Here is a 57671-nt window from a genome sequence, read left to right as displayed (position 1 = left end):
CATCAGAGTTGTCGTCTGCCAAATATTCCAATATCTTCCTGCCGATAGGGGTTTCATTCATTTTTACTTTGGCATTGCTGATGGTATGCGGCAAAGTATCACTCAATACAGCTACCTGGTTAGATATTTTAGATCCCATAAACCAAAACAAAACCCCAAGCAACACAAACGTACCGCCAATAGAAATAATCATGCAAACGCGGCGTCGCCATTGAGTTTTGCGTTGTATCATATCGCCCAGGCCATGGAAGTATACCGATATCAATACACCGGCCAGCACCATTAATAGTACGTTAAAGGCAACGCGGGCAATCAATATGGTTACTACCAATAAAGCTACGATGGCCACAGTATGCCATACTTTTTGAATATAGGTGAGTTCCTTCTGGATTAATTTATTGGTGTATTTATCATCGATAGGGGGCATACGGTACTTATTGAATAGGGTTCAGATAATGGGACAATAAATACACTCAAAAGTTTTAACAATTTGATAATACTGTATTAATTTGAGTAGGGTAATGGATTATGTAAGCGCAGGATCCCCGGAAGCGGCGCCACTTTTATGTAGAATTGCCGGGTTAAGAGACTGAAAGAAATAGCGACATAGATGGTTGCAAAAGAATACGCTAATTTATTACCAAAGTAGAAATTGAACGGGCCGGAAGCACCACATGCGATTTATAGCCTCCCCTGGAAAATTGCATATTTTTATCCTTGTCGCCCGTAGTTAAATAAGTATCCAGTGTTTTGTATGCCTTTTTATTATTAGCTAAGCCGAGTTTTACAGATGTATCTGTTGCGCCGCGGTTAATGGCTACTATTACCAGTTTATTGTTTTTATCTTTCCAGGCCGATATCAGTATCTTATTGTCCGCCGAATGTTCAACGCCGGTAAGTACGCGTATCATTCCGGGGCGTATAAATAAGCTATAGTGCCCCAAAGCCCAAAGGTTTTTGGTCACCGTAAATTCGCCGTCTTTATAATCGGGTTGGGGTTTTAGGGCAATTAGATAGTAGCGGGTATTAAATTCGGCGCTGCCAGGCTCGTAGGAGTTCCAGAATTGCCATGCAGTGGCGTTGCCGGCAGTAAGGTCGGCATGAATTACCTTTGCCAGGAATAGTGCGCAATCTATCGCGCTTCTATCACCTTTTGCACCTTCTTTAAAACCATCTGCCAGCATGCTATACTCCGATTCCCAGTAGCTTACGTTGTACTTTTTGGCAGTATCGGCCAGCCGGGTACGGGTTGTAATCAGCGTGCTGTCGTTACTTTCGGTAAAGTAACTGTGGCCGGCAATTACCGGCGGTACGTGGTTCAACGCTTTTACAGATAATGAACTGCCGGGGCCGAAGAAATGCTGAATCTGGCTTGATGAATTCCCTTTGCCCGAATACAGGTAATTGAGCATACCAGCTTCACTTATCAAAATTTTTGTATCCAGCTTTTCCTTGTTCAGCGCGCTGTTGAGGTCTTTAACTACATGATAAATTTCGTCGTTTTTCCATGCCGAGCCTTCCTGGTCGGCTTGCTTGTAAGGGTGCGACCAATCCCACTGCGGTTCATTAACCGGGCTAATGTAGCTGAAATGAAGGCCCTGCTGGTCAAAATGACGAATAACTTTAGCTAAGAAATCGGCATAGGAGTTGTACGCATCAGCTTTTAAATTACTGGTATAATCTTTTTCTGTTTTATAACCCAGCCCGTTGCGGGTAAATTGTACCGGCGGGCTGTTTGAAAAAGCTATCAACGTTTCTACGCCATAATCACGGGCTTTCTTTAAAAAGAATTGATAACCTGCCTGCTTGTTCCAGTCATAACTGCCATTGGGGCTTAAAAAACATTCCGTCCTTTTTCTGAAATCCTTAATGCCGCTGCTGTCACCCTGTTCTGTTGTACCGGCGCCAATATTAAAGCGCCACGCTGATAGGCCTATTCCCATGGGATTGCCTTGCTTATCTTTTTGCTTACTGAATAATAAACGCGCGATAGCTTCTCTTTTTTCGGCAGGCCAGTATTTGCCAATCCCTTCAGAAAACCAACAGCCCGATGCACCTATGTTTTCAATTACCTGCGCGGTATTGTTCAAATTTACATTTAAGGTTATTACAGTATCCGTTTTTTGAGCAATGGCAGCGAATTGCGAAATAGTTACCAGCAGCAGAGGGAGGCATAGCTGTTTAAAATGGCATTTGGATAATTTCATCTTGGTCAAATATAAGGTGTCATTTTTATATTGAGTGCCGGCCGCAAACATCATTTGGGGTATTTTGGTAAAAAAAATATTACTAAACCTTTTGCATCGGGGCTGTTAGGGTTTTATTATTACTTTTAACAGCACTCATACATCAATCCTGTGTAGATATCCACCATGAAAAAAATAGCTTTAGCATTCGCGGGTATTTTGTTTGCGTTATCATTTGTGTTTTTTAAACAACCTGCAAAGCAACCGGTTAAAGATGCCCGGCCCAATATTGTGGTAATACTTGCCGATGATCTTGGCTTTTCTGATATAGGCTGTTACGGGTCCGAAATTCATACGCCTAATATTGATTATCTGGCCGCACACGGCATAAGGTATACCCGCTTTTACAATACATCCCGTTGCTGCCCCACAAGAGCATCGTTATTAACGGGCTTGTACAACCAGCGAGCGGGCATTGGCAACATGACAGATGCTGAAGATGAGCCCGGCTACCTTGGGCACCTTGCCGAAAATTCGGTTACCCTTGCCGAGGTGTTAAAAGGTGCGGGATACCATACCGCTATGTCGGGTAAATGGCATGTGAGCAATACGATAGGGCAAAAAAGTACTGAAGAGCAACAGAGGTGGCTTAATCACCAGGTTTATTATCCAACTTTTTCGCCACTGGCTCAATACCCAACCAGCCGCGGGTTCGAAAAATTTTTCGGCACCATTTGGGGAGTGGTTGATTATTACGACCCTTTTAGTTTGGTAAGCGGCACAACGCCCATTAAAACGATACCTAAAAACTATTACCATACAGATGCTATTAACGACACTACCGTTAGTTATATTAAGGAATTTAGCAAGGATAATAAGCCTTTCTTTTTGTACGTTGCCGAAAACGCGCCGCACTGGCCGCTGATGGCGCCGCCTGAAGATATTGCCAAATATAAAGATACCTATAAGGTTGGCTGGGATACCATCCGCGCGCGCAGGTACAATAAGCTGATAAAAGCCGGCATTATTGATCCGGTAAAGGCGCCGTTATCGCTTAGGGATAAGTCGGGTTTGAAGTGGGACGATAATCCCGACAAGGCCTGGGACGCCGCCGCCATGGCCGTGCATGCCGCTATGATTGACAGGATGGACCAGGGGATAGGACGTATTATTAAAGCATTAAAAGAGAGTGGTAAGCTGGATAATACACTTATTGTATTTTTAAGTGATAATGGTGCCAGCAGCGAAAACTGCACCGCTTACGGCCCTGGATTTGACAGGCCCAACCAAACTCGCGCAGGCGAAAAGATTGCTTACGATATGAAAAAAACAATCCTCCCGGGCTTCGAAACATCTTATGCATCCATTGGCGAACGCTGGGCAAATGTGGCCAACACACCGTACCGGTATTGGAAAGCCGAATCATATGAAGGCGGCGTTCATACCCCGATGATAGCTTTTTGGCCAAAGGGGGTAACTGTGGCAAATGGCAGCTTATCAAACCAGTTGGGCCATGTAAAAGATTTTATGGCCACGTTTGTGGAACTGGCAAAAACAACATACCCGCTTATTTATAAAGGTCACCCGGTAATACCCACACAGGGAAAAAGCCTTGCAGCCTCATTTAAGGGGATAACAAAGCCCGATGAAGCTTTGTTTAACGAGCACTACGGCGCGCGTTATGTTAGGTACAACGGCTGGAAATTGGTTTCGTTACCAAACGATACTACCTGGAACCTGTACCACATAAAGGATGATGAAACAGAGATCAATAACCAGGCGGGCAAATACCCCGAAAAGGTGACCCAGTTGAGTGCCATGTGGCACCAATGGGCCGTGACCAATAATGTGTATCCCAAACCTCGCCATAAATAAAATATAGTCGGTATAACCATGACATATATAAAAAATTACCTTTTCTTTTTTGTTGCCTTGCTTTACGTGGCGAGTTCATCTGCCCAGCAGCGGCCCAATGTTATTTTTGTTTTGGCCGATGACATGGGCTATTCAGACCTGGGCTGTTACGGCAATCCCGTAATTAAAACGCCTTTTTTAGATAAAATGGCTCAAAAAGGAGTAAGGGAAACCAATTATGTTGTATCAAGCCCTTCGTGCACCCCATCGCGGGCATCGCTGTTAACAGGGCGTTATGCATCAAGAATGAACCTGCCTTACCCTATCCCGCCAGGATCAACCCTGGGCCTGCCCGACCAGGAAGTTACCATTGCCGAAATGCTTAAAAATGTGGGTTATAAAACAGCTATGATAGGCAAATGGCACCTTGGCGATTATAAAGCCTACAATCACCCCATGGCGCAGGGGTTTGATTCTTATTATGGATTGCTGTATAGCCACGATTACCGGTCGCCTTATGTGAAAAGCGACACCACATTGAAGATTTTCAGGAACCACCGGCCGGAGGTTATCAGGCCTGCCGATTCATCGATAGTTGATTTGTACACCAACGAAGCCATTAAATACATTAAAGCGCAAAAAAAGAGACAGCCATTTTTCCTGTACCTGGCGCATAATATGCCTCATTTGCCGGTAGCCTTTGCATCATCAAAAAAGAATAAAGGTCGTTCGGACGGAGGCCATCTTGGCGATGTGGTTGAGCAGCTTGACGAAAGCCTGGGCCAGATATGGAAGGTTCTTGAAAAACAGGGGCTTGCGGATAATACGATCTTTATGCTTTCGAGCGACAATGGTCCGTGGATTGAATTTCCTGATCGCATGCAGGGTGATGGCGCAACCAAACACTGGGATGCCGGTACAGCAGGTGTGTTTCGCGGTAGTAAGGGCCAAAGCTATGAAGGCGGCGTGCGTGAACCATTTATTGTATACTGGAAAAATCATACCCCGGTAAACGCCACCGTCACCAGTATGGTAAGCAACCTGGATGTGTTGCCTACGCTGGCCAGGTGGACCAACGCGCCCTTACCAAAAGGCCGCACACTGGATGGACAATCCATAGCCGACGTGTTACTGGGCAAAGCGCCCAGGCACCCTAAACACCGTGAAATTTATTACGTAAACAACGGCGTTTGCGAAGCAGTAAGACAAGGCGACTGGAAATACCGCGAAGTTAAAGCCGAAAACAGCAGCAAAGGTATTTTGAAAGATGCCCAGCAAACGCAAACAGAGCTATTCAATATTTCATATGACCCCAGCGAGCGTACCAATGTAATAGCCGAATACCCGGAAATTGCCAGGGAGATGAAGGCTTTATTTGATAAATTTCCCGGTAAAACCGAAAATTGATGTAAAGCTTGTGAGGTTTAAACCCGGCAGGTTAATTATGCTATAATATTGCTTTAATTTGCAGCTACCAAATTTGGGGTGTATTATGAACCGTATTTGCCTTGTTGAAGATGAAGAAAAAGTAGCAGCCTTTATTTCAAAAGGATTGCAGGAACACGATTATGATGTAACACATGCCCTCGATGGCTTTGCTGCGATTGACCTGTTATCAGGGCATGCATTTGACCTTATAATCCTCGATCTGATGCTGCCTGATATTAACGGCATCGACCTTTGCCGCCGCATCCGCAGGGATAACAAACAACTGCCCATATTGATGCTTACCGCGCTGGATAGGGTAGATGACAAGGTAAACGGCCTGCAGGCGGGCGCGGATGATTACCTGGTAAAACCTTTTCATTTTAACGAACTTTTGGCGCGGATAAGCGCCCTGCTCAGGCGTTCGCGGCAGGAAACGCCCCAGGAAGAAGGTTTATTAACCTTTAGCGACCTGAAGCTAAACACCTTTACTAAAACTGCCGAGCGCGCAGGTACCGAAATTACGCTGACCACAAAGGAATATCATTTACTGGAATTGTTTTTACGCAACCCCAATAAAACATTATCAAGGGATTATATTGCCGAAAAAGTTTGGGACATCCAGTTTGATACAGGCACCAATTTTATTGATGTTTATGTAAACTACCTGCGTAAAAAAATAGAAAAAGGTGCACAGTCAAAACTCATTCATACAGTAATAGGCATGGGGTATATTTTAAAGGAAAAATAAGGCGGTATGAAAATAAAAAACAGGCTTGCCTTAAATTTTACACTCCTCAGCTCGGCCATGCTGCTGGTTATTATGGGGAGCATGTACCTGGCTTTTGCCGATTTTTTCAGGACAGATTTTTACGGACATTTAAAAGACAGGGCCAAGGTAGCCGCGCAACTATACCTCGAAGCCGACGAAATATCGTCCGATTCCTTAAACCACGTGCGCGAACGGATGTTGGAACAGCTGCCCAACGAGGTTATAAGGGTTTACAATGCCAACAACATAGCCTCTTTTATAAAGGATAAGGAGCAATACTGGAGCTTTAATACTATTGAAGAAGTCCGTGCAAAAAAGTACATCAGCTTTAGGGAGGGCGAGCGGCAAACAATTGGTATTTATTACCATGACAACCAGGGTAATTTTGTGATCCTTGCCTCCGCATATGATCAGCAGGCCAAACTCCGTTTATCGGGTATTATCCGCATCATGATCATCATTTTGATAGTGGTAAACAGCGTTTTGTTTTTTATAGGCAGATGGTTTGCAAAGCGGTCGTTGATGCCTATTGATGGTCTTATTAAACAAATGAAGCAAATTAATGCCAGCAGTTTACATGTAAGGGTCGACGAAGGAAAAGGTAAGGATGAAATAAGTGCCCTGGCCCTTAATTTTAACCGTCTGCTTGGTCACCTGCAAAATTCATTTGAGTTGCAGCAAACCTTTGTAGCCAATGCATCGCATGAGTTGCGCACGCCGGTTACAAGTATCATTGGCGAAGTTGAGGTTGCCCTGAACAAACAAAGAAGCATTGTAGATTACGAGCAGTTGCTGAAATCGGTTTTAAATGATGCCGGACGGCTTAGTGATACTATCAGCAGCCTGATGGAGCTGGCGCAAACGGATATGGAATATACCCGCGCAAAGCTGGAACCTATACAGATTGATGAACAAATATGGGAGTTGCAGCATCATTGGGCTATGTCGGCCGGGCACCCGCAACTGCAGGTGCAAATTGACCATTTGCCCGATGATCAGCAGGCACTGTTTATTAATGCCAACCCTACATTACTCAAAATAGCCTTTAATAATATCATTGGGAATGCGTTCAAATTCTCGCGCAATCAACCCGTTACCTGCCGTTTAAATGCCAATGAACAATCCATGGTAATTACAATTATTGATAAGGGCGTTGGCATCCCTGCTGACGACCAGGAAAAAATATTTACGCCGTTTTACCGCAGTGCAAACGGGCGTATTTTTGATGGCAATGGGGTGGGGCTGTACGTAGCTTTTAAAATTATCCAGCTATTTAATGGCGCCATCAATATACAATCGGTAGTTGGGCAAGGCACAACTTTTACCATTAGTTTCGTGCCGTTTTTCTAATCTCTTTCTAATCCCGCTTTAATGTCGGTCTAATTTGGGTGGTATAGTTTTGCGCCAAACAAATAAACTATGCACCGAAAATTTGTTATCGTTCTTTTTTCAATTCAACTATTACTATGGTGTATAGCTGTCGGGGGCCCGGTTTACGGGCAACCCTCCGGCAGCGATACCCTGAAAGTTACTTTGAAAGAGACAGAAGCCCAATTTTTAAAAAACAATCTCGACCTCATTATTCAGCACTATAGTGTTGACCAGGCGCAGGCACAAATTATTACTGCCCGCTTATTCAATAATCCTGATTTTAGTTTTGCCAACGTTTTATACAACCCTAAAACCAAACGTTTTTTTGATACCAGCCATGATGGCGGCGAATATTCGGCGCAGCTATCGCAGCTTATTCAAACCGCGGGCAAGCGTAATAAAAATATCCAGCTGGCGCAAATAAGTGCGCAGCAGGCCCAGTACCAGCTTTTTGACCTGTTACGCACGCTTAGATATACCCTAAGGAATGATTTTTATAAGATCTATTTCCAGGAGCAATCGGCACGGGTTTACCAGGAAGAGATTAATTCCCTGGCGAAAACGCTTAAGGCTTTCCAGGAGCAGTATGCCAAAGGTAATATCGCCCAAAAAGAAGTGCTGCGCATCCAGTCGCAATTATACTCGCTGCAATCGGAACTAAACGACCTGATGGATGGTATTGACGATACCCAAAGCGAGCTGAAACTGATGATTCGCGCCAAACCATCAAGTTTCGTGTTGCCACAGGTTGATATTAACCTGGAAGGAAAAAATATGGTGTCAGATGTGCCTTATCAGCGTCTTATTGATTCGGCCAATGCTAACCGGTACGATCTTAAAGTTGCGCGCTCGGTTGTTGATTATAACAATATTAACCTGAAGCTGCAAAAGGCAACAGCTATCCCCGACGTAACCCTTTCATTGGCTTATGACAAACAGGGTAGTTATATCCGCGATTATTCAAGCGCGGGAATTGCGTTTTCGCTACCATTTTTTAACCGCAACCAGGGCGGTATAAAACAGGCCCGTATAGCGGTTGATGCCAGTAAGGTGCAATTGCAAAGCCAGCAGGACCAGCTGGAAAGCGAACTGGCCAATGATTACAAGGGCGCGTTACGCCTCGAAAACCTGTACAACAGCTTCGACCCAAAGTTTAAGCAGGATTTTAACCACCTGATACAGGAAGTATTTAAAAACTACCAGAAACACAACATCGGCCTGTTGGAGTTTCTTGATTTTTACGATTCATATAAAACCAATACGCTGCAGTTAAATAACCTGCAGCTCAACCGCATCAGCTCGTTAGAGCAATTGAATTTTGCAACCGGCACACCATTCTTTAATCAATAATAACACACAGATCATGTATCGCCCATATAAAGTAGTTGTTTTTAGTATTCTTCCGGCATTGATTTTGTCTATCTCGGCCTGTTCGCATCACCCGGACGAAGCCGCAAAAGATGCCCGTTTTGAGGTAACTGATACCTTGTTGCGCAGCCTGGTTATTGACACCGTGAAGGCCGAAAACGCAGTGTCGGAAATTACCCTTACCGGCAGCATAGCGCCGGATGAAAGCAAAATGGTAAAAATTTTCCCGATGGTAAGCGGCATAGCGCAGTCGGTACATGTGCAGTTGGGCGATGTGGTTAAAAAAGGCCAGGTGCTTACCACCTTGAGGAGCGCCGAGATTGCCGGTTTCAGCCGCGATTTGATTTCGGCACAGGCCGACCTTCGAAACGCCAAACGCCAGCTGGAAACCACGCAGGACCTTTATAAAAGCGGCCTGTCGTCAGAGAAAGACCTGGAGCAGGCAAAATCAGACTATCAAAAGGCTACTGCCGAAAACAATAGGGCCGGGTCTATCATGTCTATCAATAAAAGCAACGGCAAAGGCTACGAGATCCAATCGCCTTTAACCGGCTACGTTATTGAAAAAAACGTAACCGAAGATATGCAGGTGCGGGCAGATAATAACCAGAACCTTTTTACCATAGCCGATCTGTCGTCGGTATTTGTGCTCATTAATATGTATGAGTCAGATATCGCCAGTGTAAAACTTGGCGATGCCGTACAAATAACCACGCTGGCTTATCCTGATAAAGTATTTACCGGCAAAATTGATAAGCTTTTTGACGTGCTCGACCCGGACAATAAAGTGATGCGTGCCAGGGTGATGATTAGCAATCCCGATAATATGCTTAAACCAGGCATGTTTACCAATGTAAAAATACAAGCCAAATCGGGGATGAATCTGCCGGCTATTAAAACCGATGCCATTGTGTTTGATAATAATAAAAACTATGTGGTTGTGGTAGATGGGCCAGCTAAAGTGCATATCCAACTGGTTGAAATAGCCAAACGGGTAGAAGATGTTGCCTACATCAGCAAAGGGTTAAAGCCAGGGCAGCGGGTGGTTGCTTCAAGGCAAGTTTACCTATACGAATCATTAAAGGAGTAATGAGCCTTAGGCCTCACCCTGCCCTCTCCAAAGGAGAGGGTTATGAATAGTATGGGGTGGGCTTAGTCGACATTCTAATAATAGAATCGGGAAAATAAAAAAACGCGCAAATCAAAAGCCCTCTCCTTTGGAGAGGATTTAGGTGAGGCTTCATAAAACGAACAGATGAACAAGTTCATAAAAGGAGTGCTGTCTTTTGCACTTAAAAATAAGATTTTTATATTTTTTGTTACCCTGCTTATGGCAGTGGCCGGCTATATCAGCTTTAAAACCATTGCTATAGATGCCTTCCCGGATGTAACCAATACATCGGTAACTATTATAACCCAATGGCCCGGCCGCAGCGCCGAAGAGGTTGAAAAATTTGTAACCCGCCCCATAGAACTGGCTATGAACCCCGCCGAGAAAAAGACCAGTGTGCGCTCATCGTCGTTGTTTGGCCTGTCTGTAGTGAAAATTACATTTGATGACGATGTTGATTATGCGTTTGCCCGTCTACAGATCAACAACCACCTTGATGAGGCCAATTTGCCGGATGGAATTACGCCTGAAATTGAGCCCCCTTACGGGCCGACAGGCGAAATTTACCGTTACACTTTAACCAGTAATAAACGGTCGGTGCGCGAATTGAAAACCATACAGGACTGGGTGGTAAGCCGCGAGATAAGGGCTGTACCCGGTGTAGCCGATGTAAACAGCTTTGGCGGCGAGGTGAAAACTTACCAGATCACCATAAACCCCGAAAAGGCGGTTCAGTATGATATTACCCCCTTGCAACTGTTCGATGCGGTATCTAAAAGCAACGTAAACGTTGGCGGCGATGTGATACAGCAAAGCGGGCAGGCTTACGTGGTGCGCGGCATAGGGTTGCTCAACAACATCAGCGAGATAAAGAACATTGTTGTTAATAACGTAAAAGGCACGCCTATATACGTAAAGACAATTGCCGAAGTAACCGAATCATCATTGCCAAGACTGGGCCAGGTGGGCCGCGATGTTGACCCAGATGTGGTAGAAGGTATAGTGGTAATGCGCAAAGGCGAGAACCCCAGTGTAGTTATTGCCGGCCTTAAAGATAAGATCAAAGAACTGAACGGTACTATACTGCCTGAGGATGTTAAGATCAATACTTTTTACGACCGCGAAAACCTGGTTGATTTTGCCACGCATACCGTGCTGCACAACATGGCCGAGGGGATCATATTTGTAACGGTGATTGTATTACTGTTTATGGCCGACTGGCGCACTACGGTAATTGTAGCCATCATCATCCCGCTGGCACTGTTGTTTGCATTTATGTGCCTGAAGTTAAAAGGTATGTCGGCCAATTTACTCTCTATGGGCGCTATCGATTTTGGGATTATCATAGATGGGGCGGTGGTGATGGTGGAAGGAATATTTGTCTTGCTTGACCATAAGGCCAAAGAAATGGGGATGGAAAATTTTAACAAGCTGAGCAAGCTTGGGCTAATCCGCCAGGCCAGTTTGGTAAACGGTAAGGGCATCTTTTTTGCCAAGGCTATTATCATTACCGGTTTGCTGCCCATCTTCAGCTTTCAAAAGGTTGAGGGGAAAATGTTTTCGCCCCTGGCCTGGACATTGAGCTTCGCGCTTTTGGGAGCCTTGTTGTTAACTTTTACGCTTGTGCCTGCGCTGTGCAGCATCCTGTTACGCAAAAATGTTAAGGAACGCCATAATGTATTTGTAGAGTTTATTACCAAAAATGCTCTTCGCTTTTATAACCTGTGTTTTAAACGCCGCAAAATTGTGTTCCCGATAGCAGTTACTGCTTTGGTTATCAGTTTAGGTTGTTTTACGTTGTTAGGTACTGAGTTTTTACCGGAATTAAACGAAGGATCGATATATGTGCGGGCAACCGGCCCGTTAAGTACCTCGCTGGAAGAGTCGGTTAAGCTATCCAACGAGATGAGGCGGATCTTCCTGAGTTTTGACGAGGTTAAGCAGGTGATATCGCAAACCGGCAGGCCAAATGATGGCACCGATGCTACGGGCTTTTACAACATCGAATTCCATGTTGATATTTATCCGCAGGACGAATGGAAACGTAAAGAAACCAAAGAAGAACTCATTGCCCGGATGCAGGATAAACTGAAATTTTATCCTGGTGTCGACCTCAACTTCTCGCAGCCTATATCAGATAACGTTGAAGAAGCGGTATCGGGGGTGAAGGGTTCTATCGTGGTAAAAATGTTTGGCGATAACTATCCTTATATCGAAAGCAGGGAAGAGCAGATTTACAAGATCCTGAAAGGCGTACGCGGTATCGAGGATTTGGGCATTTTACGCAACATGGGCCAGCCCGAATTGCAGATAAACCTTAACCAGGATAAAATGGCCCAATACGGTGTTACGGCTGCTGATGCTAACGCGGTAATAGAGACAGCTATTGGCGGCCGCGCTGCTACACAGATTTATGAAGGTGAAAAGAAGTTTGACCTCAGGATCCGTTATCCGGAAGATTTCAGGAACAATGCAACCGCAATAGGCGATTTGCGTGTGCCGACTTTAAATGGCGGTAAAGTTCCTTTAAGGGAGATAGCTGATATCGGTAAAATAACGGGCATCAGTATGATATACCGCGATAAAAACAGTCGGTACGGTGCTATCAAGTTCTCTATCCGTGGCAGGGATATGGGCAGCACCATTGCCGAAGCACAGGCTAAGGTAAACGAACAAATTAAGCTGCCTAAAGATTACCGTTTAGAATGGGCCGGCGATTTTGAAAACCAGCAACGTGCCACGCAAAGGCTGTCGCAGGCGGTGCCGGTGAGCTTGCTTATCATTTTCTTTATCCTGTTTATCCTGTTCGGCAACTTCAGGGATTCGCTGCTGGTATTAAACAACGTGCCTTTTGCCATCATGGGTGGCATCCTGGCTTTGTTGATTACCGGGGTTAACTTTAATATATCGGCAGGGATAGGGTTTATAGCATTGTTTGGTATCTGCGTGCAAAATGGCGTTATCCTGATCTCGAAATTTAAATCGAACATTAAGGAGCTGCGCCACCAACAATTTACTGATTTTACCGAGGCTTTGAAAAACGGCGTTGCCGATAGGATGCGCCCGGTGATCATGACGGCTATGATGGCTGCCATTGGTTTGCTGCCGGCTGCATTGTCCGCAGGCATCGGTTCCGAGGCTTCAAAACCATTGGCTATAGTGGTAATTGGCGGCTTAATTACCAATACCATTTTTAACCTTTTTGTATTCCCCATCGTGTTTTACTGGACTTACCGTAAACGCGTAGAAAGTGGAGATACCGGCAGGTTATAAAATAACGAACTTTCCCTAATTTCTATATATAACCGAGCCCCCTGTTGTAATGACGGGGGCTTTTTTTAACAGGGTAAGCACACATCTAAAGTGGGTTAACATAACTTAACACATTTCAGATATATTTTTTATAAATATTTGACAATCAATTCATTGTATTTAAACATGGTTAACACTAAATTGATTGCGTAATGTTGTCTTATCCAATATTTGTGCCTGTTGTTGGCCAATGCAGGTACCGAAAGGGACATAGTTCTTTTAATTAGTTTACCCTACTTTTTAACCACGAGCTTCCCGTTGCATCACCCAATAAGTGGCATTGGTAACAGGTTCTAAAAAGGATGCGCTTTCTTCATATCCCAGCCTGTTATAAAACGAGATGTTTCTGGGCGTAAAAGTTTCCAGGTATGTGGAGAGGCCCAGTTTATCGGTTTTTTCCAGTATCTCGTTTATCAAACCGACACCTAAACCTTTACCCTGAAACTCCGGTTTGATGCCGACTATTGACAGGTACCAGGCGTCTGCCGGAATTAAGCCATCAACCTTAGTCGACATGAAATCTACCATTTGTACATAGGCATCAAGCACGCCATCACCCAAATTGGCTTTCAAAAACATCTTCTTTTCCTGCCCTTTTTCTGATTCAAGCGCAGTACTTAAGGGCTTACTCCATACAGACGCGCCATACCTGTGTTGGCCGGGAATAAACAGTAGTCCATATTTTTCGGCCTCGTACATCGAATAATCAAGGTAGCTTATTAAAGCCTCCTGTTTCTCCTTATCGCCGGGGATTGATTGTAATAACCTGATATAAAACGGATCGGGCTGCAATGCCTGGTATAAGGCCTCAGAAAATTCCTGGTATTTAAGCGTGTACATGGCTGGTAAATATCGGAAATTATACTGCGTACTGACAGATAAAAATTGAAGTTGTAATCGGACAGGTCCCGCTGGTCACAAACCAAAACGGCCCGGAGATAAAATCTCCGGGCCGTTCTTTTATAGCTTTCAGCCTTCTGCTTTTAGCTTTCGGCTTATTTCTTCATTACCTTATTTACAATATCGTTTCCAAAAACAAATACCATCAGGGTAACCAGTATTACAAAGCCCACAATTTGCGCGCGCTCCAGGAACTTATCGCTCAGTGGTTTACCTTTTATCATCTCCACTATCAGGAATACAGCATGGCCACCGTCAAGTGCCGGGATAGGCAACAGGTTCATCAGCGCCAATACCATTGATAAAAAGCCTACCAGGCTCCAAAAGTGTACCCAATCAATAGTGCCGCCAAACAGGTTAGCTATGGCAACCGGGCCGCTTACAGCCTTGTTAAACTTAACATCGCCTTTAAATATTTTGCCCAGGCCTTTGGCGTTATCGGTAAAGGTACTTATAGCCCTTGCTGCACCGATGGGGAAAGATTGAAAGAAACCGTATTTTATGGTCTTAACTTCGGGGAAATCGCTTTTTGGCCTTGCAAAACCAATAGTACCATCGGCGGTTACCTGGGCTTTTAATGGCAAAATGGCGTTGTTGCGTTTTACGCTCAGGTCAACCACCTTACCTTTGTTTGCCGCAAGCTGGCTTTGCATCTCGTCAAAAAATACTACTGGTTGGCCGTTTACTGCCACCACGCTATCGCCTTTTTGCAGGCCTGCTTTTTTAGCATTACCATAAACAGAATCGACAGAAAATTTGGTACGTGGTACGCGGCTGATAAATTCTTCGATACCATGATCGGCCAAATCATTTAATATGGTATGCGGTACCGTAATGCTTAATGTTTGGGCTCCGCGCACTACGGTGAATACGGTGTTTTCGAGCAATACTTTTGGGCTGGTTAAATCGTCAAAACGTACAATTTCTTTACCATTAACAGCGGTAATTTTATCGCCCGGCAATAAGCCTATTTTTTTACCTACCACGCCGGGTACTATCCCAAATTTGGCGCTGGCGTTAGGGATATAGCTTTCGCCGAAGCGGATAGTCAGGATCCAAAATATAACGATACCTAAAATAATGTTAACTGTAACGCCGCCAAGCATTACAATTAAACGCTGCCATGCTGGTTTTGAACGGAACTCCCAGGGCTGCGGCGGACCGGCCATCTGGTCGGTATCCATCGATTCATCTATCATACCGGCAATTTTAACATAGCCACCTAAAGGCAGCCAGCCAATGCCATATTCAACACCTTTATATGTAAACTTAAACAGGCTGATATTCCATGCGTCAAAAAACAAATAAAATTTATCTACTTTAATCCCGAAAGCCCGGGCCGTTAAAAAGTGCCCCAGTTCGTGCAGGATGATTAAAATTGAAAGGCCCAGTACAAGCTGGCCTACCATGATCACTATACTCATTCGTTATATTTATCTATTAATAGTTTATTGCCTTTAACGGCAGTTTTTGTATAAAATTTTGCGCAAAGATGCGTGTTTCTTTGTCGGTATTCAAATAATCGGTTATGGTTGGCTGCGATACAAAGGCGATTTGCTGCATACACTCTTCAATTAAATCGCTCATGGCCAGGAAACCGATGCTGTTATTTAAAAAACCTGCAACGGCAATCTCGTTGGCCGCATTAATAATACAAGGCATGTTGCCACCTTGTTTTAATGCGGCATAAGCTAAACCAAGATTACGAAAAGTTTCCAGGTCTGGTTTTTCGAAAGTCAGGTTAGGGTAAGCGGTAAAATCAAAGCGCTTAAAATCATTTTGAATGCGGTTAGGGTAGGTAAGGGCATACTGGATGGGCAGCTTCATATCCGGCAAGCCCATTTGTGCTTTGATTGATCCATCCCTGAATTGCACCATGGAGTGAATGATGGATTGCGGGTGAACCACCACATCAATCTGGTCTGCATCTACATCAAAAAGCCACTTTGCCTCTATCACTTCCAGTCCCTTATTCATGAGCGATGCCGAATCGATAGTGATTTTGGCACCCATTACCCAGTTGGGATGTTTTAACGCCTCTTCACGGCTTACACCGGTCAAAAAATCAAGGCTGCGGCCACGGAAAGGCCCGCCCGAGGCGGTGATGATCAGCTTTTCTACCGGGTTATTTTCCTCGCCTGTAAGGCACTGGAAAATGGCCGAGTGTTCAGAATCTACAGGCAGAATATTAACGCCATGTTGTTTGGCTAAAGCGGTTACAATTTCGCCTGCAACAACTAAAGTTTCTTTATTGGCCAGGGCAATATCTTTACCGGCCTTTATCGCGGCAATGGTAGGCTCCAAACCCGCAAAGCCAACCATGGCTGTAAGCACAACATCAATTTCAGGGTGTGTAACAGTATCAATAATAGCCTGGTGGCCTGCAAGTACCTCAATAGGCAGGTGGGCAAGGGCTTCTTTAACCTGCAGGTATTTGCCGGTATCGCATATAATGGCATACGCCGGCATAAACTCAATAGCCTGGCTAATTAACAGCTCTGCATTCGAGTGCGCCGTAATTAAAAAAGCCCTGAACAGGTTATTGTTACCCTTTATCACTTCAAGTGTTTGGGTACCTATACTGCCTGTCGAGCCTAAAATGGCAATGTTTTTTATCTGCTTACTCAATTATAATATCTTTATTTAAGAAAAAATGCCGGTCATCCTGAGCTTGTCAACACACGCGCAGACAGGCCTTTGCACGCTATGCTTCGGCGGGCTACCCATCACATATCAATTTTCCTGTCATCCTGAGGTACGAAGGATCTATCAGCTATGCATGACCGATAGAAAAGTTCGCGAATAGATCCTTCGTTCCTCAGGATGACAGTCTTTATTTTTTAGTGCCATCTCCCTTTCATGGTTTCATTAAATTTTACGCCTACCCATGACACCCTTTTTTGATTTGCGAATATAATTATAATACGCTTCTGTTATGTCTGTTTGCCTTTTTCAAGTCTCCCCTTTAGGGGAGATTTAGAGGGGCTTAAATATACGCTTTTAACCCATCCGCTATCTTCCTGTCGTTTGATAGCCTTGGCACCTTATTTTGTCCCCCCAATTTTCCTTCTGAACGCATGTAATTTATAAACGCGTTTTTTTGTAGGGCTTGGATGATCAAAGGTTGCAAAATGTTACCTTCAATCAGGTCAAAATAGTAAATATTTTTCTTTTGCAGGGCTTTGTCCACTTTTATGGCAAAGGATTGAAGATCGGCGGGTGGTGTTCCAAACTCTACAAACCACTCGTGGTAAGGGAGTTGCCCGACCGGTGGGTTAACTTGGGGGGCTACGGTAAATTCAATTACGTCCACGCCCTCGGCCTTTGCAATGCTCATTAAAGCATGTTCCACTTCTTCGCCAATAACATGTTCGCCAAAGGCTGATATATAATGTTTAATACGACCGGTTACAATGATCTTATAAGGATTTTTAGATATAAATTTAATGGTATCCCCTAAGCTATAACCCCACAACCCGGCGCTGGTGTTCATGATGAGCGCGTAGTTTTTCTCCAGTTCCACATCTTTGATATTGATGCGGGTTGGGTGCTCGTTAAAATACTCTTCAGAAGGGATAAACTCGTAAAATATGCCCGAGTCAACTAATAACAACAGCCCGTGCTCCTTTTGCGAATCCTGGAAAGCGATAAATCCCTCTGATGCGGGATAAGTTTCGATAGAATCAATTTTAAAGCCGATACTTTCTTCCATCCGGGCGCGGTATGGTTCATAGTTTACGCCGCCATGCACATACAATTTAAAGTTGGGGAAAATATCTTTCACCTTTTTGCCACCGGCCTTTGCCGAAAGCCTGTCGAAATACATCTGGCACCAGGGCGGTATGCCGCTGATGAGGCGCATATCTTCATTAAAAGTTTCGTCAACTATGGCATCAACCTTTTGCTCCCAATCTTCAATGCAATTGGTTTGGTAGCTGGGTAACCTGTTTTTTTGAAGGTAGGCGGGCACATGGTGGGCAACAATACCCGAAAGCCTTCCTGTTGAAACACCATTCTTTTCGGCTAAAACCGGGCTTCCCTGCAAAAAAATCATTTTACCATCAACAAAACCGGCATTGCCTGTTTCGTGGATATAAGCAAGCAGCGCGTTTCGGGCGGCTTTAATATGCTGGGGCATGCTTTCTTTTGATATTGGGATATATTTTACACCCGATGTTGTGCCCGATGTTTTGGCCAGGTATTTTGGCTTGCCCGGCCATAACACATTTTCTTCGCCTTTTACAACCCTGTCGATATAGGGGCGCAGGTCTTCATAATCGTGGATAGGTACATTACGCTTAAAATCTTCATAATTATTGATCTGCGAAAAATTATGCGCTTTACCAAAGGCGGTATCTTTAGCCTGGTGAATAAGATTGCTAAATGTGTTTTGCTGCAATGTGAGGGCGTTTTTACGCAGCTGATTAAGCTCCCTGTTTACCAGGGCTGCAAAAACTTTGCTTAATACAGATTTAAAGCCCATTGGTTAATTGGTTTCGGACAGGTCATCGTCTACATCCAGGTGGCTGTAAACCAATTTACGGTAGGTAACCATGATAATTACCTGGATAAATGGAAAGGTTAATATCACCCAGCAATATGACGCAAGCCTAAATACAAATCCATTCTTTTCCTGGTCAAGGCCAACCAGGTTCAGTATCAATATAACTGGTATAAGGGCTAATACCATTATGCTTATAATTATGACAAAAATACCGGCTGTTTTAAAGAAATTGTCTTTGGTTATCTCGAAGCTTTGCTTTAACGATTCTATTGGCGACGAGTCATCATCTACTATAAAGCAAATACAAAAAATGCAGCGAAGGCTTAAATAAAGTATTAATATGAGCTCGATTATTTCAATGGCCCCGGACGGAACGTTTAATTTGATAGAAAATATGTATATTGTTGATAATATCAATATCAGTACACCTGTAAGTAAACCTATCACCACAAAATTCAAAGTCATCTTGGCCGATGGCAATATATCTTTAAATTCAAACTCATAATACTCCCTGTCCATTAACGTTAAAATGAGCTTATAAAAGCTTAAACCTATATAGCATTGTACTATTAATTGAATAAATACTACAATAAACTTTGTAGTTACATCATCATCATCAATTAAAAAAAATGTCTTAAAAAAGTCAAGCACTTCGTTTATAAACAGCGAAATAACCGAATACACAACAAGCGGAACAAAATTTTTCTTTAAAATATTCCATGCAGTTTTAATGGTTTCTGCAACAGAAAAGGTGTGGTACATAGGTTATTATGATCTGTTAAAAATTACCCGCTTCCAAAAATCCTGCATAAATCCTATCCCGTAGGCTGTTAGTTGAGTGAAGGCAGCTATAATGCTCAAAAATGCGATTTTTGCTGATTTATTTTTCCACCATGAATGAAAAAATATTAACAAAATGATAAACAACACGATAAAGTTGCCCAGTTTGGCAATCTGCCAACCCAATAAGTTGAAAATGAGCGTAAAAAGCAGGAACAGGGTAAACGCCGCCGGGAAAAAGTGCACCGCCTTTAATTCCTGCGGGAAAAACTTATAAATGTTAATACGTGCCCTGCCAAAAAAGTGCAGCTGCTTAAAAAACTGTACAAAGTTAGTGCGGCGTTTATGATAAACGATGGCATCGGGTATCAGCCCGATTTTAAAACCCATGGAGTGGATGCGGATGCTGTATTCAATATCCTCGCCCAGGCGGGTGATAATAAAACCGCCTGCTTTTTCCCATACCTGCCTTGATACGCCCATGTTAAAACTGCGTGGATGAAACTGCCCAATCCCTTTTTTATTACCGCGGATGCCGCCGGTTGTAAAAGGGGAGGTCATGCTATAGCTGATGGCCTTTTGCGTAGGCGTAAATGAAGCGTGTGCTCCGTCGGGGCCGCCGTAAGCATCAAGGTAATTTGTGGTTAACGAATTATTTACAATCTGCAGGTAATCTGCAGGGATCAAACAATCCGAATCGAATATGATAAAGTAATCGCCCCTGGCGCGTTCAAATCCAAAATTGCGTGTAAAACCCTGGCCTTCGTTTGCTTTTTTAAAATAGCGAACATCCAACTGCCCAACAAAGCTGTTTACAATAGCTTCAGCATCATGAACAGATCCATCTTCAATCACCAAAACCTCAAAATTCCGGTACGTTTGCAGCACCAGGGTCTCCAGTAATTCTTTGATCTCCTGCGGGCGGTTATATAAAGGAATGATGATGGAAAAAAACATATGTTAGATGTGCAGATTTCAGATGTGCAAATGTGCAGATGAAGCTGCGGATTTTATGATTTTTTGATGTTAAATTTTGATAAGCTTTGCATCGATAAAAAAATAATTTGATTTTTTATCTTGATTTATCTACGCATTTGAAGTTTTCATCTGCACATCTGAAATCTGCATATTTGCACATCAAATCGTCTCCTCTACCTGGTAATGATTCCGTTCGCTTGAGCTGCGGGATACCAGTTCGGCAACAAAGCCGGTTAAAAATAGCTGCGAGCCTAAAATAATGGCTACAATGGCTATATAAAACCATGGGTTATCCGTCGGCTGCCTTTCTTTGATATGATGCGAAAGGTTATAAAGCTTGTCGGCCATTATCCATATCGCTATTACCAATCCTGTAAAAAAGCTTAATGTGCCCATAGTTCCAAAAAAGTGCATGGGGCGCTTGCCAAACTTGCCTACAAAAAATATCGACAGCAAATCAAGAAAGCCATTTACAAAGCGGCTCATGCCAAACTTGGTTTTGCCGTATTTGCGGGCACGGTGCTCAACAACCTGCTCGCCAATCTTGGTAAAACCCGCCCATTTGGCCAATACGGGGATGTAGCGGTGCATTTCGCCATAAACCTCTATGTTTTTAACCACGGTGCCGCGGTAGGCTTTCAGGCCGCAGTTAAAATCGTGTAGGTTATCTATGCCGCTCATTTTGCGGGTGGCATAGTTAAACAGCTTGGTTGGGATGGTTTTGCTCAGCGGATCATACCGTTTGGCTTTCCAGCCCGATATCAGGTCGAATTTTTCTTCGGTTATGCGGCGGTAAAGTTCAGGGATCTCGTCCGGGCTATCCTGTAAATCGGCGTCCATAGTTATCACCACGTCGCCCCTGGTGGCGGCAAAGCCGGTATTAAGCGCTGCCGATTTGCCATAGTTACGCCTGAATTTGATGCCTTTAATGAAAGGATTATCGAAGCTTAGCTTCCTGATCATCTCCCATGAACCATCCTTGCTGCCATCATCAACCAATATGATTTCATAAGTAAAACGATTTTCGGCCATTACGCGGCTTATCCATGAGGTAAGCTCGGGCAATGATTCTATTTCGTCATAAAGCGGTACTACAACTGATATATCCATTTATAAGGAATGTGACGCCTGGCTATAAAAGTTCTGCCCGCAATCATCCGCAAAAATATAAAAAATAGGGAATGGTTTGTATAATGATTTTTAAGCAGCCAAGCCCCCTCTAAATCTCCCCCGGTAGGGGAGACTTTAACTGCTTTTTTAGAAAGTCCTCCCTACCGGGGAGGATTTAGGTGGGGCTGCCTACAATATGTAAAGCCTCTATTACGTTAAAAGCACTTGGAAATATTTGCATAACTTGCCTGTCATTATAAATAAAGTCTTCATGAAATTTTGTAAAGCAATTCTTTTTGTTTTTCTGTGTGTTTTTTCCACTTTAAGCTATGCTCAAACCGACGATCAACAAGGGGCAAAATACGATCAGCATAAAGTTTTTAACCCTTTATTTTATCCCGAAAAAGGCAACGAATACAGGAATGCAGGTGGCGCGCCGGGCTCAAAATACTGGCAAAACCGGGCCGATTACAAGCTTGACGTTACTTTGGATACCGCCAAACACCGGCTTGACGGTACTGCGCTAATTACTTATACCAACAACAGCCCCGATGCTTTAACATTTTTATGGCTGCAAGACGATCAAAATATTTATCGCGAGGATTCGCGCTCCGAAGCTGCAAACTCGGTTACCGGGGGGCGTTTTACCAACCGCAGCTATACCAAAGGCGATGAAATAAAAGCCATTTACATTATTAAAAATGGCAAAACTACCAAGGCCGATTACCTGGTTACCGATACCCGCCTGCAAATAAAGCTTAAAGATTCGTTGAAGGCCGCAGGTGGTAAGCTGCAAATTAAAGTGGAGTATGGCTTCGAGATACCTAAGTACGGTACCGACCGTATGGGCCGCCTGCAAACCAAAAACGGTTGGATATATGAAATAGCCCAATGGTACCCCCGCATGGAAGTATATGACGATGTAACCGGTTGGAATGTATTACCCTATCTTGGCGCCGGCGAGTTTTACCTGGAGTATGGTAACTTTGATTATACCATCACAGCGCCTTCAAATTTGGTGGTAACCGGTTCGGGCGAACTGCTTAACCCCGCCGAAGTTTACACGCCAACCACTATGAGCCGCCTTGCCGCAGCCCGTGCAAGCGATAAAACAGTAATGATAAAGGACGAGGCCGATGTTTTGAGCGGTAACGATCACCCTAAAAAACCGGTGCTTACCTGGCATTTTGCCTGTAAAAATGCCCGTGATGTAGCCTGGTCGGCATCAAAAGCGTTTGTATGGGATGCAGCACGGATTAATTTGCCAAGCGGAAAAAAGGCTTTGGCACAATCGGTTTATCCTGCCGAGGTAAAAGGCAACGATGCCTGGGGCCGATCGACAGAGTATGTGAAGGCTGCTATTGAACTTTATTCGGATAAATGGTTTGAGTATACATACCCCGTAGCAACCAACGTGGCCGGTACGGTAGGAGGGATGGAGTATCCCGGGATTGTTTTTTGCGGATGGGAAAGTAAAACCGGCGGCCTTTGGGAAGTTACCAATCACGAATTTGGCCATAACTGGTTTCCGATGATAGTAGGTTCAAACGAACGGAAGTATGCCTGGATGGATGAAGGTTTTAATACCTTTTTAAACAACGTAGATACCCGCGTATTTAATAAAGGCGAATATTATGAACCGGTAGATGAACAAAAAGCCGCGTCGGGTTTATTTAGCGCCGATGCGGAGCCTATCATGACCATTCCCGATGTAATACGGGAAAGCTTTTTGGGCAACGCAGCCTATGATAAGCCGGCCCTGGGCCTTGCCATTTTACGCGAGCAGATTTTGGGCGAACAGCGTTTTGACTATGCGTTTCGCACTTATATCAAACGTTGGGCATTTAAACATCCAACGCCCTGGGATTTTTTCCATACCATGGATAACGCCGCCGGCGAAGACCTGAGCTGGTTTTGGAACGAATGGTTTTTTACCACCTGGAAACTTGACCAAAGCATAAGCGGTATTGCCTACCAGGACGGTGACCCGGCGAAAGGCGCGCTGATTACCATAGAGAACCTGGAAGAGATGGCCCTGCCAATAACTATTAGCATTAAAGAGGAAAATGGTAAAACGGGCATTGTAAAACTGCCTGCCGAAATATGGCAGCGAGGCGGCACCTGGACTTTTCCTTATAAATCCACATCGAAAATAACCCTGGCCGTTATAGACCCCGACCACAAATTACCGGATATAAACGCCGAAAATAATTCGTTCAGTGGCTTGCCTGTACCAACGGGTGTAACCGCTGCCAGTGTAATTAAAACCTATCTTGACGCTATTGGCGGGGCTGATAAGCTAAAAAATATTAAAGATCTGCAGGTTTCGGCGGCGGCCAGCGTGCAGGGCTCAGAAGTACAGATGGTTTCAAGGTACCGCATGCCCGGTATGTATTTTCAGCAAATTACCGTGCCGTCATATAATAACCTGGTATTAAGCCATATTTTGGTTAATAATGATAATATGAGCGTGCAGCAAGTAAACCATGAAATGCCTTTGGATGATGTGGCTAAAAAAATACTTAAAGAAAAAAGTAAAGCATTCCCCGAACTTGATTACGAAAAGCTTGGAAACACGGTGTCGCTTGATTCAACCATGAAAGTGGTAAACGGCGATATGGCGTATGAAGTTGATATTCGTGTTGTTGATGGAGCCGTAATTAAAAACTATTACAGCCAAAAAACCGGCCTTAAAGTAAAACAGGTGATCGACGGCACAGCAAGTTCTGTAACCGAGTTTGGTAATTACGAGGGAATTAACGGTGGCGTTAAAATTCCGTTTTTAATTAAAACCGTTATCCTTGGCCACCCGGCCGATTTTAAGGTTAAAGAAACGGCGGTAAACAGCAATATGCCGGCGGTATCGTTTCAATAATTTCAATCAATATTTTTTATATTTAGGGCTTTGATATTTAAATATCAAAGCCCTTTTTAATTTATATGAAGAAACTTATACGTGTTTTATTATTACTTAACGCATTTGTTACCAATAGTCTGTTTGCCCAAAAGGACACGGTAATGTTGTATATGCAGGATACTAATAATGGATACAGCTTTAATAGTGTTGCCAATGGCCAACCTGCTACAAAAAAAGAAGATGCTACTTTTATTAGGGTTCTGTTATCACCAGCAATTGAAGGCGGTTTGAATCGGGTAAACGACTATTATTTAAGTGGCAAGTTGAAGTTTTCCGGCGAATCTTCATCACCCAGCTGGTATCCTCGGTTTGACGGGACGTGTGTATCATATTTCGAGAATGGGCATAAAAAAGGAGTCTATCATTTTGATAAAGGTAGATTAACCGGCGATGTGATTGAATATTTCCCAAATGGACGCGTCAATACTGTAAAGACTATTAGCGACGGGATTTATGTAAACAGTACAGGAATGCCCGGTCTTAAATTGACTCAATGCCTTGATTCAGTGGGAAATGTGCTGGCTGATGGCGGCGATGGAAAGTGGCTTGAGTACCATGGAGGGAATTTTCCATTTGCAGAGGGAATGGTTAAAAAAGGAGTTGAAGATGGGGATTGGCACGGTAAGTTAAATGATACTATAAGTTATACCTGCAAATACGATATGGGGGTGCTAAAAGAGGGTAAAAGCATAAGTACAAAGGGTAATACTCATCTCTTTACTCAAATTCAAAGCTTACCTGAATTTCCCGGTGGCCAGGAAAAATTGATAGCATACATTGGCAGGACACTTGCCTATCCAGCCGATGCGCGTGAAAAAGGGATTCAGGGGAGAGTGCTGGTACAGTTTACGGTTCAAACAGACGGATCGCTGACAGATATTCAGGTGGTGAGAAGTTTGTACCCCAGTTTGGATGAACAAGCACTAAACTGTTTGCGGAAGTCTCCCAAATGGACATCCGGATATAAATATGGTATTAAAACTGCTGTGGTCTATACTATACCTGTAAGTTTTGCATTGGCATATGACCATTGAATAGTATATTGTGCCATTTAGACACTAATCTAAATCAATATTCCTTTAAGTATGCGCAAAAAAAATCAATATACAGCAGCATTTCGGTAGGTAACATTACGACTGCTTAAACTAAGCTCTGAAAATCTGGCTATAGGGTACTAATAAAGTTTAGTTTGGCAGGTCGTTAAGCCAACCCCAAAACCTTACTCGTCCGCTCGCGCGTGGCAACGCTCAAAGCTTCATCGTTTGATAATGATTGGCCGTATGATGGGATCATCTGTTTTAGCTTTTCCTGCCATTCAGTTGTTTTAATGTGGCTTTTAAAGCAGCGTTCAATCAGCTGTACCATAATAGGTACTGATGTTGAAGCACCGGGCGACGCGCCTAACAGGGCCGAAATACTGCCATCTGCTGATGTTACTACCTCGGTGCCAAATTCCAGTACTCCTGTATGCTTAGGATCTTTCTTAATCACCTGTACGCGCTGGCCGGCAATGTCAAGCTCCCAATCTTCGGCCTTAGCTGTTGGCAGGTACTCCTGCAAGGCTTTAAGCCTGTCGGTGGGTGATTGCATTACCTGGCTGATCAAATATTTGGTTAGCGGCCAGTTATCGCGGCCTACGGCAAGAAGGGGTAATATGTTATTGGGTTTTATTGAACAAAACAGATCGAGTAAAGACCCTTTCTTTAAAAAGCGGGTTGAAAAACCAGCGTAAGGGCCAAACAGCAATTCGCGCTTACCGTCAATCATCCGGGTATCCAGGTGCGGTACCGACATTGGCGGCGAACCTACCGATGCTTTACCATAAACTTTAGCTTCGTGGCGCTTAATTACATCGGGGTTAGTACAAACCAGCCATTGCCCGCTCACCGGGAAACCGCCAAAGCCTTTACTTTCTTTAATGCCCGATTTTTGCAGTAATGGCAAAGCACCGCCTCCGGCGCCAACAAACACAAATTTGCTGGTCAGCTTTCTTTTTTTACCGCTTGTTTTATCCTTTACGGTGACCAGCCAACTGCTGTCGCTATTGCGTTTAAGGCCTGTAACATCGTGGTTAAGGCTTAAATTAACCCCCGGTTTTTGCGTCAGCCCATCAATTAAACTGCCGGTAAGGCTGCCAAAGTTTACATCGGTGCCCAAATCCATAAATGTGGCCGATACTGCCTCATTTTCATCACGGCCTTCCATTACCAACGGAATCCATTTTTTTATCTGCCCCTTGTCTTCAGAATATTCCATCCCTTTAAAAAAGTGATGCTTAACAAGCGCCTGCTGGCGTTTTTTCAGGTAGTTTACATTATCGGCTCCCCAAACAAAGCTCATGTGAGGCACTTTGCGGATAAAACTTTCGGCCGAAGGGATATATTTTTTATCGATAAGATAAGTCCAGAATTCTTTGCTTATCTCAAATTGTTCGGCAATTTTGATGGCTTTTTTAATCTCTACAGTACCGTCGGGCAATTCGGGCGTGTAGTTTAATTCACAGAATGCAGAGTGACCTGTACCGGCATTATTCATTGGTGCCGAACTTTCTGAAGCGATAACGTCAAGGCGTTCAAAAATTTCGATAGTTAAATCGGGCTGCAATTCTTTTAGCATTACCCCCAAAGTAGCGCTCATAATACCCGCGCCTATTAAAACCACATCAACCGTTGTTCCCGAAACTTTATCGCTGTTAGCCATCTTAGTATGATACCCTGCAAAAGGTATTTGAAATTATTTATACCAGGTATAACCTGGTTTTTGCAAAATTGTTATGCTGATTTAACCCCTGAAAGCTGATTGAAGCAGGCCGGAATTAAATCTGACAATTTTAAGGATTTTTTATAGAAAATCTGTCGTTATCTGTCCATTAATTGCAATAAAAACAAGGTTTAAATTTAGATAGCCATGTTTTTGAACAGATTACCGTTGTTGTATTTATAATAAATTAACACAAAATGCATAATAGGCTGTATATATTACACCACCATTATGAAGTAAATTATGATACTCAATAAGTTAAACGCCGTTTTTTTTATAATACTTACAACGATATCGGTAAGTGCCTGCAATCAGCAAAAGGCTAAGCCACAGGCAGTATCGGTAGATAGTTTAAAAAGTACGGTTCAGGTAAATGGGAAAAAGGATAGTGTACTGAATAATCCGCAAAAGAAATACGGAATAGCCACCGCAAGCGATCCATGTGTAAAATGCCTGCTGCAGGTAATACAGGAAAGCAAAAGCTTTAAGGCCAACACTGCCAGCTTATCGCCACAGGATATCAACTATACGGTTAATTGGGTAAAAGCTGCCGACCCGGCCCTGAAGCCAGATACCAGCAACAAAACCAACGCTGTGCGTGTTGATGTTAAAAAAATAGAGGACGGAGAAGATAAAGTGTTATGTTCCTATGTCTACAACAATGTAAACGGCACCATGTACCTCATCAACAACCAAAACAAGCTGGAACATGCCGTATCCAGTATCACCCCCGAATTACTTAAAAAGATACGCAATAGTTGTTACTGGGGAGTAGCGTCGGGAAAGTAGGGTGGATGTGCAGATGAAGGCTCTATTTGAGAATTTGAAAATTTGAAGATTTGAAAATGATCATTTTCATTCTGACGAAATCCAGAATAATCTGAAAAATCTGTTGAATCCCGGTTCTGAAAACAAAAAGCGATGAGCACAAGCCCATCGCTTTTATATTTTTTACCTGCAACTGCCAACTGCTTAAGTGGTATAGCCCAGTATCTTCAATACCTGTTTGCTGTTTTGCTCTTCGCCAAAAACTTCAAAGTTGAATGTTTCGTCGCGGTTGCGGCGGATGATAACGTGTTTTGGTGATGGCAATAAACAGTGATGGATGCCGCCGTAGCCGCTTAGTACTTCCTGGTAGGCGCCGGTGTTAAAAAAGCCTAAGTATTGTACCTTGCGGGTTTTGGGCATAAATACACTGTTCATGTGCGCTTCCTGGTTATAGTAATCCTGGCCATCACAGGTGATGCCGCCAAGGTTTACGCGCTCATATTCGCTATCCCAGTTGTTTACAGGTAACAAGATGTATTTTTGGTTAAGCGCCCAAACATCGGGCAGGTTGGTAATGAACGAACCATCCAGCATTAACCAGCGCTCACGATCGTTTTGTTGTTTACGGCCCAATACTTTATACAGGATGCCCGATGCTTCGGCAACGGTATATTTACCAAACTCGGTAATAATATCCGGTTCCATGGTATCGTGCTCCGCGCATATCTCTTTAATACGGCTCACAATCTCGTTGATCATATACTCGTAGTCAAAATCAAACACCAGCGAATCTTTAAAAGGCATACCACCGCCAATATCAAGCGTATCCAGGTGTGGATTGATTTTTTTGAACTTGCAATAAAGCGTTACATATTTTTCCAGCTCGTTCCAGTAGTATGGAGTATCTGAAATACCAGAGTTGATGAAGAAGTGTAACAGTTTTACCTGGAAGTTAGGGTTATCTTCAATTTTGTTATGGTAAAAATCGATGATATCCTCCATACGCACACCTAAACGCGAGGTATAAAACTGCGAATCGGGCTGCTCTTCTGCCGCTATACGGATGCCCAGGTTACACGGGGTATCCATCTCAATTTCATCGTCGTAAAGGTTAAACTCTTCCTTATTATCCAATACCGGGATGATGTTTTTAAAGCCATCATGCAGCATATCGATAATGTAGGTTTTATACTGAAAAGTTTTAAACCCATTACATATCACGGTGATATCTTTGTTAACCGCACCTTTTTTCTCCAGGGCATCGATCATAGGCATGTCAAAAGCCGACGATGTTTCCAGGTGAATATCGTTTTTAAGCGCCTCTTCTACAATGTGCTTAAAGTGCGAGCTTTTGGTACAATAACAATATTTATAGCTGCCGCGATAGTTGTTTTTGATAATAGCCTGCTGAAACAATAGCTTGGCCTGCTGGATCTTTTTTGAGATCTGTGGCAGATAAGTAAAGCGTAGGGGGGTACCATACGTTTCAATCATCTCCATTAAATTAAGGTCCTGAAAGTATAGTTCGTCGTCGATGATTTCAAAACCATCTTGCGGGAAACCAACACTTAAATCAAGAAATTCCTGGTAACTCTGCATCCTTAAAAAATTTGGGGCAAAAATGTGATTTTAAAACGGAATAATTGGCTATTTGTTGGGATAAAATTTATGGTTTGAATGTAATTTGTTTGTGCAGGTGGTTCATGGTTCATAGATCATAGTTCATGGTGGAAAATGAAGTTGCCATGAACTATGATCTATTGGCTATTAACTAAGGGGTAAATGCACCTCGGCCATCATACACCGGGCGCTGCCGCCGCCATTGGTTTCAATAGTATTTATATCGGCGTAAATTATTTTGCCATACTTTTCTAAACTGGCCCGTTGTACATCAATCAAAGCCTCGTAAGCGTTTTTCGACATCACAATTAATATTTCGCCCTTATCATTCTTTACCTCGAGCATATTGCCCGCAAAATGGTTCATCTGCTCAAAGCTGATGGTAATAACCTCCTTTTGAGTTGATTTAAGCGATTCTAAAACAACTATACGCTCGTGAGGGTTAGGAATGCTATCGGCACAAATGACCGCAAATTTGCTGCCTACGCACATCAATACATTGGTATGGTATATCGCTTTGCCATGCTCGTCGGCCGCGTCAAAGCTAATGGCTTTGTAACCGGCCTGTTCACAAAATAAATCTAACACCTGTTTATCAGTACGTGGCGATAGGCAAGCATATGCAATTTTGTTTTCCCTATCCAACACCATGCTCCCGGTACCTTCTAAAAAGCGGTCATCAGCCTCGAAACGGCTCAGGTCAATAATATGACCCACTTTAAATTTATCTTCCAGGTCGGTTATAATATCTTCCCGGCGCTCCAGCCTGCGGTTTTCGGCCTGCATAGGGTAAAGGAAAATTGTGCCGTCATCATGAAATGATACCCAATTATTGGGGAAAATAGAATCGGGTGTGTGGGGCTGTGGCGTATCGTTTACCACGGTTACCTGAACACCGGCGTGCTCCAAAGTTTTTACAAAATGATCAAACTCGGCAAGTGCTTTATCCTGCACGGCCTGCTGGTCGGCATCCCGGTTTTGGAACGCATTGCTTTCGGCAGTTTGCTCATTGAAGCCGAAACTTACCGGCCTTATCATTAATATGTTTGATGTTGATTGGGTGTTAGTCATTGGTCAATGGTCATTAGTCAGAATCAGAATTTACAGAATTTTAGAATTAGCAGAATTTGCTCCCCCTTTCATTTTGTAAATTCTTTAATTCTGTAAATTCTGATTCAGATTACTTTATCTCTTAACAAAGGCATACTCATACAATGAAAACCACCGCGGGCACGGGAAAGTTCAGCAGATGGCATTAAAATTAATGTGTCGGTAATAGTTTTTGGGTCAAGTTCGCCCGATTCAAATTTTTGTAGCAACTCATTAACCTTTATAACTTCAAAGCCGCTTTGTTTAAAAGCTTCCACGGTTTTATCGTTACGGTCGTAACCTAAAACTACGCCCTCTTTCAAGGCCAGCAAGTTGCATGAATCTGTCCATTGTTCGCGGGAATCAAACGGGAATATATTATTGCCCGAGTAAATGAACCGGGTTTTGTCTTCGCTTTGCAGGTCTTTTTCGCTGATACTGGATAACAGGTCTTCAAGGCAATTAAACACTTTTGGTTTCTTGTCTTTCCTGAACTGTACAATCTCGGTTTTGTCCTTTGATTTTTTATCGGCAAACCACGACATTGGCTCCTGCTCTTCCAGCGGCGCCTCGGCCACAGCTAATGAACGCAGCAGTACCCAGGTATTGCGCTTTACCTGGGTAAATACGGTATCAATGTGCATATAGTCGCGCTTGTGCGGTATTTTTACTATGGTTACCTTTTTTACCACATCGTTATCAAACAGTAGTTTAATAGCCTCATTTGCCCCGCTGATAGATGTACGCTCGCTGCAACCTATCAGCAAATGCTGCGGGCTCACCATCATAACATCGCCACCTTCCAGGGTTGTTTTTTCCTGGTTATCCTCACCGGGGCGCAAAAAATGTTGGGCTGTTTCAGGAATCTCTAAAATGTTGTTTTGATAAGCGGCAAACAGCGGGTGATTGAAAAATATATACCGCATCAGTAAAGTTTCGCGAAAACGGGCTTTTTTGGCGGGCTTATTCAGCAGCATGTGGTTGTTTATGGCTATACCCAAATCGCGCGAAAAAATGAGATTGGGAATAGGGGCGAAGATCATTTCGTCATCATTTAATGAACCCGAAATAAAGATCTTGGCCAGCTCAACAGGATCTGTATCTATCAACTGTTGCTGTAGGCGGTAATTACAACTTTCGATGGCACAAACAGAGGCCACCAGTTTTTTGCGGATATCCGGCTGTTGTAAAATATCGGCCAGCAGGGTTTGTATCTCAATAACGTTGTTTGAGGCATGGAAATTGGTATTGTCGGGCTTAAAAAATTCACGCTCGTAGTCGCTTTCTACCTGTTGCAGTTTGCCTTTTATTTTATCCGGATCTAAAAAATAGAGTAGTAGTTTCACGTAATAATCATACTCGTTACGGCGCATGGTATCCAGGTGCACAATATCTTCAAAAAGCCAATCCTGTGCTTTGGAAGGCACAACTTTGCCAAGGCCGCTATCGGGGCTGTGAATGAGCAGGGTACGCAGGGTGCCAATTTCGGAGGTTACATCTATTTTAAAATCGGAGTTTTTTACTGTCATAAATGGAAATGATGGAACACAAATCTATCAGAAAATAAATGAGAAAAGATAGCGGAGCAGGAAAATTGAAACGAGCTGATTAAATATTCTTTTAAATATTGATTATATTTGAATATGGAATTGAAAGTAGAAATAGAGTTTGATGAGTTATTGCATGCTGTGCAGCAATTGCCTGAAGACAAGCGGGCTATTTTGGAGCAGGAATTGAGTAAGATAAGAGAACAGCCCAAAAAAGATGAGTTTACTGATTTTCAGAAATTATTGTTGAGCGGGCCTGTAATTGGCGACGAACAATATAAAGAGTATAAAGAAATAAGAAAACGCTTGAATGGATGGCGGACGAAATAACCCTGTTGGACACCTCCATTTTGATCGAGCACTTTAGAAAAAAGAACCAAACTAAAACTGCTTTTTTTCAACTAACTAAAACAGGTCAAAGATTTGCTGTTTCTACGGTCACACAATATGAAATATATGCTGGCGCATTTGATGATCAGATGGAATACTGGAATTTATTTTTTCGGAAAATGGACATTTTAAATTTCGATGCCAAAGTAGCAGTTACAGCTTCTCAAATTTATATAGATTTAAAAAAGATTAACAAAGGAATAGAGACCGCGGATTTATTTATTGCTGCTACAGCAATCTGCCATAACATCCCGTGTGCTACGCTAAATAAAAGGCACTTTGAACGGATTGAAAAGCTCCGATTAGTTATTTAGGTAACACATTTTGTTCGCCTCTCCAAATTTATTCAGCCAGTATCCCCAATTTAATTAATTTTGCCGCATGGATTTTATTATTGAAGCGGCCGTTAAAGCCATTAAACATTTGTATCAAACAGATGTAGCCCCGGCCGCTATAACCTTACAGGAAACCCGTAAAGAATTTGGGGGACAAGTTACCATAGTCACATTCCCGTTTACCAAATTTTCGCGCAAAGGGCCGGAGCAAACCGGTACCGAAATAGGCGAGTACCTTAAAAATGAGTTAAACGAAGTTGCCGCTTTCAACGTGGTTAAAGGGTTTTTAAATATTTCGTTAAGCGACGAATATTGGATAACACAGTTATATAACCAAATATTACCCGATGATTTTGCTGTAGCTAAGCCTAACGGGCAAAAGGTAATGGTTGAATATTCATCACCAAACACCAATAAGCCGTTGCACCTGGGCCATATCCGAAATAACCTTTTAGGCTTTTCGGTGGCACAAATTCTGGCAGCTGCCGGGTATGATGTTGTAAAGGCAAACCTGGTGAACGACAGGGGTATCCACATTTGTAAATCTATGCTGGCATGGCAAATGTTTGGCAATGGCGAAACTCCTGAGTCGTCCGGCTTGAAAGGCGACCATTTGGTGGGCAAATATTATGTGTTGTTTGATAAAGAGCTGAGAAAACAATTAGTACCGATCCTGGAGCGCATTTACGATGAAAATGATCTGACGCTCTTTAATGATAACCAAAAAGAGAAAATACAGGCGCTGCTGATTAGTATTGATAAGTTAAAGTCAAAAAAATATGCTACTCCCGAAAATGAAACCAAACTTATTACTGAGTTAACCGATAAAATTGGTGCCGAGGAAGATAAGATCAAAGAGATAGCAAAAAATGTAACCTTGCTGATGGTTGAAACCCAGCAGATGCTCCAGAAATGGGAAGCCGGTGATGCTCAAGTTCTCGACCTTTGGAAAACCATGAATGGCTGGGTTTACGCAGGCTTTGCCGAAACTTATAAACAACTGGGTGTTGATTTTGATAAATATTACTACGAATCGAACACCTATTTGTTGGGTAAAGATATTATTGATGAGGGCCTGGAAAAAGGTGTTTTCTTTAAAAAGCCGGATGGTTCGGTTTGGATAGACCTGACTGCCGATGGGCTGGATGAAAAACTGGTTTTACGCGGAGACGGAACGTCGGTTTACATTACCCAGGATTTAGGTACGGCCCAATTAAAATATAACGACTTCCACATGGATAAATCTATTTATGTGGTAGGTAACGAACAGGATTATCACTTTAAAGTGCTTTTCTTGATCCTCAATAAATTGGGCAAGGCAGGTGCCGACGGACTGTTTCATTTATCATATGGCATGGTCGATCTACCTTCGGGCAAGCTGAAGTCGCGTGAAGGAACAGTTGTTGATGCAGATAACCTGATAGCCGAGATGAATGATACTGCTAAACAAAAAACCGAGGCCATGGGCAAGGTGGATGGTTTTAGCAACGAATATAAGCTGCAGTTATACCATACTATAGGCATGGGCGCGCTAAAATATTTCCTGCTGAAGGTTGACCCTAAAAAACGTTTGCTATTTGATCCTAATGAATCAGTAGAATTTGAGGGACATACCGGGCCTTTTATTCAATATACTCACGCCCGTATCAAATCAGTTTTAAATAAAGCAAATTATCTGCAGACGAATCAGATATCAATATCTGAAATTGACGGAGTAGAGCGCGACCTTATTGTACTATTAACCCAATTCCCAACGGTAATAACAGATGCCGCCAATGGCTACAGCCCTGCAATTATTGCAAACTATGTTTACGAGTTGGCCAAGACTTATAATAAGTTTTACCACGAAAAATCGATACTACAGGCAGAAAATGAGGTGCTGAAACAATTTAGATTGGAACTGTCCGCTTCGTCGGCCAAAGTAATTAGCAAAGGAATGGCTTTGTTAGGAATAGATGTACCAGAGAGAATGTAGAGCCACAGCCTCCTGAATAGGGAGTTTAAAAGCAAAACGCATAGTTATTCAAATCACTATGCGTTTTGCTTTTAAAACTATCATTCCCCCTTTAGGGGGTTAGGGGGCCTCGCTTACCTCCAATAACCCCTGTGCCATGCATAGCCATGGCTAACAGGATGCCAGTAGCCTTGTACATAAACACGATTGGCACGTGGCCTTGCATAATACCCGTTGATATAAACATATCTGCCGCCACGCCAGGCCCATTCGCCAGGTATCCAATAAGCCCCCGGATAGGGTGCTGCCGGCCGTACATATACAGGTTCGGCAGGGCGTTCGGCTACATAATAATCTGCTGCGCAGGATGTAAATAGTGATGCTGATAAGGCTAATATTAATCCGGTTTTCGCAATTGTTTTCATCTGTAAAATGTTTAATAGTTACTTACAGACGTTTGACAGTTTCGGGGATTATTGGTTTAATGGAGATTTAGTGAACTTGTTTGCTACTACCAACTCTTTACTACCCGCGGTATATTTATAAAATCCACTCCCGGTTTTTATGCCGCGGTGGCCGGCTGTAACCATGTTTACCAGTAGGGGGCAAGGTGCATATTTTTGATTACCGAAGCCATCGTACAATACTTTTAATATAGCCAGGCAAACATCCAGGCCAATGAAGTCGGCCAATTGTAGCGGACCCATGGGGTGGGCCATGCCCAATTTCATAACGGTATCAATTTCCTGCACTCCGGCTACACCTTCGTATAGCGTATAAATGGCTTCGTTAATCATTGGCATTAAAATGCGGTTGGCAACAAAACCGGGATAATCGTTTACTTCAACAGGGTCTTTATCCAGCTTTTGGGCCAGCTGCATAATGGTTTGCGTGACCGAATCTGATGTAGAATACCCCCTGATCACTTCTACCAATTTCATTACCGGTACCGGGTTCATAAAGTGCATGCCAATTACATTGCCCGGATTTTTGGTGGCAGCCGCAATTTCGGTTATTGATATAGATGATGTGTTGGAAGCCAGAATAACATCGTATGAACAAATTTCGCTTAGTTGTTTAAATAAATTGAGTTTAATTTCCCGGTTTTCGGTAGCGGCTTCAATAACAAGGTCGGCCGATGCAGCACCTTCTTTCAGATCGGTATACGTCTTGATCCGGCTTAGCGTGTTTGTTTTAGCAATCTCATCAATACTGCCTTTTTTTAGTTGCCTGTCAAGATTATTGGTAATTGTTTGTAAGGCCTTTGCCAGTGCATCGGCGTTGATATCAACCAGCGCTACCTCAAACCCATATTGCGCAAAGGTGTGGGCTATGCCGTTACCCATAGTTCCGGATCCAATAACGGTTATGTTTTTCATCATTTATTAGTTTATACAATTACTAAATTGATTCAAATTATTGGTTTTGCAAAACCTCACCAGGGTATTATAGGCTAATAAGAGCTCCGGCATCTGTAATTGCCTTCCTGGTTAGATTTTCAAAAGTGGGTATGGTGCCCAATTCAGGAAGATTTGAATAATTGAGAATATAGCTTTTTGAATAAATATCCTTGGCGCCGTTAAAAATTATACCAATAACGTCTATGTTGTATTTTTTAAGCGCGTGTATGGATAACAGGGTATGATTAATGCTCCCCAGGTAATGCTGTGATACCAGGATCACTTTTGGGTTAAGTTGTTTAATCAGGTCGATCATTAAAAAATTATCGTTCAGAGGCACCATTAAACCGCCTGCGCCTTCAATCACCAGCTGGTTATCTGTTTTAGGTAACACGATATTTTCCATATCGATGCTAATCTTATCAATTGCGGCTGATTTATGAGGTGAAAATGGCTGTGTTAAGCGATATGCTTCGGTATGAAATTTTGTTATAGGATTGGAAACCAGGCTTTGTACTTTCATGGTATCGCTATTATCCAAATCGCCTGATTGGATAGGTTTCCAATAATCGGCTTTTAATTTTTCGGTCACAATTGCCGATGTTATAGTTTTGCCAATACCGGTGCCAATGCCGGTAATAAAAATGGGTTGTTTAGCGGGCATTAATAAAATTATTTACTGTATTGCAAAGCAAAGCTAATTCATTTAAGGTATTAAAACTATGCAGGCATATTCTTATACGTTCCGTACCGGCGGCTACCGTTGGGCTTAAAATGGGTCGTACATCTAAACCGGCTGACTGTAAGGTATTTGCTATCAGGCGGGCCGTGTCATTGTTTTTTAAAATAATACATTGGATAGCGCTATCACTTTGCAATAAAGGGTAATCACTATTGAAGTCAACATGCTTTTTAAAATATGCGATGTTGTTTTTCAAGTTGATAATTTCCTCTTCGGCATTATTTAAAAGCCGATAAGCCATTTTTATCGAAGCTAAATGATGAAAGGAGGGGGCCGTGCTATAAATAAATGGCCGGGCAAAGTTTATCAGGTATTGCTTTAGCACCTTGCTGCCCAGCACAATAGCCCCGTGACTGCCAAGTGCCTTACCAAAAGTGACAACCGTGGCAAACACGCGGTTTTGGAGGCCAAGTTGATTGGTTAAGCCTTTTTTGAATAAGCCAACTGCATGTGCTTCATCAACAATTAAATGCGCACCGTACCTTTCTGTTATATCAACGATATCCTTTATTAGGGCCGAATCGCCGTCCATAGAGTAGATACTTTCAACAACCACATAGCAATTGCCTTTAGATGCCTTTAATTTGGCCTCCAGGCTTTCCATACTGTTATGTTTGAAGCTATACCGGTTGGCGTTACTTAGCCTTGCACCGTCGATAGCCGAGGCATGTATTAATTCATCAAGAATAATGGTATCGCCACGTTGCGCAAGGGACGAGAGCAGACCGAGATTGGCGTCATAACCTGAGTTAAATAGCAAGCCGGCTTCAAATTCATGAAATGCCGCAATTTCCTGTTCCAGGTCTTCGGCATATTGCGAGTTTCCCGAAAGTAGCCTTGAGCCTGTTGAACCGTTTAGGCTCAATGGATGACTATTGAATTCGGCTTTAACATCTTCTTTTAATACAGCCGACCGTGCGAAACCCAGGTAATCGTTTGAGCAGAAGTCGACAAGGCTGTTTCCTGGTTTCAGGCTGCGGTATATGCCGGCTTCCTTTCGCTCGTCAATTTTTATTTTCAGGTGTTCGCTGGCTGATGTCAATTTATGGGATGCTTTAATAGAATATATCTAATGCTGAGCTTTTGCTTTACCATGCAAAAATAAAAAAAGCGGCTCATCGCCGCTTCATTTGTAGTATTATATTGAATTAGTTTTGGGAACCGCCTCCTCCGCCGCCACCTTGTCTCATCCTATCCATCATGTCCTTTTGCAACTTGTCAAAAGCAGTAGCTTGTTCCGGAGTTAAAATAGCTTTCACTTTATCGTTAGTTGCTTTTCTCATCGGCATCATGGCGCTGCGCATTGCGTCCCTGTCGCCATTGGCAGCAGTTCTTACGCTGTCCATTTTTGTAGCCTGCTCTTTATAAATGGCTGTAACCTTAGCGGTTTGATCGTCAGTTAATTTTAACTGTGTCTGCAAATCTTTAGCCCTGTCTTCGGGGCTCTTTCTCATACCGCCACCTTGTGCATGGCTTACTGCCGCAATCCCCATCAGGAAACAGCACATCAACAGAAATTTTTTCATAGCTCTTTTAATTTATTTACGTTTTAATCTTAAGATAAAGATATAACGTAAAGGTTTAAGAAAGCCGATGTAACTTAATTGTTGCTTTGCTGTAAGTTGGATATCGATCGCTGCATCTGGGCCATCATATTGGTAAGACTTTCCATAGTGGGTTCGGGTGTTGGCTGTGGCAATTGGGTTGATATATAGCCTTTTGCCTTCCAAATTTCCAGCACGTCTTCGCCGTTTATTTCATACGGCTCATATACCGGGTTATCAGATATTAACTTTAGCTTTTTATTGTCTTTGAATTTGTTACCTATCCTTTTATATACAACGCCATCATCTTTTGATATTACCACGTAAGTTTCGCCGGGTTTTACGTCTGCCCAGTTTTCAAGGTACTCGGCAATAATAATATCACCCGACACTATCGGCAACATCGAGTCACCTTTTATTTCAAAAGCACGGTAGGTTCCCTGCTTAAACATGGGTAAGTAAAACTTAGGGAGCTTGGCTACATATTCAGGGTCGGCATAGCCATTTAAGTAGCCGGCGCTGGCCTTAAGCGGCACCATTTCAATGTTTTCGTTATCCTCTTTATCAACAGAAATACTCAGCACGCGCAGGTTTGCGGGGTTACCTTTTGGCTTTGGCGTCCACTTTTCATTAATGGTTTCATTAATAAAGTCATCAATACTAATGTCAAAGTAGATTGCTAATTGTTTTAGTAATTCATATTTTGGCTCGGCGCGCTCTTCTTCATAAGCGCCTACCAATGAGCGCTTTATACCCACTTCATCAGCAAACTGCTGTTGGGTAATTCCCTTCTTTTTGCGAAGGAACTTAATATTTTGTGAAATTATTGACATAAAATTTGCATTTGCTAAATTTATTAGTAATTTTATGCTCATAAAGTTAGTAATATTTATTCGTTCACCAAATTTTTTATCAAAAAATGAAACGTTTTGTATATATCATCACCGACAGAAACAGGAAAAATCTTCATGTAGGCTTATGCTCAGACCTGGTAAAAACGCTGCAGTTTTACAGCGATATGCCAACTTTGTTTTTTGATAGCGCGCAGCAGCTTAACCGTTTAGTGTATTTTGAAGAAATTAATACCGAAGAGCAGGCTATGGAACGCTTTAAAGTTGTTAGCACATATACAAGGCCTCAAAAAGAAAAAATGATCAGACCTGTTAACCCTGATTGGGTAGATCTGACCATTGGATTAAAATATGAAAGCGGCATACGTACAAGGCCACAGTTGCGTCCGTCTGTAAACGCTAACAGGCGCGCTATTACTTTTTAATAAATTTTAAAGCGCCCGAATTCATGCAATACCTTTTGCCACCGCGATCGGCAGGGCCATCATCAAAAACGTGACCAAGATGAAGTCCGGTACTTTTTTCTATTACCTCATCACGGCTCATACCGTAGCTATTGTCGGTAACAATGGCAACTTTTTTGGGGTCAACAGCTTTTACAAAGCTTGGCCATCCTGTGCCGCTATCAAACTTGTCCTCGGAGCTGAATAGTACTTCGCCCGTAGCGGCGCTTACGTAAACACCCTTCTCGTGGTTATTCCAGTAATCATTTTTATAAGGCGGTTCGGTGCCGCTTTCAACCATAATATAGTATTGGTTGGGTGTAAGTATTTTCTTCCATTCTGCCGCAGGCTTGCTTAATTTGTGTTTAGCCTGGCCATTACTGCTCTGGCAGCCAAAAGCTGTTATAACGCTTAATATAGCTATAACAAAAATTGATTTTCTCATTACGTTATTCATTTCGTGTTTTTTGAACTATGATTTATCTTTTTAGTCGTAAAACCGGATTAATCCTTACAACTAATTATTGTTAAATACGCAATTGCATTTTAAGCGGTTTGTCATTGCATAGTACATTTAAATAATTTTTGCCTTAGGCAGCAGTACTTTGTTTACCACGTGCAACATGCCGTTATTTTGCTCGATATCAAAACGATTAATGATGCTTTCCCCACCATTTTCATCAATCAATACTATATTTCGGTTAGCATCAATTTTAGCGGTTAGCTTATTGCCAGTCAGCGTAGTAAATGTAGCCGTACCTTTATTTTTATTAATCTGCTTTTCGATATCTTTTGCCTTTAGCCAGCCAGGTATAGCATGGTAGCTCAAAATGCGGGTGAGTTCCCAAAAGTGCGATGGTTTCATTAACGAATCAAGTTTTCCGCCGGGTAAATTCTGAAAAGCGCCATTAACAGGAACAAATACTGTAATAGGGCCACGGCTTTGAAATGTAAGCGCCAGGTTGGCAGTTTTGAGAAAGTTGTAAAACACAGATAAATCCTGTGATAATGCCAGGTTTTTGACAATATCATTTGCCGGTAACATGCCATCGCCCGCAGCAACCTTTAGCGGGCCAATAGCTTTGGGGTTTACAGCGTTTGTTTGTGCAAATAATGTGGAGCCTAATAAAAGCAAAGCAGCAAGCAATATCAATTTTTTCATAGTGGGTTGGTTACAGGTATAACAATCAAACAGTTAACTGTTTTTGCTAATTTAGGTTTTAAATAAAAAAAGCGGCGCATGGCCGCTTAAATATATTTTTTTAAAGAGCGTATTACCAGCCCGGTGTAAAGCCCAGCCCAAACACTGGTTTTTTAACATCGGTGCGGTTAAAAGGAATAGCCAGGTAAGGTTCCAGCACAAAGGCGCCAAAAACGTTTATCCTTAACGATATGCCCGCGCTTAAAGCAGGTACACGACCGTAAGTTGTATTAAACACAGGGTTGCCGTTGCTATCAACTTGCGGTACACCATTTTCATCCACAACAGCCGTGCGGCTTAAAACCGGCGGGTTTTTCTGAAAATAAATATGCTCGCCGGCATTCCAGGCCAGGCCTGCGTCAAAAAACAAGTTCAGATCGGTAAACAAAAATTTAGATTTGATTTGTGCCAGCTTTTCGGGCCCGGTAAAGGGCAGGCGGGTTTCAAAATTGAACACGGCCATGCGGCTACCCGATAGCTGGTCGATATTAAAACCGTTTGATGACTTGCTATTGTTATTGTAAAAAGTTTGCCCTTCATAACCCCTGATGTAAAAGGGATAACCTATAAATAGGGGGTAAATACCGTTTGAATCGCCAAAGCGGCCGTAGCCATAAAAGCGGGCTGCAAATGTAACCGGCTCAACACGCACATATTTACGAAGATCGATAGTTGGCGAAAAGAATTTGTATGTGCCAAAGTTATAACCGGCTTCTAACCTGTACCTAAAGCCATTCAAGGGAGCGGTTACTCCAAAAAACGAGTTGTCGCCAACAAGCGCGGTTGACAGTTGGAAAAGAGAATACGATTTTAAATTATAACCAAGCAAGGCTGCCTCGTCCGAATTGGCTACCTTTTTCTTATCTGAATTAAGATAGGTATAGGTTAGTGTTTGTTTGTTATTAGCATCAACTGCAGTATCAATTTTATAGGTATCGCTGTATCTGTCAACGCGATAGGAGTTATAGGATGCGCCTGCGCTTACTTCAAAACGGTTTGTTTTATCGATAGGATAGGAGGTAAATACCCTGGCGGCATCTTCAAAATTGCGGATGATATCTGTGTTTTGAGATAATACTTTTACGTTTTTGCCGCCCACATTTTGAACCGGCAATGTTTCGGTTTGTATACCAAACAGGTAAGGGATATGCGATATACCTGTACCCAAATTCCATCGGCCAGTTTGGTTTACATAAGTTACAGCTGCGCCGGAGTCATAAATCTGACCGTTTACAGATGCCGCCGCGAAGATTTGATTCCGGCCCAGTATATCGCTGAAAACACCCTGGATACCACTTGAAAGGCTTGTGCCATAAAAGCTGCTTACTCCAATGCCAACGCCGCTGCCGGCCAGGTAATCAAGCTTAAACTTAGGGCGATATGGGATTTCTTTAACAGAATCGGTCGGGATTTTACGGTAGGCCAGGAAATTGTTAAGATTTGAGTTGATCAGATCAACTCCCACGGCATGGGGAGGAGGCAGCATAGCCGCGCCAAAATCTACCGCCTGTGGTTGTAACGCAATTGGTTTAAAGGCTGATGCTTTTGCATTGTACAAGGCATATTTTTGTGCCCGGTAGTAGGAATATACCACATCATCGTTAGCAGAGACACTTAATGCAGGCGAAAACTCGGTGATGCCGCAGATTCCGGTAAACAGATCGGTCATTTGCTCAACCTGGCCTGTGCTAATGGTATAACGGTACATATTGCGGAAGCCATCCCTGTTGGACAGGAAGTAGATCTGGGTTCCATCGGCCGAGTATTGCGGGTTTAAATTGTTGGCACCGTTAAATATTTTGATATCGGTTACTTTGCCTGTTGCCAGGTCAAGTTCGGCCAGGTTAAAGGTGATGGCCTGCTCTAACGATTGGTCATAGGTGGAGCGATCACTTGAAAATAGAACCTTTTTACCATCCCTTGAATAGGTTGGCTGGTAATCGGTATACTTATCATTGGTAAGCTGCGTAATCTTTTTTGTATCGAAGTTATAGGAGTACAAATCGCTTTGTCCTTCAACAAGGCCGGTAAAAACAATATCCTTACCATCTGGCGACCAGGATAGGTTACTAAACTGCTCTGCCTGCTCCATTGATACATCATCAAGGATGCGTCCATTGTTGATGTCAACAACTTCCATACGATTACGCCCTTTGCTAAACACACTGAACGCAAAACGCTTGCTGTCCGGCGACCATGCGCCGGCCGATTCGATAAAGTTAAACTCATCTATGTGGGTATTTGATACTTTGCTTGTGAGCTTGCGCAAAATTTTACCCGTTCGGGCATCAGCCAGGTACAAATCGATACTGAACAGGCTTTTGGCAGATAAGAACGCCAGGTATTTACCATCAGGGCTTACCGCCGGGGCAACCACAAGGTCGCCACCATTGTCTTTATCTACCAGTTTTAAACCAACAGGCTTTTGTACGGTATCCTTTAAAAAGGGCTTGTAGGTGCTTTCTATTGAGTTTTTCCACAGGCGGGATAGTGTTTTATCATCGTATCCAAAAGTACGCCTGATGCCATATGCAAGGCCGTAGCGGGCTGTGTTTTTGAAAAATGGCACGATCACGGTATCTCCGTAAGTCGATCCTAAAAACGACCAAAAGGCTTCTCCGTAGCGGTAAGGGAAATACTTGTTACTTTCCGTCAGATCGCGAACCGTAGGGATATCATGGTTCAGATAAGCATCACGCATCCACATGGCGGTGTAGGCATCTTTTTTACCCAACGAAAGATACTCGGCCATACCTTCTATCATCCATAGTGGAATGTTATTGATGTTCTCGAAATTCTCATTCTGATTTCCACCTAACAATGCATGGTACTGAAAAGCATGCACCAATTCGTGACCTATAACGTGGCGCGTCATTTGGTTTGTTTCCATCACCGGCATTACTACACGGTTTTTTAAACCCTCGGTAATACCGCCGGTACCTACGCCAATTTCTCCGTCGATGGCTGTGGTTTGCTGAAAATCGGGGTGATTGGCGTATAAAATGATTGGGTTGGCTGTTTTGAATGTATCCTTAAAAACCTGTTGATGCAGTGTGTACCACAATTCGCTTTCCTGGGCAAAGCGCTTGATCATACTATCATTTTTGATATAATAGTATATTTCGAAATGTGGTGTTTTATAAACTTTAAACTTTAGGTTTTTGTACCGTACTTTATTTTGGCCAAAATATTGCGCCCTGGCGCTGTTGCTGATGAGCAGCGAGCAGATAAGGCATACCAATATAAAGCTGAACTTTTTAGCGTTGTTTAACAATGAGTAGGTTTTATTCATAATTCAAACTAAATAGAATACGGCTAATTTAATGAATAATCGGCAGGCTGTAGGGCCTGCCGATTGATATTTAAACTTGTACCTGAACTTTTAATCCCCTCCTACAAAAGCCTTATTTTTGATTGGCGGGCGTTGTTTCGGGATTCTCCGGCGTACTGGCAGCTGGTGTTGGTATAACGTTGGTGGTATCAATAGGGTTGCTTGTACTATCTACCTCCGTAGTATCAGTGGCAATATGCGGCGACGGACAATTATAGTTTTTGGTGATCTTGCTCCATGGTTTTGGGAAAGGCCCGTAAGTATAACCCAATTTCGGATCGGCGTACACCTTTTCCATAAAGCGGCCAAAAATGGGCAGGGCAGTGTGTGATCCTTCACCTGTTTCGGATGATGTAAAGTGCACACTTCTGTCGTCGGCACCAACCCAAACCCCTGTAACCAAATCCTTCGTGATTCCCATGTACCAGCCGTCGACATAATCAGATGACGTGCCGGTTTTGCCGCCAATCTGGTTATCCTTTTTCCAAAGGCCAGGGTATTCCCATAAGGCCTGCGAGGTGCCTCCAGGTTCTTCCATACCGCCGCGGAACATATAAAGCATCAGCCAGGCAGTTTCCTCGCTCAATACTTTTTCTTGTTTCAACTCAAATTCGTCAATTACATTACCCTGCTGGTCTGTTATTTTTGTTACCAATAAGGGGTCTATCTTCTGGCCTTTATTCAGAAAGGTGCTATAAGCCCGCACCATCTCATAAACGGAAACATCATTGGATCCTAATGATACCGAAGGAACCGATTTTAATGGGCTTTCGATACCGCATTTGTGAGCGTACTGTACAATTTTATCCCATCCCACTTTTTCGGTAAGCTGGGCTGTAATGGAATTTACCGATTTACCCATAGCCCACCTTAGCGACATTTCCTGGTACGAAAAATGGAAATCGGCATTATTAGGTTGCCATACTTCATCTTTACCGTTGTCTTTATATTTTATGGTTACAGGCTGGTCTGTGAATTTATCGCAGGGGGTATAGCCATTGTCAAGTGCTGTGAGGTAGGCAAATGGTTTAAACGTAGATCCTGCCTGCCTCCTTGATTGGTTTACGTGATCGTAGTTGAAAAAACGATGGTCGATACCGCCAATCCAAACTTTTATCTTACCTGTTGATGGCTCAAGCGTCATCATGCCGGTATTTAACAGCTTGGCGTAATATTTAATAGAATCGATGGTTGAAAATGTGGTATCCTGTTCGCCATGCCAGGTAAAAACGGTCATCCGTTTTTTGGTTTTAAAATACTCGCTTATTTTTACGGTGTCACCACCAAATTTTTTATCCAGCAATTTGTAAATAGGCAGTTTTTGTTCGTTTTTTAAAATGAAATCTTTGATTTCGACACCTTTCGAATCGCGCCACGGGTTTTTATTGCCCCATAGGTTGTAAAAACGCTTTTGCAGCATTTTCATTTTTTCGGCAACCGCCTCTTCGGCATATTGCTGCATCCGTGAATCTATGGTTGTATAAATCTTCAGACCATCCTCATATAAATCATACCCATTATCCTTACACCATTTATCCAGCCATTTTTCAACCGCGCGGCGCAGGTATGAGTCGCCATGCGAATCTTCTTCTACATAGCTTAAATCGAGTTTTATGGGCGATTGTGAACTGCTTGTATATTGGTCTTTAGTAATGGAACCATTTTTAAGCATCTGGCCTAAAACCGTATTTCTGCGTTCGGTAGCACGTTCGGGATTGCGGATAGGATTATAACTGGATGTGGCTTTCAGCATACCTATAAGCAAAGCGGCCTCACCGGGGCTAACCTGATCGGGTTGTTTGTTAAAATATTTTAATGTGGCTGTTTTTATACCAAAGGTATTATTACCAAAAGGGACCGTATTAAAATATAATTCAAGAATTTTTTGTTTGCTATATACGTGTTCAATTTTAAAGGCAGTAAGCCACTCTTTAAACTTGTATACAACAGTATTTATAAGAGGAACTTTCCGGATAAAGCCCTGGGATTTGCGCTTGCGTGTTTCAAAAAGGTTTTTGGCAAGTTGTTGTGTAATGGTACTGCCGCCCCGCCGCTCGCCTTTAGCCGTTGAAACCATACTGGTGAAAAACGAATAAAAATCGACACCGCCGTGACTGTAAAAACGCACGTCTTCGGTTGAAATAAGCGCGTTTATAAGGTTGGGCGAAATATGCTTTAAATCAACAGGCGAGCGGTTTTCCTTATAATACTGACCTATCAGTTTGCCATCGGCAGTGAAAACCTCCGACCCAACAGAAAGTACAGGTGTTTTAATATCCTGCATGTCAGGCGAATAACCAAAAAGCCAAAGGAAGTTGAGCTCTATAGAGCAAAAAAAGATGATAACGAAGTATATGAAGATAACAAGGAATCGCAGAAACCGGTTTCGTATTTCTCTGAACATTGGGTAAAGATGTAAAATTATGGCGCTAAATCATAGCCCGAAACAAATATTAATATGTGCAGTTTATATAAAGCTAAATATATACCAGCCACCTGCCACTTTATTTAATAAAGGCCTAAAATTTCCGTAATATAATTTAATGTTGCCTTAAAAGGTAACTTATATTTAGGTTTGAACAATGGTGTATTACATTAGCTAAAAATAAACTTTTATTATCAACGCAATTTTAATACCTAAATTTCATGTTAACAACGTGTAAAACAAATTTTTTATCATGAGTAATATTGTCAAAAAATTTAAAGTCGAAAATGGAAAGGGATTTAAGCTGGGAGACTTCGATCCGGCATATTCAGATGGATTTAAAAAAATTGAGGCCCGAAAGACATTAAAAGACCTGATAGACGAAACATTTGACCTGCAGACAGAACTTTATGCAGCCAATAAATATGCCCTGCTCATCATTTTCCAGGCGATGGATGCTGCGGGAAAAGATAGCGCTATTGAACATACATTATCGGGCTTAAACCCGCAGGGCTGCCAGGTTTATAGCTTTAAGCAACCCAGTACCGAAGATTATTGAACACGACTTTCTGTGGCGGCACTATCGCTCGTTACCCGAACGCGGCAGGATAGGTATCCATAACCGGTCACATTATGAAAATGTATTGGTAACCAAGGTACATCCCGATTTGTTATTAAAAGAACATTTGCCGGGAATTAACGATGTAAAGGATATTGATGGAAAGTTTTGGGATAAGCGTTACGAAAGCATCAGGGCGTTTGAAAAGCACCTTACGGATAACGGTACGGTTATTATCAAATTTTACCTGAATGTATCTAAACAGGAGCAAAAACTGCGTTTTTTAAAGCGAATCGACAACCCCAAAAAGAACTGGAAATTTTCGGCTGCCGATATTGAAGAGCGGAAAAAATGGGCTGACTATATGGATGCCTATGAAAAAGCTATAAAGAAACTGCTACCAATGATTGCCCCTGGTATGTAATCCCCGCTGATAAAAAATGGTTTACACGTATAGCCATTTCTTCGGTTATCCTTGATACCCTAAAAGGATTAAAGCTGAAATACCCGGTACTTGAAAAAGAAGAGAAGGATAAATTGGACGAATCCAAAAAGCAATTGGAAAAGGAATAAATCACCTGCTCCAATTGCTTAAGCCAACCTTGTTAAATGCCAGAAAATATATTTTGCGCGGGTTCGCCAATTAACGGCATTGGTTTTCTTTCACCCTGGAGTGCGCCAAGCAGGCCAATCACCCAGATTACAAAAAGTGCAACCCGTACTACCCAGAGTATTGCTGCACCAAACGAAAAACCTACCGAAAAAAGTATAGCACCGGCGGCATACGATACGATCATCGACACGATGTGGAATAGCAGCGTTTGCCTCATTTGATAGCTGCCTGGTAGGTTTTGTTTTTTTGATACAGGGCAAAATAAGCAATAAGCCACCCTATAATGGTAAAATAACTGATGATGCCGGCTAATTTGCCATCATCGCTTGACGAATAATTGCTCATAGTTCAGAAGGTGATTTTAGGTGATAATTAATTATTAAAGCTAACCATAATTGTGATCAAAAGAGCAGTTTAACCGCAAATTATTCCACGGTTATTTCATCAGCAAAAATGTATGATTGGCTGCCTTTACTTTCATGCCAGTCGGGTAGTGCGCCATATTGTTTGGCTATGATTTTAATGTAGTGGGTGTTTAAATTTAGCGGGGCGGTAAATTCCTGGGTTTGCAAATTTGTATCTTTAATATCTACTTTAGTATTCACCGTGGCTGCCAACTTATAATTCCTGCCGTCGTCAGATACCCAATATTGAACATATTTAGGGAAAACTATCCAGGCATTGCTATCCTGCAATGTGCAATGCTAACTTGTTTTACAGGTTTTATGGCACCCATATCAATAATGGCTTCCAAATCCTTACCCTGGTAGCCCTGCCAGTTGCCCACATGCCAGTTTGCTGTGCCATGGATGCCATTTATAAGCGATTCGTCGCCTTTATCTGCATAGCTGGGCAGATATTTATTGACGAGCGTTAGTTTGATGTCTGATCGTAGTTTAATAAAGTTGGCCTCGTCAATAAAGCTGCTTTTACCCTTAATAATTGCTATTGCCTTAACGGTTGTATCCCGGCAATGGCAATCGGCTTAGTGTAGGGTGTTGAGTTTGCGGTAGGGGTTGATCCATCTAACGTGTAATAAATCCCGGCATCTTGGTCGGCACTTTTTATTTCGATGCTGATGGGGTCTTTGAAGGATTTGGCTGGGGCTATAATATAAGGGTTAGCCACAATCAAGCTATCGGTAATTTTTGAAGTTGGGCGTTCCAAATCCTGTACAAAGAGTTTATTGGCCAGTTTGCCGGCAATACTTCAAACTCGCCGCCATTGGCTATATCGTCAAAATTGAGGTATAGTTTGTTATAGGTTTTCTTGGCTAGGCTCATGCCCTGTAAATAAATATTGCCTTTGCCTATGCTTGCGCCAGAGTTAAGGATGGTAAATTGCTTGCCGTTTTCTAAATTAATAACTGCTTTATCAAACTGTGGCACCCCAACCTGGAAAGCCTGCTGCCCGGGGGCAATATTGTAAATGCCCAGCGAACTCATGACATACCAGGCCGACATTTGCCCGCAATCTTCGTTGCCAGCCAGCCCATCGGGTTTATTGCTGTATTCCTCACGCAATATCCTGTCTATATAAAACTGTGTTTTCTCGGGCGATGCGGTAAAGTTGTACAGGTAAGCCATATGGTGACTTGGCTCGTTTCCGTGGGCATATTGGCCAATAAGGCCGGCTACATCCGGGATATCACTGCCCTTTAGCTTCGATTCTGTGGTAAACAATTCATCCAACTTAGCTTCAAAAGCTTCCTTACCACCCATTTTTGCCATTAGGGTTTCTACATCCTGGGGTACCATGAACGAGTATTGCCAGGAATTGCCTTCGGTGTAATTCCCGTTTATCTCGGTAGGGTCAAAGGGGGTAAGCCAGCCACCGTTGCTGCGGGCCTGCATAAAACCATTTTGGTTGTTGTAAACGTTTTTCCAATATTGGGCACGTTGAATATATTCGGCATAATCGTTAGGCTTGTTCAGCATTTTAGCCATCTGCGCTATACACCAATCGTCATAGGCATACTCCAGGGTTTGATACCGAAGCATCTTCCTGGTCGGATAGTGCAGCGCCGTTTTTACGGTAAATATCCAGCCCAAACTGGTTGCGACTCACCGCGGCTTTCATTGCTGTAAATGCTTTTGCCGCATCAAAATCGCGAATACCTTTTGCATAAGCATCTACAATAACCGGGATGGAGTGATTACCAATCATGCAATAAGTTTCGGTACTGGCCAGCGGCCAGATAGGCAACAAACCGCCCTGATCATACATCGCCAGGAACGATTTGATGAAATCAAGTGTCCGTTTTCTATCAATTAATGCAAGCAAGGGATTTTCGGCCCGATACGTATCCCATAGCGAAAAAACAGTATAACAGTTAAAGCCTTGCGCGGTATGCACCTGCTGATCCATGCCCCGGTATTGGCCGTCAACGTCGCTATAAATGTTGGGCGCCAGCATGCTGTGGTATAAAGCGGTGTAAAATATGGTTTGTTTTATACCTGCATAATCAATAGGTTTTACCTTTTTGCCGGCGGGAGCCGGTCCGTAAGGGCTGTTAACTGTCCCTTCATCGCTCAATGCCGATTGTTGAGATGAGGATGGGCCGCCGCCTTCTACCTGTATTTTATTCAATTCGGCGTTCCAGGTAGCTTTGGCTGCCTTCTGGATCTTTTTTAAAATCGAAATCAGGTACTTCGGCATCAAGGTTTTTTAGGGCACCTTCGGCGCTTACCGCCGAAATGCCAACTTTGGTAATCACCTCGCCGGGATTGTTAAACTGCAGGTACATTTTAATGTTTTTGCCCTGCGCTTTGATTTTTCCTTCCAGTAACTCGTTGTTGCTGGCTACCCCATAGGTTTTAAATGTTTTGAGAATTTAGCGTAAAAATAAACCTGCTGGTTGTTGGCCCATGATTTTGACTTCCGGTAGCCGCGAACCTCATGGTCATTTACCACTTCAATCCACGAATCCAGCACCTCGTCGCGGTGTTGCAGGTCTATTATAATGTTGGCCTTTTCGGTACTGGGGTAACTATAACGATGTACTCCTACGCGGGTGGTGGCCGTTAATTCAACGCCGATATTGTATTTATCCAATAGGGTTTTATAATAACCAGGCGTGGCAATCTCATTTTTCTTTTTAAAACCAGAACGGTATTCGGTGTTTTTAAACTGCGGCTCGCCGGTTGTAGGCATAAACAACACATCGCAATAATCTGGAATGCCTGTGCCGCTTAAATGGGTATGCGAAAAGCCATAAACCACCGTGTCGGTATAGTGATAGCCCGAGCAGCCGTCCCAGCCTTCCAGTCGTGTATCGGGACTTAGCTGCACCATACCAAAAGGCATTACCGCACCGGGATAAGTATGTCCATGCCCCCCGGTGCCAATAAAGGGGTTAACCAGCTGGGCGTAATCTTTATCTTTTTTTTTTGTGCCGATGAAATATGGGATAACAAAAGGATTGCAGCGATAGAAAAACTGCTTACAATGGCGCGCGACGATGGCATATTTTTAACGTGTGGTATAATAACGCAAATTAAAACTTAAAAGCATATAAACGAAAAAACGCCCGGTTTATTAGCCGGGCGTTTAGTTTAGCAAGGGGGTATTATGCGTTGCGTACAACGCCCATTTTTTTCAAAAGCTTACGGTTTTCGCGGCGGTGAACCAGCCGGTGAACGATAGCATATATGATAGGCAATATCAATAATGTTAATATGGTAGAGGTTACCAGGCCTCCAATAACTACAATAGCCAGGGGTTTCTGCGTTTCGGAGCCGATTCCCGTTGATACTGCTGCCGGCATCAACCCTATGGCCGCCATCAATGCAGTCATCACCACAGGCCTTACACGACTGATTACGCCATCTAAAATGGCCTTATCCAACGGAATATGCTCTTCCAGGTTCTTTTTAAATACAGATACCAGGATTACGCCATTTTGTATACACACACCAAATAAGGCGATAAACCCTATACCTGCAGAGATACTAAAATTGGTACCGGTAATGTGTAAGGCTAATATCCCGCCAATTAAGGCAAATGGCACATTCATGATAACCAAAGTGGCATCTTTGGCATTGCCAAATGTGATAAACAAGATGAGGAATATCACCAGTAAACAAATAGGCACTACGTGGGCCAATGTATTTGATGCACGGATCTGGTTTTCAAATTCACCCGCCCAAACATCAGTGTAGCCGTGTTCAAATGTTACTTTTGAGTGCACCTTACTTTGTGCCTCGGCAATAGTGCTGCCCAAATCGCGGCCGCGTACCGAGAATTTTACGGCAATGTAGCGGGTGTTGTTATCCCTGTAAATAAAAGCAGGCCCGGTAATTGTTTTGATGGTAGCTATTTCTTTTATTGAAATTTTCGATCCGTTAAGGGTAGGTACCATCAGGTTCTCTATTTTATCCTGGGTATTGCGGTATTGTTGCTGATACCTGATCCTCACATCAAACCTGCGTTCGCCTTCATATAATTCAGTTGCCGCTTTACCACCAATCGCCATTTCTATAACAGAGTTTGCATCGGCGGTAGATACGCCATAAAGTGCCATTTTACGCTGGTCAAGCTCAATCCTGAACTCTGGTTGGCCTAAGTTACGTAGTACCCCAAGATCTTCAACGCCCTGTACGGTTTTCAAAATTCGCAGTACACTGTCGGCTTTTTTATCAAGTGTTTGAAAATCGGGGCCGAAGATTTTTACGGCTAACGCGGCGTTAACACCTGCAACCGCTTCCTCTACGTTATCCCGAATAGGCTGCGAATAGTTGAATACAGCACCAGGGATTTTGCTTAGTTGCTTATCCATCTGGGCAATAAGTTCATCCTCGGTAATGCCGCTGGGCCATTCTTTTTTGTTTTTAAGATCTACCTGGATTTGTACGTCAAAGAAGCCTTTAGGGTCGGTACCGTCATTGGTACGGCCAACTTGTGCCAGGGTTTGTTTTACCTCGGGAAACTTATCTAATATCTGCATCATTTTTTGATTGATGCTTTCTGCTTCTGACAATGAAACACTCATAGGCAATTCAGCCTCTACCCAAAGCGCTCCTTCATTTAAATCAGGTAAAAACTCTGATCCTAAGAACCTGGCAGAGAAGAATGTGATCGCCATAAATGCAACCGCAACCAGCAAACTTAATTTTTGATTTTTATAGGTGAAGTTGAACATCCGGCGTATGCCGTTCTCAAAAAAGATAACAACCGGATTATGTTTTTCCTTTACGTTTTTCTGTAACAGAATGCTGGACAGGGCAGGCACCAGGGTTAGTGTGAATATTAATGCCCCAAGTAATGCGAAACCTAAAGTATAGGCCAAAGGCGAGAACATTTTACCCTCAACCTTCTGAAATGCAAAAATCGGTATTAAACAGGTGATGATAATCAGCTTGGAGAAGAAGATGGCTTTACCCATTTCGGCCCCCACATTTTTAAACAGCCCCAGCTTAGCAAGTCCGTTAAACTTTTGCATACCTACTTCTTTGGCCTTATGATCAAGGGCAACAAAAATCCCCTCAACCATTACAACCGCGCCATCTATAATAATACCAAAATCCACAGCACCCATTGATAACAGGTTGGCGCTCATTCCTTTTATACGCATACATACAAAGGCAAACAATAAAGATAACGGGATGATGATAGCAACGGTAAGGGTTGTACGCCAGTCGGCCATAAATAGGAATACGATGACGGTTACCAGGATAATACCCTCGCAAAGGTTATGGATAACTGTTTCGGTGCAAAAATCCATCAGGTTGGTGCGGTCGTAAAAGGTATCAATCTTCACGTCCTTGGGCAGGATGTTATCGTTCAGATCTTTTACTTTGTCTCGGATACGATTTAACACCTCGGCAGGATTTTCGCCTTTGCGCATTACAATGATACCTTCCAATACGTCTTTCTGCTTGTCGCGGCTCACCTGCCCTAAGCGGGGCAGGCCTGCCTCTTTTACATCGGCAATATCCTTAGCCAATATGGGTACGTTGTTTACATTTTTGATGATGATATTTTGTATCTCATCGATATTATTGATAACCCCGATACCGCGCACTACATAGGCCTGGTCGTTTTTTTCAATCACGTCGCCACCCACATTGATGTTACTGCGGTTAATGGCAGTATAAACATCCAGCGAAGTAAGCCCGTATTTTTGTAACAGGGCGGGGTTAACAGAAACTTCATAAGTTTTTTTCCTCGCCACCAAAGCTGTTCACATCGGCAACGCCGGGTACAGATTTAAATTGGCGATCAAGCACCCAATCCTGAATGGCAGTAAGTTCGTGGATTGATTTGGTGCGGCTTTTAAGCGTATAACGATAAATCTCGCCGGTAGGGCCGTAGGGTGGCTCAACTTCTGGTTTTACACCATCGGGCAAATCGGCATTGCCCAGGCGGCTTAGTACCTGCTGCCGGGCAAAAGCGTCATCCACATCATCATCAAAAATGATGCGCACGTATGATAAGCCGAAGGCAGACGTTGTACGCAGGTTAGCCTTTTTTTGTACCGAGTTTAAAACAGTCTCCATCGGGATGGTGATCATTTTTTCAACTTCCTCGGCGCTGCGGCCCGGCCATTGGGCAATAATGATGATTTGGGTATTGGTTACATCAGGAAACGTCTCGATGGGCGTATTCATGTAGCTCCACACACCAAGCACAATCAAAACCAGTGTCATAAAAAACACAAAGTAGCGGTGCCTGAGCGAAAAGTAGATTATATTTTTAATGAATTTATTCATTTTGATAGTATCAAGTAGTTTTTAAACAGTATCAAGTAGCGAGTATCAAGTATCAAGACCTTTTTTCTCAAGGTTTATCTTGTATTGGAAGCATCGGTAAACACGATTTTAAAATCTTGATACTAACTACTTGATACTAAAAAATCAATCTCCCGCTAACGCATCGTATAAAAGCAGGCCGTTTTTGGAGATCACTCTGTCGCCGGCGTTTAGGCCAGATGCGATGTAGGTGATATCGTCTACTGTTTTGATAACGCTTACCTCGCGTACCTTTAAATCGCATTTGCTGTTATAAACCACCACGAAGTTTTTACTGCTGTCGAAAATCACTGCTTTTGCCGGGATTGATACCGACGTTGCGGCATCGTTATTGGTAATCACTACATTGGTAAACATTTCGGGTTTCAGCAGCATATCGGTATTTGGTAATACCACTTTTATCTTCATTACTTTGTTATCAGGATCGAGCACCGAGCTTACAGCATCAATTTTACCTTCGAAAACCTTACCGGGGTAGGCCAGCGTGGTTACTTTTGCACTGTACCCAGTTTTAACCTTGCTGATGTCGGATTCAAACACGTTGGCCCAAATCCATACATCTTTCATGTTGGATATCGTGAACATACTGCCGTTGTTATCCTGGCGGATGAAGCTGCCTGTGGTAACATTTTTTTCGACTACATAACCGGTTTCGGGTGCCCTGATAATCAGCGTGCCGCCCGGTTGGTGTTACCGCCACCATTAATGGCTATTTGCTGCTGAATTTTATGGTTAGCTGCTTCTGCCTTGTTATAATTTTCTTTGGCTTCGGTGTAATCACGCTCGCTGGAGATACCATTTTTGTACAGGTACTCCGCCTGCTCCAGTTGGCGTTTTGATATGGCGAGGTCTGATTTTGTGGCCGTTAAGTCGGTATAATTCCCGGCAACATCGGCGCTGCGCATGATAGCAAGGGTTTGACCTTTGGATACTTTATCGCCAAGGGAAACTTTAACATCCAGTATTTGCCCGCTTGAAAAAGGAAAAACTTTTACAACGTTATTTTCATCATTTGAAACCTCGCCCGATAGGGTAAGTTCATTTTTTATGGCGGTTGTTTTTGCGGTATCAATGGTTATGATTTTTGCCATCGAATCGCTTACGCAAACCTGCTTATTTTCGGCTACGGGTTGCGGCTTGCCTTTGCAGGCGGCAAGCAATAGTAAAGCGGAGATGCCGGATAACAGCGTTTCTCTTTTCATCATTTATATATGTTTTATAAGGTGTTTTACGATTTAATTATAGTAGTGCCGTTGCAAAGTTCAGGTCGGCAATGGCTTTTTGCAGGTTGTATTGCTGTTGCAGTATTTTTAGCTTGGTGTCTTTGTAGGTATCAAAAAATCGACAAATTCAATCAGGCTGATTTGTCTTTGCTGGAAGCTTTTAAGCATGCTGTTAAACAGTTTATCGTATTGCTCATTAAACTCCAGTTGCTGGGTCGAGAACAGTTGCTGGTTTAATTTGTACTGATTTACAGCCGCTACAACATCGTTTTTAAGCTGAAGTTCGTTCTGCTTTACAGTTGCTTCCTGACTTTGAATATTGAATTTGGCCGACTTGATATTGCCCTGGTTACGGTTAAAAAAGGGCAGGGGCAAGCCAATTTGCAGGCCATAGTAGTTGCGGGCATAACTGCTGTTTTGGTCATAAGCGGCACCGATAGTAACATCGGGTACGGCCAAAGCTTTTTGATACGCCAGGTTATGTGTGGCCGAACTTAACTGGTATTGATTTGACAGGTAATCGGGCCTGTTTTTTTTTGGCCTGCTCAATCAAACCTGGGATATCGAGGGTTACCGTTTCAACAGGTTTGTCGTTTATCAGCGGGTATACAAAGGCAGTTTCCTTGGTTTGCAGCAGGGTTTTTAACTCAGTTTGCAAATCGTTTACCTGGCGATGATTTTCTACCATATCATTCTGCAGGCCAAAAAGTAATGCTTTCAGGCGGATCAGATCTTTCATTGAAGTATTACCGGCATCAAATGATTTTTGAATGGCCGCAACCAGGTTCTGGGCCGAACTAATTTCGTTCTGGTAAACTTTTTCCTGGGCGTTCAATGTAGCTAACTGGCTGAAATCCAGCTGAAGGTTGTAACGCAGGTTGCGCATCAGATCGGCAAAGGCAGCTTCCTGAACTTTGGCATCATCTTCGGCTACTTTTACCTGTTTGCCGCGTTTGCCGCGCGGTAGCAAAAACCTGGCTTAGCTGCACAAAAACCTGGCCGCTGTTATTGCCGTGGTAAAAGAATTTTTTGCTGCCGCCATCCCAGATGTTTTGGTCGGTGCTTAGTACCGGGTTGTCCCAGAGTTTGGCTTGCTGTATCAGCGCTTTTGAAGCCTCAATATTATACTTCTGCGCCAGTAAGGCCAGGTTGTTTTCCAAAAACTGTTTTTTCGGCATCCTGGAAGTTAATTTTGAGTGTGTCGGTTTGGGCGGTTGCCCGATTTGTATTACAGCAAAAAAATACAACTAATAAAAATAGCAGGGTTTTTATTTTACACATAGTCCTCTTTCAATTCAACGGGGCAAAAGTTAGTAACTCTCTTATGAATTTTCTATGAAGAGGATTACCGGATGAAAATTATGTACGCGGATATTAAGATCAGGCGTTCGCTTTTGCAGGAGTATCCGTTCGGATTAGGAAGTCCTAATCCTTAAGTTATTATAAATCAGATTTTTAAGTGTTCGAATGTTTCGAAGAGAGCTTTGGGTTTATTTTATATATACTGATTGTCAGTTGGTTATAATTTATGAGGTGTTC

Annotated in this window: 52 protein-coding genes and 2 pseudogenes (1 of these 54 running past the window's edge); 18 read left to right on the top strand and 36 right to left on the bottom strand. The window is 42.9% G+C overall.

All coding sequences use genetic code 11. The annotated features are described in order from the left end of the window. Together FSB76_RS00255 and FSB76_RS00250 are read right to left on the bottom strand one after the other, a co-directional pair. Positions 1–427, bottom strand: the start of a protein-coding gene (locus tag FSB76_RS00255) for an AI-2E family transporter (protein WP_147051612.1). 653 nt of this gene lie to the left of the window's left edge; the window shows 427 of its 1080 coding nt (coding positions 1–427); the start codon lies at positions 425–427; its stop codon lies beyond the left edge, outside the window. Between the two features lie 202 nt (positions 428–629). Next, a complete protein-coding gene (locus tag FSB76_RS00250; protein ID WP_147051611.1) occupies positions 630–2207 on the bottom strand; it encodes a glycoside hydrolase in 1578 nt (525 codons plus the stop codon). A gap of 165 nt (positions 2208–2372) precedes the next feature. Between FSB76_RS00250 and FSB76_RS00245 the strand changes: the two genes are divergently transcribed. From FSB76_RS00245 to FSB76_RS00215, 7 genes are all read left to right on the top strand, one after another. Further along, entirely contained in the window at positions 2373–4061 is a 1689-nt protein-coding gene (locus FSB76_RS00245) for an arylsulfatase (protein ID WP_147051610.1), read from the top strand. Between the two features lie 18 nt (positions 4062–4079). Continuing rightward, positions 4080–5447 carry a sulfatase-like hydrolase/transferase gene (locus FSB76_RS00240; protein ID WP_147051609.1) on the top strand — a complete coding sequence of 456 codons (1368 nt, stop codon included), beginning with the start codon at positions 4080–4082 and terminating at the stop codon, positions 5445–5447. Positions 5448–5532: 85 nt separating this feature from the next. Further along, the gene (locus tag FSB76_RS00235; RefSeq protein ID WP_147051608.1) at positions 5533–6216 is read left to right on the top strand and encodes a response regulator transcription factor; all 684 of its coding nucleotides are present in this window, start codon (positions 5533–5535) and stop codon (positions 6214–6216) included. Positions 6217–6222: 6 nt separating this feature from the next. Continuing rightward, positions 6223–7587 (top strand): sensor histidine kinase, encoded by a 1365-nt coding sequence (locus FSB76_RS00230; protein WP_147051607.1) that lies wholly within the window; start codon positions 6223–6225, stop codon positions 7585–7587. A 69-nt stretch (positions 7588–7656) separates the two neighbouring features. Beyond that, positions 7657–8958: a TolC family protein gene (locus tag FSB76_RS00225; protein WP_147051606.1), complete on the top strand. Its 1302-nt coding sequence runs from the start codon at positions 7657–7659 to the stop codon at positions 8956–8958. A 13-nt stretch (positions 8959–8971) separates the two neighbouring features. Then, entirely contained in the window at positions 8972–10066 is a 1095-nt protein-coding gene (locus tag FSB76_RS00220) for an efflux RND transporter periplasmic adaptor subunit (protein ID WP_147051605.1), read from the top strand. A gap of 165 nt (positions 10067–10231) precedes the next feature. After that, positions 10232–13360, top strand: coding sequence for an efflux RND transporter permease subunit (locus FSB76_RS00215; RefSeq protein WP_147051604.1), 3129 nt, complete (start codon positions 10232–10234; stop codon positions 13358–13360). A 279-nt stretch (positions 13361–13639) separates the two neighbouring features. Here FSB76_RS00215 and FSB76_RS00210 read toward each other — a convergent pair whose 3' ends face one another. From FSB76_RS00210 to FSB76_RS00180, 7 genes are all read right to left on the bottom strand, one after another. Beyond that, on the bottom strand, positions 13640–14239 hold the full coding sequence (locus FSB76_RS00210) for a GNAT family N-acetyltransferase (protein WP_147051603.1): 600 nt from the start codon (positions 14237–14239) through the stop codon (positions 13640–13642). A gap of 155 nt (positions 14240–14394) precedes the next feature. Beyond that, positions 14395–15723, bottom strand: coding sequence for an RIP metalloprotease RseP (rseP, locus tag FSB76_RS00205; RefSeq protein WP_147051602.1), 1329 nt, complete (start codon positions 15721–15723; stop codon positions 14395–14397). 16 nt (positions 15724–15739) lie between these two features. Then, positions 15740–16927 (bottom strand): 1-deoxy-D-xylulose-5-phosphate reductoisomerase, encoded by a 1188-nt coding sequence (locus FSB76_RS00200; protein WP_225976371.1) that lies wholly within the window; start codon positions 16925–16927, stop codon positions 15740–15742. A 358-nt stretch (positions 16928–17285) separates the two neighbouring features. Continuing rightward, the gene (locus tag FSB76_RS00195) at positions 17286–18782 is read right to left on the bottom strand and encodes a GH3 auxin-responsive promoter family protein (protein WP_147051601.1); all 1497 of its coding nucleotides are present in this window, start codon (positions 18780–18782) and stop codon (positions 17286–17288) included. Positions 18783–18785: 3 nt separating this feature from the next. After that, the gene (locus tag FSB76_RS00190) at positions 18786–19565 is read right to left on the bottom strand and encodes a glycerophosphoryl diester phosphodiesterase membrane domain-containing protein (protein ID WP_147051600.1); all 780 of its coding nucleotides are present in this window, start codon (positions 19563–19565) and stop codon (positions 18786–18788) included. A gap of 6 nt (positions 19566–19571) precedes the next feature. After that, positions 19572–20540 carry a glycosyltransferase gene (locus FSB76_RS00185; RefSeq protein WP_147051599.1) on the bottom strand — a complete coding sequence of 323 codons (969 nt, stop codon included), beginning with the start codon at positions 20538–20540 and terminating at the stop codon, positions 19572–19574. A gap of 180 nt (positions 20541–20720) precedes the next feature. After that, entirely contained in the window at positions 20721–21671 is a 951-nt protein-coding gene (locus FSB76_RS00180) for a glycosyltransferase family 2 protein (RefSeq protein WP_147051598.1), read from the bottom strand. Positions 21672–21942: 271 nt separating this feature from the next. Here FSB76_RS00180 and FSB76_RS00175 point away from each other — a divergent pair, with 271 nt between their 5' ends. Beyond that, positions 21943–24546, top strand: coding sequence for a M1 family metallopeptidase (locus FSB76_RS00175; protein WP_158642795.1), 2604 nt, complete (start codon positions 21943–21945; stop codon positions 24544–24546). Positions 24547–24611: 65 nt separating this feature from the next. Next, positions 24612–25622, top strand: coding sequence for an energy transducer TonB (locus tag FSB76_RS00170; protein WP_147051597.1), 1011 nt, complete (start codon positions 24612–24614; stop codon positions 25620–25622). A 166-nt stretch (positions 25623–25788) separates the two neighbouring features. Here the strand turns inward: FSB76_RS00170 and FSB76_RS00165 are convergent, their stop codons facing one another. Next, positions 25789–27288, bottom strand: coding sequence for a malate:quinone oxidoreductase (locus tag FSB76_RS00165; protein WP_147051596.1), 1500 nt, complete (start codon positions 27286–27288; stop codon positions 25789–25791). Positions 27289–27591: 303 nt separating this feature from the next. Here FSB76_RS00165 and FSB76_RS00160 point away from each other — a divergent pair, with 303 nt between their 5' ends. Beyond that, positions 27592–28137, top strand: coding sequence for a hypothetical protein (locus tag FSB76_RS00160; RefSeq protein ID WP_147051595.1), 546 nt, complete (start codon positions 27592–27594; stop codon positions 28135–28137). 183 nt (positions 28138–28320) lie between these two features. Here the strand turns inward: FSB76_RS00160 and FSB76_RS00155 are convergent, their stop codons facing one another. The 3 genes from FSB76_RS00155 to FSB76_RS00145 form a co-directional block, all read right to left on the bottom strand. Beyond that, positions 28321–29715: an arginine decarboxylase gene (locus tag FSB76_RS00155; RefSeq protein ID WP_147051594.1), complete on the bottom strand. Its 1395-nt coding sequence runs from the start codon at positions 29713–29715 to the stop codon at positions 28321–28323. A 168-nt stretch (positions 29716–29883) separates the two neighbouring features. Then, entirely contained in the window at positions 29884–30807 is a 924-nt protein-coding gene (gene ctlX / locus FSB76_RS00150) for a citrulline utilization hydrolase CtlX (RefSeq protein ID WP_147051593.1), read from the bottom strand. A gap of 104 nt (positions 30808–30911) precedes the next feature. Continuing rightward, a complete protein-coding gene (locus FSB76_RS00145) occupies positions 30912–32354 on the bottom strand; it encodes an arginine deiminase family protein (RefSeq protein ID WP_147051592.1) in 1443 nt (480 codons plus the stop codon). 114 nt (positions 32355–32468) lie between these two features. Here FSB76_RS00145 and FSB76_RS00140 point away from each other — a divergent pair, with 114 nt between their 5' ends. The 3 genes from FSB76_RS00140 (at position 32469) to argS (ending at position 35072) form a co-directional block, all read left to right on the top strand. Next, positions 32469–32702, top strand: a complete 234-nt coding sequence (locus FSB76_RS00140; RefSeq protein ID WP_147051591.1) for a hypothetical protein — start codon at positions 32469–32471, stop codon at positions 32700–32702. Then, the gene (locus FSB76_RS00135; RefSeq protein ID WP_225976370.1) at positions 32687–33076 is read left to right on the top strand and encodes a type II toxin-antitoxin system VapC family toxin; all 390 of its coding nucleotides are present in this window, start codon (positions 32687–32689) and stop codon (positions 33074–33076) included. The genes FSB76_RS00140 and FSB76_RS00135 overlap by 16 nt, the downstream gene beginning before the upstream one ends. A 67-nt stretch (positions 33077–33143) precedes the next feature. After that, complete coding sequence (gene argS / locus FSB76_RS00130; RefSeq protein ID WP_147051590.1) at positions 33144–35072, top strand: arginine--tRNA ligase; 1929 nt, start codon at positions 33144–33146, stop codon at positions 35070–35072. 113 nt (positions 35073–35185) lie between these two features. Here the strand turns inward: argS and FSB76_RS00125 are convergent, their stop codons facing one another. The 6 genes from FSB76_RS00125 to FSB76_RS00100 all read right to left on the bottom strand — a co-directional run bounded on the left by FSB76_RS00125 (position 35186) and on the right by FSB76_RS00100 (position 39570). Continuing rightward, a complete protein-coding gene (locus FSB76_RS00125; RefSeq protein ID WP_147051589.1) occupies positions 35186–35476 on the bottom strand; it encodes a YXWGXW repeat-containing protein in 291 nt (96 codons plus the stop codon). Positions 35477–35524: 48 nt separating this feature from the next. Continuing rightward, positions 35525–36433, bottom strand: a complete 909-nt coding sequence (locus FSB76_RS00120; protein WP_449406756.1) for a 3-hydroxyacyl-CoA dehydrogenase family protein — start codon at positions 36431–36433, stop codon at positions 35525–35527. 64 nt (positions 36434–36497) lie between these two features. Then, positions 36498–37115, bottom strand: coding sequence for a dethiobiotin synthase (bioD, locus tag FSB76_RS00115; RefSeq protein ID WP_147051588.1), 618 nt, complete (start codon positions 37113–37115; stop codon positions 36498–36500). Then, positions 37105–38235 (bottom strand): aminotransferase class I/II-fold pyridoxal phosphate-dependent enzyme, encoded by a 1131-nt coding sequence (locus FSB76_RS00110; RefSeq protein ID WP_147051587.1) that lies wholly within the window; start codon positions 38233–38235, stop codon positions 37105–37107. The genes bioD and FSB76_RS00110 overlap by 11 nt, the downstream gene beginning before the upstream one ends. Before the next feature lie 106 nt (positions 38236–38341). Next, complete coding sequence (locus FSB76_RS00105; protein WP_147051586.1) at positions 38342–38719, bottom strand: Spy/CpxP family protein refolding chaperone; 378 nt, start codon at positions 38717–38719, stop codon at positions 38342–38344. A 74-nt stretch (positions 38720–38793) separates the two neighbouring features. Further along, a complete protein-coding gene (locus FSB76_RS00100; protein WP_147051585.1) occupies positions 38794–39570 on the bottom strand; it encodes an XRE family transcriptional regulator in 777 nt (258 codons plus the stop codon). A gap of 86 nt (positions 39571–39656) precedes the next feature. Here FSB76_RS00100 and FSB76_RS00095 point away from each other — a divergent pair, with 86 nt between their 5' ends. Continuing rightward, positions 39657–40013 carry a GIY-YIG nuclease family protein gene (locus FSB76_RS00095; protein WP_147051584.1) on the top strand — a complete coding sequence of 119 codons (357 nt, stop codon included), beginning with the start codon at positions 39657–39659 and terminating at the stop codon, positions 40011–40013. Here the strand turns inward: FSB76_RS00095 and msrB are convergent. The 4 genes from msrB to FSB76_RS00075 all read right to left on the bottom strand — a co-directional run bounded on the left by msrB (position 40003) and on the right by FSB76_RS00075 (position 46967). Further along, entirely contained in the window at positions 40003–40476 is a 474-nt protein-coding gene (msrB, locus tag FSB76_RS00090; protein ID WP_147051583.1) for a peptide-methionine (R)-S-oxide reductase MsrB, read from the bottom strand. The genes FSB76_RS00095 and msrB overlap by 11 nt on opposite strands. 129 nt (positions 40477–40605) lie before the next feature. Beyond that, positions 40606–41193: a fasciclin domain-containing protein gene (locus tag FSB76_RS00085; protein ID WP_147051582.1), complete on the bottom strand. Its 588-nt coding sequence runs from the start codon at positions 41191–41193 to the stop codon at positions 40606–40608. A 112-nt stretch (positions 41194–41305) separates the two neighbouring features. After that, positions 41306–44524 carry a PD40 domain-containing protein gene (locus tag FSB76_RS00080; protein WP_147051581.1) on the bottom strand — a complete coding sequence of 1073 codons (3219 nt, stop codon included), beginning with the start codon at positions 44522–44524 and terminating at the stop codon, positions 41306–41308. A gap of 112 nt (positions 44525–44636) precedes the next feature. Then, on the bottom strand, positions 44637–46967 hold the full coding sequence (locus FSB76_RS00075) for a penicillin-binding protein 1A (protein ID WP_147051580.1): 2331 nt from the start codon (positions 46965–46967) through the stop codon (positions 44637–44639). A 274-nt stretch (positions 46968–47241) separates the two neighbouring features. On the opposite strand from FSB76_RS00075, the gene FSB76_RS32635 reads away from it, so the two are divergent. From FSB76_RS32635 to FSB76_RS00065, 3 genes and pseudogenes are all read left to right on the top strand, one after another. Further along, positions 47242–47547: a polyphosphate kinase 2 family protein gene (locus tag FSB76_RS32635; protein WP_262713498.1), complete on the top strand. Its 306-nt coding sequence runs from the start codon at positions 47242–47244 to the stop codon at positions 47545–47547. Further along, positions 47513–48120, top strand: a pseudogene (locus tag FSB76_RS32630) (hypothetical protein). Before FSB76_RS32635 ends, FSB76_RS32630 begins: the two are co-directional and overlap by 35 nt. Before the next feature lie 36 nt (positions 48121–48156). After that, on the top strand, positions 48157–48381 hold the full coding sequence (locus tag FSB76_RS00065; protein ID WP_147051579.1) for a hypothetical protein: 225 nt from the start codon (positions 48157–48159) through the stop codon (positions 48379–48381). Here the strand turns inward: FSB76_RS00065 and FSB76_RS32620 are convergent. Beyond that, on the bottom strand, positions 48374–48505 hold the full coding sequence (locus tag FSB76_RS32620; RefSeq protein WP_262713497.1) for a hypothetical protein: 132 nt from the start codon (positions 48503–48505) through the stop codon (positions 48374–48376). The genes FSB76_RS00065 and FSB76_RS32620 overlap by 8 nt on opposite strands. 80 nt (positions 48506–48585) lie before the next feature. Continuing rightward, positions 48586–48855, bottom strand: coding sequence for a hypothetical protein (locus tag FSB76_RS00060; protein WP_147051578.1), 270 nt, complete (start codon positions 48853–48855; stop codon positions 48586–48588). On the opposite strand from FSB76_RS00060, the gene FSB76_RS00055 reads away from it, so the two are divergent. Continuing rightward, on the top strand, positions 48855–49037 hold the full coding sequence (locus tag FSB76_RS00055; protein ID WP_147051577.1) for a hypothetical protein: 183 nt from the start codon (positions 48855–48857) through the stop codon (positions 49035–49037). The genes FSB76_RS00060 and FSB76_RS00055 overlap by 1 nt on opposite strands. 68 nt (positions 49038–49105) lie before the next feature. Here the strand turns inward: FSB76_RS00055 and FSB76_RS00050 are convergent, their stop codons facing one another. The 11 genes and pseudogenes from FSB76_RS00050 to FSB76_RS32595 all read right to left on the bottom strand — a co-directional run bounded on the left by FSB76_RS00050 (position 49106) and on the right by FSB76_RS32595 (position 57310). Next, on the bottom strand, positions 49106–49288 hold the full coding sequence (locus FSB76_RS00050; protein ID WP_225976369.1) for a chitobiase/beta-hexosaminidase C-terminal domain-containing protein: 183 nt from the start codon (positions 49286–49288) through the stop codon (positions 49106–49108). A 2-nt stretch (positions 49289–49290) separates the two neighbouring features. After that, a pseudogene (locus FSB76_RS32615) lies at positions 49291–50575 on the bottom strand (GH92 family glycosyl hydrolase). A 166-nt stretch (positions 50576–50741) separates the two neighbouring features. Beyond that, a complete protein-coding gene (locus FSB76_RS00040; RefSeq protein WP_147051575.1) occupies positions 50742–50906 on the bottom strand; it encodes a glycoside hydrolase family 92 protein in 165 nt (54 codons plus the stop codon). A 56-nt stretch (positions 50907–50962) separates the two neighbouring features. Next, positions 50963–51523, bottom strand: a complete 561-nt coding sequence (locus tag FSB76_RS00035; protein WP_262713519.1) for a hypothetical protein — start codon at positions 51521–51523, stop codon at positions 50963–50965. A gap of 205 nt (positions 51524–51728) precedes the next feature. Then, a complete protein-coding gene (locus FSB76_RS00030) occupies positions 51729–54332 on the bottom strand; it encodes an efflux RND transporter permease subunit (RefSeq protein ID WP_317131362.1) in 2604 nt (867 codons plus the stop codon). Beyond that, positions 54310–54870, bottom strand: coding sequence for an efflux RND transporter permease subunit (locus FSB76_RS32785; RefSeq protein ID WP_317131361.1), 561 nt, complete (start codon positions 54868–54870; stop codon positions 54310–54312). Before FSB76_RS32785 ends, FSB76_RS00030 begins: the two co-directional genes overlap by 23 nt. 144 nt (positions 54871–55014) lie before the next feature. Then, positions 55015–55575, bottom strand: coding sequence for an efflux RND transporter periplasmic adaptor subunit (locus FSB76_RS32605; RefSeq protein ID WP_262713518.1), 561 nt, complete (start codon positions 55573–55575; stop codon positions 55015–55017). 2 nt (positions 55576–55577) lie between these two features. Next, entirely contained in the window at positions 55578–56114 is a 537-nt protein-coding gene (locus tag FSB76_RS32600) for an efflux RND transporter periplasmic adaptor subunit (protein WP_147051572.1), read from the bottom strand. 105 nt (positions 56115–56219) lie between these two features. Then, a complete protein-coding gene (locus FSB76_RS00015; protein WP_147051571.1) occupies positions 56220–56681 on the bottom strand; it encodes a TolC family protein in 462 nt (153 codons plus the stop codon). Then, on the bottom strand, positions 56611–57102 hold the full coding sequence (locus FSB76_RS00010; protein WP_147051570.1) for a TolC family protein: 492 nt from the start codon (positions 57100–57102) through the stop codon (positions 56611–56613). Before FSB76_RS00010 ends, FSB76_RS00015 begins: the two co-directional genes overlap by 71 nt. Continuing rightward, positions 57053–57310, bottom strand: coding sequence for a TolC family protein (locus FSB76_RS32595; protein ID WP_147051569.1), 258 nt, complete (start codon positions 57308–57310; stop codon positions 57053–57055). Before FSB76_RS32595 ends, FSB76_RS00010 begins: the two co-directional genes overlap by 50 nt. Between the last annotated feature and the right edge of the window lie 361 nt (positions 57311–57671).

Origin of the sequence: Mucilaginibacter ginsenosidivorax (assembly GCF_007971525.1) — a bacterium.
GTDB lineage: Bacteria > Bacteroidota > Bacteroidia > Sphingobacteriales > Sphingobacteriaceae > Mucilaginibacter > Mucilaginibacter ginsenosidivorax.
Note: the sequence above shows the minus strand (reverse complement) of the source record. Positions and strands in the feature narration are given on the sequence as shown.

What these genes read in the sequence shown, in the direction of transcription:
- FSB76_RS00250 (WP_147051611.1), bottom strand. Translation starts at nt 2,207, where the DNA reads ATGAAATTATCCAAATGCCATTTTAAACAGCTATGCCTCCCTCTGCTG.
- FSB76_RS00245 (WP_147051610.1), top strand. Translation starts at nt 2,373, where the DNA reads ATGAAAAAAATAGCTTTAGCATTCGCGGGTATTTTGTTTGCGTTATCA.
- FSB76_RS00240 (WP_147051609.1), top strand. Translation starts at nt 4,080, where the DNA reads ATGACATATATAAAAAATTACCTTTTCTTTTTTGTTGCCTTGCTTTAC.
- FSB76_RS00235 (WP_147051608.1), top strand. Translation starts at nt 5,533, where the DNA reads ATGAACCGTATTTGCCTTGTTGAAGATGAAGAAAAAGTAGCAGCCTTT.
- FSB76_RS00230 (WP_147051607.1), top strand. Translation starts at nt 6,223, where the DNA reads ATGAAAATAAAAAACAGGCTTGCCTTAAATTTTACACTCCTCAGCTCG.
- FSB76_RS00225 (WP_147051606.1), top strand. Translation starts at nt 7,657, where the DNA reads ATGCACCGAAAATTTGTTATCGTTCTTTTTTCAATTCAACTATTACTA.
- FSB76_RS00220 (WP_147051605.1), top strand. Translation starts at nt 8,972, where the DNA reads ATGTATCGCCCATATAAAGTAGTTGTTTTTAGTATTCTTCCGGCATTG.
- FSB76_RS00215 (WP_147051604.1), top strand. Translation starts at nt 10,232, where the DNA reads ATGAACAAGTTCATAAAAGGAGTGCTGTCTTTTGCACTTAAAAATAAG.
- FSB76_RS00210 (WP_147051603.1), bottom strand. Translation starts at nt 14,239, where the DNA reads ATGTACACGCTTAAATACCAGGAATTTTCTGAGGCCTTATACCAGGCA.
- rseP (WP_147051602.1), bottom strand. Translation starts at nt 15,723, where the DNA reads ATGAGTATAGTGATCATGGTAGGCCAGCTTGTACTGGGCCTTTCAATT.
- FSB76_RS00195 (WP_147051601.1), bottom strand. Translation starts at nt 18,782, where the DNA reads ATGGGCTTTAAATCTGTATTAAGCAAAGTTTTTGCAGCCCTGGTAAAC.
- FSB76_RS00190 (WP_147051600.1), bottom strand. Translation starts at nt 19,565, where the DNA reads ATGTACCACACCTTTTCTGTTGCAGAAACCATTAAAACTGCATGGAAT.
- FSB76_RS00185 (WP_147051599.1), bottom strand. Translation starts at nt 20,540, where the DNA reads ATGTTTTTTTCCATCATCATTCCTTTATATAACCGCCCGCAGGAGATC.
- FSB76_RS00180 (WP_147051598.1), bottom strand. Translation starts at nt 21,671, where the DNA reads ATGGATATATCAGTTGTAGTACCGCTTTATGACGAAATAGAATCATTG.
- FSB76_RS00175 (WP_158642795.1), top strand. Translation starts at nt 21,943, where the DNA reads ATGAAATTTTGTAAAGCAATTCTTTTTGTTTTTCTGTGTGTTTTTTCC.
- FSB76_RS00170 (WP_147051597.1), top strand. Translation starts at nt 24,612, where the DNA reads ATGAAGAAACTTATACGTGTTTTATTATTACTTAACGCATTTGTTACC.
- FSB76_RS00165 (WP_147051596.1), bottom strand. Translation starts at nt 27,288, where the DNA reads ATGGCTAACAGCGATAAAGTTTCGGGAACAACGGTTGATGTGGTTTTA.
- FSB76_RS00160 (WP_147051595.1), top strand. Translation starts at nt 27,592, where the DNA reads ATGATACTCAATAAGTTAAACGCCGTTTTTTTTATAATACTTACAACG.
- FSB76_RS00155 (WP_147051594.1), bottom strand. Translation starts at nt 29,715, where the DNA reads ATGCAGAGTTACCAGGAATTTCTTGATTTAAGTGTTGGTTTCCCGCAA.
- ctlX (WP_147051593.1), bottom strand. Translation starts at nt 30,807, where the DNA reads ATGACTAACACCCAATCAACATCAAACATATTAATGATAAGGCCGGTA.
- FSB76_RS00145 (WP_147051592.1), bottom strand. Translation starts at nt 32,354, where the DNA reads ATGACAGTAAAAAACTCCGATTTTAAAATAGATGTAACCTCCGAAATT.
- FSB76_RS00140 (WP_147051591.1), top strand. Translation starts at nt 32,469, where the DNA reads ATGGAATTGAAAGTAGAAATAGAGTTTGATGAGTTATTGCATGCTGTG.
- FSB76_RS00135 (WP_225976370.1), top strand. Translation starts at nt 32,687, where the DNA reads ATGGCGGACGAAATAACCCTGTTGGACACCTCCATTTTGATCGAGCAC.
- argS (WP_147051590.1), top strand. Translation starts at nt 33,144, where the DNA reads ATGGATTTTATTATTGAAGCGGCCGTTAAAGCCATTAAACATTTGTAT.
- FSB76_RS00125 (WP_147051589.1), bottom strand. Translation starts at nt 35,476, where the DNA reads ATGAAAACAATTGCGAAAACCGGATTAATATTAGCCTTATCAGCATCA.
- FSB76_RS00120 (WP_449406756.1), bottom strand. Translation starts at nt 36,433, where the DNA reads ATGATGAAAAACATAACCGTTATTGGATCCGGAACTATGGGTAACGGC.
- bioD (WP_147051588.1), bottom strand. Translation starts at nt 37,115, where the DNA reads ATGCCCGCTAAACAACCCATTTTTATTACCGGCATTGGCACCGGTATT.
- FSB76_RS00105 (WP_147051586.1), bottom strand. Translation starts at nt 38,719, where the DNA reads ATGAAAAAATTTCTGTTGATGTGCTGTTTCCTGATGGGGATTGCGGCA.
- FSB76_RS00100 (WP_147051585.1), bottom strand. Translation starts at nt 39,570, where the DNA reads ATGTCAATAATTTCACAAAATATTAAGTTCCTTCGCAAAAAGAAGGGA.
- FSB76_RS00095 (WP_147051584.1), top strand. Translation starts at nt 39,657, where the DNA reads ATGAAACGTTTTGTATATATCATCACCGACAGAAACAGGAAAAATCTT.
- msrB (WP_147051583.1), bottom strand. Translation starts at nt 40,476, where the DNA reads ATGAGAAAATCAATTTTTGTTATAGCTATATTAAGCGTTATAACAGCT.
- FSB76_RS00085 (WP_147051582.1), bottom strand. Translation starts at nt 41,193, where the DNA reads ATGAAAAAATTGATATTGCTTGCTGCTTTGCTTTTATTAGGCTCCACA.
- FSB76_RS00080 (WP_147051581.1), bottom strand. Translation starts at nt 44,524, where the DNA reads ATGAATAAAACCTACTCATTGTTAAACAACGCTAAAAAGTTCAGCTTT.
- FSB76_RS00075 (WP_147051580.1), bottom strand. Translation starts at nt 46,967, where the DNA reads ATGTTCAGAGAAATACGAAACCGGTTTCTGCGATTCCTTGTTATCTTC.
- FSB76_RS32635 (WP_262713498.1), top strand. Translation starts at nt 47,242, where the DNA reads ATGAGTAATATTGTCAAAAAATTTAAAGTCGAAAATGGAAAGGGATTT.
- FSB76_RS00065 (WP_147051579.1), top strand. Translation starts at nt 48,157, where the DNA reads ATGCCAGAAAATATATTTTGCGCGGGTTCGCCAATTAACGGCATTGGT.
- FSB76_RS32620 (WP_262713497.1), bottom strand. Translation starts at nt 48,505, where the DNA reads ATGAGCAATTATTCGTCAAGCGATGATGGCAAATTAGCCGGCATCATC.
- FSB76_RS00055 (WP_147051577.1), top strand. Translation starts at nt 48,855, where the DNA reads ATGTGCAATGCTAACTTGTTTTACAGGTTTTATGGCACCCATATCAAT.
- FSB76_RS00040 (WP_147051575.1), bottom strand. Translation starts at nt 50,906, where the DNA reads ATGTACCTGCAGTTTAACAATCCCGGCGAGGTGATTACCAAAGTTGGC.
- FSB76_RS32785 (WP_317131361.1), bottom strand. Translation starts at nt 54,870, where the DNA reads ATGAATAAATTCATTAAAAATATAATCTACTTTTCGCTCAGGCACCGC.
- FSB76_RS32600 (WP_147051572.1), bottom strand. Translation starts at nt 56,114, where the DNA reads ATGATGAAAAGAGAAACGCTGTTATCCGGCATCTCCGCTTTACTATTG.
- FSB76_RS32595 (WP_147051569.1), bottom strand. Translation starts at nt 57,310, where the DNA reads ATGCCGAAAAAACAGTTTTTGGAAAACAACCTGGCCTTACTGGCGCAG.